This window comes from Kitasatospora hibisci (assembly GCF_043950205.1).
GTDB lineage: Bacteria > Actinomycetota > Actinomycetes > Streptomycetales > Streptomycetaceae > Kitasatospora > Kitasatospora hibisci.
On sequence record NZ_CP171642.1, the window covers coordinates 3,665,441 to 3,720,052 of the forward strand.

The 54,612-nt window shown below is 73.3% G+C and carries 57 protein-coding genes and 1 riboswitch (2 of these 58 only partly in view); of the genes, 19 read left to right on the forward strand and 38 right to left on the reverse strand.

Annotated features, from left to right (window positions below):
• Positions 1-363: the 3' portion of an HD domain-containing protein gene (locus tag ACF9IK_RS15575; RefSeq protein WP_395294805.1), read on the forward strand. It extends 270 nt beyond the left edge of the window; the window shows 363 of its 633 coding nt (coding positions 271-633); its start codon lies beyond the left edge, outside the window; it ends in the stop codon at positions 361-363.
• Between the two features lie 80 nt (positions 364-443).
• Here ACF9IK_RS15575 and ACF9IK_RS15580 read toward each other — a convergent pair whose 3' ends face one another.
• The 5 genes from ACF9IK_RS15580 to thrC all read right to left on the reverse strand — a co-directional run bounded on the left by ACF9IK_RS15580 (position 444) and on the right by thrC (position 5,171).
• Complete coding sequence (locus tag ACF9IK_RS15580) at positions 444-803, reverse strand: hypothetical protein (RefSeq protein ID WP_395294806.1); 360 nt, start codon at positions 801-803, stop codon at positions 444-446.
• Between the two features lie 88 nt (positions 804-891).
• Positions 892-2,514: a chaperonin GroEL gene (gene groL / locus ACF9IK_RS15585; RefSeq protein WP_270144962.1), complete on the reverse strand. Its 1,623-nt coding sequence runs from the start codon at positions 2,512-2,514 to the stop codon at positions 892-894.
• Between the two features lie 304 nt (positions 2,515-2,818).
• Positions 2,819-3,022, reverse strand: a complete 204-nt coding sequence (locus tag ACF9IK_RS15590; RefSeq protein ID WP_030289665.1) for a cold-shock protein — start codon at positions 3,020-3,022, stop codon at positions 2,819-2,821.
• A gap of 559 nt (positions 3,023-3,581) precedes the next feature.
• Positions 3,582-3,860, reverse strand: a complete 279-nt coding sequence (locus tag ACF9IK_RS15595) for a MoaD/ThiS family protein (RefSeq protein ID WP_395294807.1) — start codon at positions 3,858-3,860, stop codon at positions 3,582-3,584.
• 27 nt (positions 3,861-3,887) lie between these two features.
• Positions 3,888-5,171 (reverse strand): threonine synthase, encoded by a 1,284-nt coding sequence (gene thrC / locus ACF9IK_RS15600; protein WP_395294808.1) that lies wholly within the window; start codon positions 5,169-5,171, stop codon positions 3,888-3,890.
• Between the two features lie 17 nt (positions 5,172-5,188).
• A riboswitch (SAM riboswitch) is annotated at positions 5,189-5,323 on the reverse strand.
• A gap of 163 nt (positions 5,324-5,486) precedes the next feature.
• Here thrC and ACF9IK_RS15605 point away from each other — a divergent pair.
• Both ACF9IK_RS15605 and ACF9IK_RS15610 read left to right on the forward strand, forming a co-directional pair.
• Positions 5,487-6,527: a glucosyl-3-phosphoglycerate synthase gene (locus ACF9IK_RS15605; RefSeq protein WP_395294809.1), complete on the forward strand. Its 1,041-nt coding sequence runs from the start codon at positions 5,487-5,489 to the stop codon at positions 6,525-6,527.
• 38 nt (positions 6,528-6,565) lie between these two features.
• Positions 6,566-8,041, forward strand: a complete 1,476-nt coding sequence (locus tag ACF9IK_RS15610) for an alpha,alpha-trehalose-phosphate synthase (UDP-forming) (protein ID WP_395294810.1) — start codon at positions 6,566-6,568, stop codon at positions 8,039-8,041.
• A 35-nt stretch (positions 8,042-8,076) separates the two neighbouring features.
• Here the strand turns inward: ACF9IK_RS15610 and otsB are convergent, their stop codons facing one another.
• Together otsB and ACF9IK_RS15620 are read right to left on the reverse strand one after the other, a co-directional pair.
• A complete protein-coding gene (gene otsB, locus ACF9IK_RS15615; protein WP_395294811.1) occupies positions 8,077-8,919 on the reverse strand; it encodes a trehalose-phosphatase in 843 nt (280 codons plus the stop codon).
• A gap of 38 nt (positions 8,920-8,957) precedes the next feature.
• Positions 8,958-9,194, reverse strand: coding sequence for a DUF3263 domain-containing protein (locus ACF9IK_RS15620; RefSeq protein WP_395294812.1), 237 nt, complete (start codon positions 9,192-9,194; stop codon positions 8,958-8,960).
• Positions 9,195-9,305: 111 nt separating this feature from the next.
• Between ACF9IK_RS15620 and ACF9IK_RS15625 the strand changes: the two genes are divergently transcribed.
• Positions 9,306-9,650 (forward strand): cupin domain-containing protein, encoded by a 345-nt coding sequence (locus ACF9IK_RS15625; RefSeq protein WP_395298591.1) that lies wholly within the window; start codon positions 9,306-9,308, stop codon positions 9,648-9,650.
• Positions 9,651-9,776: 126 nt separating this feature from the next.
• On the opposite strand, the gene ACF9IK_RS15630 is transcribed toward ACF9IK_RS15625, so the two are convergent.
• On the reverse strand, positions 9,777-11,051 hold the full coding sequence (locus tag ACF9IK_RS15630; protein WP_395294813.1) for an extracellular solute-binding protein: 1,275 nt from the start codon (positions 11,049-11,051) through the stop codon (positions 9,777-9,779).
• A 313-nt stretch (positions 11,052-11,364) separates the two neighbouring features.
• On the opposite strand from ACF9IK_RS15630, the gene ACF9IK_RS15635 reads away from it, so the two are divergent.
• Both ACF9IK_RS15635 and nagA read left to right on the forward strand, forming a co-directional pair.
• Complete coding sequence (locus tag ACF9IK_RS15635) at positions 11,365-12,312, forward strand: ROK family protein (RefSeq protein WP_395294814.1); 948 nt, start codon at positions 11,365-11,367, stop codon at positions 12,310-12,312.
• Entirely contained in the window at positions 12,309-13,484 is a 1,176-nt protein-coding gene (gene nagA / locus ACF9IK_RS15640) for an N-acetylglucosamine-6-phosphate deacetylase (RefSeq protein ID WP_395294815.1), read from the forward strand. The genes ACF9IK_RS15635 and nagA overlap by 4 nt, the downstream gene beginning before the upstream one ends.
• Before the next feature lie 71 nt (positions 13,485-13,555).
• On the opposite strand, the gene ACF9IK_RS15645 is transcribed toward nagA, so the two are convergent.
• Together ACF9IK_RS15645 and ACF9IK_RS15650 are read right to left on the reverse strand one after the other, a co-directional pair.
• Positions 13,556-14,536, reverse strand: a complete 981-nt coding sequence (locus ACF9IK_RS15645; RefSeq protein WP_395294816.1) for a hypothetical protein — start codon at positions 14,534-14,536, stop codon at positions 13,556-13,558.
• A gap of 142 nt (positions 14,537-14,678) precedes the next feature.
• Complete coding sequence (locus ACF9IK_RS15650) at positions 14,679-16,469, reverse strand: GGDEF domain-containing protein (RefSeq protein WP_395294817.1); 1,791 nt, start codon at positions 16,467-16,469, stop codon at positions 14,679-14,681.
• Positions 16,470-16,837: 368 nt separating this feature from the next.
• Between ACF9IK_RS15650 and ACF9IK_RS15655 the strand changes: the two genes are divergently transcribed.
• Positions 16,838-17,365, forward strand: a complete 528-nt coding sequence (locus ACF9IK_RS15655; protein WP_395294818.1) for a flavin reductase family protein — start codon at positions 16,838-16,840, stop codon at positions 17,363-17,365.
• Positions 17,366-17,389: 24 nt separating this feature from the next.
• Here ACF9IK_RS15655 and arfB read toward each other — a convergent pair whose 3' ends face one another.
• Positions 17,390-17,821, reverse strand: coding sequence for an alternative ribosome rescue aminoacyl-tRNA hydrolase ArfB (arfB, locus tag ACF9IK_RS15660; RefSeq protein ID WP_395294819.1), 432 nt, complete (start codon positions 17,819-17,821; stop codon positions 17,390-17,392).
• Between the two features lie 68 nt (positions 17,822-17,889).
• On the opposite strand from arfB, the gene ACF9IK_RS15665 reads away from it, so the two are divergent.
• Both ACF9IK_RS15665 and ACF9IK_RS15670 read left to right on the forward strand, forming a co-directional pair.
• On the forward strand, positions 17,890-18,387 hold the full coding sequence (locus ACF9IK_RS15665; RefSeq protein WP_255751988.1) for a hypothetical protein: 498 nt from the start codon (positions 17,890-17,892) through the stop codon (positions 18,385-18,387).
• Positions 18,388-18,511: 124 nt separating this feature from the next.
• Positions 18,512-19,087 (forward strand): TerD family protein, encoded by a 576-nt coding sequence (locus ACF9IK_RS15670; RefSeq protein WP_395294820.1) that lies wholly within the window; start codon positions 18,512-18,514, stop codon positions 19,085-19,087.
• 158 nt (positions 19,088-19,245) lie between these two features.
• Here ACF9IK_RS15670 and ACF9IK_RS15675 read toward each other — a convergent pair whose 3' ends face one another.
• The 7 genes from ACF9IK_RS15675 to ACF9IK_RS15705 all read right to left on the reverse strand — a co-directional run bounded on the left by ACF9IK_RS15675 (position 19,246) and on the right by ACF9IK_RS15705 (position 25,932).
• The gene (locus ACF9IK_RS15675) at positions 19,246-20,433 is read right to left on the reverse strand and encodes a hypothetical protein (RefSeq protein ID WP_395294821.1); all 1,188 of its coding nucleotides are present in this window, start codon (positions 20,431-20,433) and stop codon (positions 19,246-19,248) included.
• Between the two features lie 143 nt (positions 20,434-20,576).
• Positions 20,577-21,065 (reverse strand): DUF3180 domain-containing protein, encoded by a 489-nt coding sequence (locus ACF9IK_RS15680; RefSeq protein WP_395294822.1) that lies wholly within the window; start codon positions 21,063-21,065, stop codon positions 20,577-20,579.
• A gap of 255 nt (positions 21,066-21,320) precedes the next feature.
• Entirely contained in the window at positions 21,321-21,920 is a 600-nt protein-coding gene (folK, locus tag ACF9IK_RS15685) for a 2-amino-4-hydroxy-6-hydroxymethyldihydropteridine diphosphokinase (protein WP_395294823.1), read from the reverse strand.
• 60 nt (positions 21,921-21,980) lie between these two features.
• Positions 21,981-22,340 carry a dihydroneopterin aldolase gene (folB, locus tag ACF9IK_RS15690; RefSeq protein ID WP_313767910.1) on the reverse strand — a complete coding sequence of 120 codons (360 nt, stop codon included), beginning with the start codon at positions 22,338-22,340 and terminating at the stop codon, positions 21,981-21,983.
• A 245-nt stretch (positions 22,341-22,585) separates the two neighbouring features.
• Positions 22,586-23,068 (reverse strand): nuclear transport factor 2 family protein, encoded by a 483-nt coding sequence (locus tag ACF9IK_RS15695; protein WP_395294824.1) that lies wholly within the window; start codon positions 23,066-23,068, stop codon positions 22,586-22,588.
• A gap of 67 nt (positions 23,069-23,135) precedes the next feature.
• A complete protein-coding gene (gene folP, locus ACF9IK_RS15700; protein WP_395294825.1) occupies positions 23,136-24,002 on the reverse strand; it encodes a dihydropteroate synthase in 867 nt (288 codons plus the stop codon).
• Positions 24,003-24,096: 94 nt separating this feature from the next.
• Positions 24,097-25,932: a phosphatidylglycerol lysyltransferase domain-containing protein gene (locus ACF9IK_RS15705; RefSeq protein ID WP_395294826.1), complete on the reverse strand. Its 1,836-nt coding sequence runs from the start codon at positions 25,930-25,932 to the stop codon at positions 24,097-24,099.
• 375 nt (positions 25,933-26,307) lie between these two features.
• Here ACF9IK_RS15705 and ACF9IK_RS15710 point away from each other — a divergent pair, with 375 nt between their 5' ends.
• Together ACF9IK_RS15710 and ACF9IK_RS15715 are read left to right on the forward strand one after the other, a co-directional pair.
• The gene (locus tag ACF9IK_RS15710; protein ID WP_395294827.1) at positions 26,308-27,468 is read left to right on the forward strand and encodes an alpha/beta hydrolase; all 1,161 of its coding nucleotides are present in this window, start codon (positions 26,308-26,310) and stop codon (positions 27,466-27,468) included.
• A gap of 135 nt (positions 27,469-27,603) precedes the next feature.
• Positions 27,604-28,392, forward strand: a complete 789-nt coding sequence (locus ACF9IK_RS15715) for a ferritin-like domain-containing protein (protein WP_395294828.1) — start codon at positions 27,604-27,606, stop codon at positions 28,390-28,392.
• A gap of 81 nt (positions 28,393-28,473) precedes the next feature.
• On the opposite strand, the gene folE is transcribed toward ACF9IK_RS15715, so the two are convergent.
• From folE to dacB, 6 genes are all read right to left on the reverse strand, one after another.
• The gene (gene folE, locus ACF9IK_RS15720) at positions 28,474-29,079 is read right to left on the reverse strand and encodes a GTP cyclohydrolase I FolE (RefSeq protein WP_030309924.1); all 606 of its coding nucleotides are present in this window, start codon (positions 29,077-29,079) and stop codon (positions 28,474-28,476) included.
• 111 nt (positions 29,080-29,190) lie between these two features.
• Positions 29,191-31,248, reverse strand: coding sequence for an ATP-dependent zinc metalloprotease FtsH (ftsH, locus tag ACF9IK_RS15725; RefSeq protein WP_395294829.1), 2,058 nt, complete (start codon positions 31,246-31,248; stop codon positions 29,191-29,193).
• A 237-nt stretch (positions 31,249-31,485) separates the two neighbouring features.
• On the reverse strand, positions 31,486-32,040 hold the full coding sequence (hpt, locus tag ACF9IK_RS15730) for a hypoxanthine phosphoribosyltransferase (protein WP_030059589.1): 555 nt from the start codon (positions 32,038-32,040) through the stop codon (positions 31,486-31,488).
• 69 nt (positions 32,041-32,109) lie between these two features.
• Positions 32,110-33,237 (reverse strand): tRNA lysidine(34) synthetase TilS, encoded by a 1,128-nt coding sequence (gene tilS, locus ACF9IK_RS15735; RefSeq protein WP_395294830.1) that lies wholly within the window; start codon positions 33,235-33,237, stop codon positions 32,110-32,112.
• A gap of 312 nt (positions 33,238-33,549) precedes the next feature.
• Positions 33,550-34,731, reverse strand: coding sequence for a zinc-dependent metalloprotease (locus ACF9IK_RS15740; RefSeq protein WP_395294831.1), 1,182 nt, complete (start codon positions 34,729-34,731; stop codon positions 33,550-33,552).
• 129 nt (positions 34,732-34,860) lie between these two features.
• Entirely contained in the window at positions 34,861-36,495 is a 1,635-nt protein-coding gene (gene dacB, locus ACF9IK_RS15745; protein WP_395294832.1) for a D-alanyl-D-alanine carboxypeptidase/D-alanyl-D-alanine endopeptidase, read from the reverse strand.
• 76 nt (positions 36,496-36,571) lie between these two features.
• On the opposite strand from dacB, the gene ACF9IK_RS15750 reads away from it, so the two are divergent.
• The gene (locus ACF9IK_RS15750; protein WP_030244505.1) at positions 36,572-37,063 is read left to right on the forward strand and encodes an inorganic diphosphatase; all 492 of its coding nucleotides are present in this window, start codon (positions 36,572-36,574) and stop codon (positions 37,061-37,063) included.
• A 263-nt stretch (positions 37,064-37,326) separates the two neighbouring features.
• Here ACF9IK_RS15750 and ACF9IK_RS15755 read toward each other — a convergent pair whose 3' ends face one another.
• From ACF9IK_RS15755 to ACF9IK_RS15765, 3 genes are all read right to left on the reverse strand, one after another.
• Positions 37,327-37,542 carry a dodecin gene (locus ACF9IK_RS15755; RefSeq protein WP_238861161.1) on the reverse strand — a complete coding sequence of 72 codons (216 nt, stop codon included), beginning with the start codon at positions 37,540-37,542 and terminating at the stop codon, positions 37,327-37,329.
• Positions 37,543-37,631: 89 nt separating this feature from the next.
• Positions 37,632-38,591 carry an asparaginase gene (locus tag ACF9IK_RS15760; RefSeq protein WP_395294833.1) on the reverse strand — a complete coding sequence of 320 codons (960 nt, stop codon included), beginning with the start codon at positions 38,589-38,591 and terminating at the stop codon, positions 37,632-37,634.
• Between the two features lie 75 nt (positions 38,592-38,666).
• Complete coding sequence (locus tag ACF9IK_RS15765; protein WP_395294834.1) at positions 38,667-39,359, reverse strand: ABC transporter substrate-binding protein; 693 nt, start codon at positions 39,357-39,359, stop codon at positions 38,667-38,669.
• A 582-nt stretch (positions 39,360-39,941) separates the two neighbouring features.
• Here ACF9IK_RS15765 and dtd point away from each other — a divergent pair.
• Positions 39,942-40,382 (forward strand): D-aminoacyl-tRNA deacylase, encoded by a 441-nt coding sequence (gene dtd / locus ACF9IK_RS15770; RefSeq protein WP_395294835.1) that lies wholly within the window; start codon positions 39,942-39,944, stop codon positions 40,380-40,382.
• 25 nt (positions 40,383-40,407) lie between these two features.
• Here dtd and ACF9IK_RS15775 read toward each other — a convergent pair whose 3' ends face one another.
• The 3 genes from ACF9IK_RS15775 to ACF9IK_RS15785 all read right to left on the reverse strand — a co-directional run bounded on the left by ACF9IK_RS15775 (position 40,408) and on the right by ACF9IK_RS15785 (position 42,557).
• Positions 40,408-41,370: a YgfZ/GcvT domain-containing protein gene (locus ACF9IK_RS15775; protein ID WP_395294836.1), complete on the reverse strand. Its 963-nt coding sequence runs from the start codon at positions 41,368-41,370 to the stop codon at positions 40,408-40,410.
• 10 nt (positions 41,371-41,380) lie between these two features.
• Complete coding sequence (locus ACF9IK_RS15780) at positions 41,381-41,845, reverse strand: Fur family transcriptional regulator (RefSeq protein ID WP_395294837.1); 465 nt, start codon at positions 41,843-41,845, stop codon at positions 41,381-41,383.
• 109 nt (positions 41,846-41,954) lie between these two features.
• Positions 41,955-42,557, reverse strand: coding sequence for an FABP family protein (locus tag ACF9IK_RS15785; RefSeq protein ID WP_395294838.1), 603 nt, complete (start codon positions 42,555-42,557; stop codon positions 41,955-41,957).
• Between the two features lie 295 nt (positions 42,558-42,852).
• On the opposite strand from ACF9IK_RS15785, the gene ACF9IK_RS15790 reads away from it, so the two are divergent.
• Positions 42,853-43,221 carry a DsrE family protein gene (locus ACF9IK_RS15790; RefSeq protein ID WP_395294839.1) on the forward strand — a complete coding sequence of 123 codons (369 nt, stop codon included), beginning with the start codon at positions 42,853-42,855 and terminating at the stop codon, positions 43,219-43,221.
• 54 nt (positions 43,222-43,275) lie between these two features.
• Here ACF9IK_RS15790 and ACF9IK_RS15795 read toward each other — a convergent pair whose 3' ends face one another.
• The 7 genes from ACF9IK_RS15795 to ACF9IK_RS15825 form a co-directional block, all read right to left on the reverse strand.
• The gene (locus ACF9IK_RS15795) at positions 43,276-43,551 is read right to left on the reverse strand and encodes a DUF3099 domain-containing protein (protein ID WP_395294840.1); all 276 of its coding nucleotides are present in this window, start codon (positions 43,549-43,551) and stop codon (positions 43,276-43,278) included.
• Positions 43,552-43,625: 74 nt separating this feature from the next.
• Complete coding sequence (locus tag ACF9IK_RS15800) at positions 43,626-43,916, reverse strand: DUF1416 domain-containing protein (protein ID WP_093861460.1); 291 nt, start codon at positions 43,914-43,916, stop codon at positions 43,626-43,628.
• Positions 43,917-43,957: 41 nt separating this feature from the next.
• Entirely contained in the window at positions 43,958-44,791 is an 834-nt protein-coding gene (locus ACF9IK_RS15805) for a sulfurtransferase (protein WP_395294841.1), read from the reverse strand.
• Positions 44,792-45,047: 256 nt separating this feature from the next.
• The gene (locus tag ACF9IK_RS15810; RefSeq protein ID WP_350517234.1) at positions 45,048-45,128 is read right to left on the reverse strand and encodes an Ms5788A family Cys-rich leader peptide; all 81 of its coding nucleotides are present in this window, start codon (positions 45,126-45,128) and stop codon (positions 45,048-45,050) included.
• Between the two features lie 301 nt (positions 45,129-45,429).
• Complete coding sequence (locus ACF9IK_RS15815; protein ID WP_395294842.1) at positions 45,430-46,146, reverse strand: LmeA family phospholipid-binding protein; 717 nt, start codon at positions 46,144-46,146, stop codon at positions 45,430-45,432.
• A gap of 254 nt (positions 46,147-46,400) precedes the next feature.
• Entirely contained in the window at positions 46,401-47,729 is a 1,329-nt protein-coding gene (locus ACF9IK_RS15820) for a hypothetical protein (protein ID WP_395294843.1), read from the reverse strand.
• Between the two features lie 5 nt (positions 47,730-47,734).
• Positions 47,735-48,028 (reverse strand): MoaD/ThiS family protein, encoded by a 294-nt coding sequence (locus tag ACF9IK_RS15825; RefSeq protein WP_238861137.1) that lies wholly within the window; start codon positions 48,026-48,028, stop codon positions 47,735-47,737.
• Positions 48,029-48,704: 676 nt separating this feature from the next.
• Between ACF9IK_RS15825 and ACF9IK_RS15830 the strand changes: the two genes are divergently transcribed.
• The 5 genes from ACF9IK_RS15830 to ACF9IK_RS15850 all read left to right on the forward strand — a co-directional run bounded on the left by ACF9IK_RS15830 (position 48,705) and on the right by ACF9IK_RS15850 (position 54,296).
• Positions 48,705-49,439 carry a winged helix-turn-helix transcriptional regulator gene (locus ACF9IK_RS15830; RefSeq protein WP_395294844.1) on the forward strand — a complete coding sequence of 245 codons (735 nt, stop codon included), beginning with the start codon at positions 48,705-48,707 and terminating at the stop codon, positions 49,437-49,439.
• A 123-nt stretch (positions 49,440-49,562) separates the two neighbouring features.
• Positions 49,563-50,615, forward strand: coding sequence for a LacI family DNA-binding transcriptional regulator (locus ACF9IK_RS15835; protein WP_395294845.1), 1,053 nt, complete (start codon positions 49,563-49,565; stop codon positions 50,613-50,615).
• Positions 50,616-50,704: 89 nt separating this feature from the next.
• Positions 50,705-51,922, forward strand: coding sequence for a S1C family serine protease (locus ACF9IK_RS15840; RefSeq protein ID WP_395294846.1), 1,218 nt, complete (start codon positions 50,705-50,707; stop codon positions 51,920-51,922).
• A gap of 95 nt (positions 51,923-52,017) precedes the next feature.
• Positions 52,018-52,791 (forward strand): response regulator transcription factor, encoded by a 774-nt coding sequence (locus ACF9IK_RS15845; RefSeq protein ID WP_395294847.1) that lies wholly within the window; start codon positions 52,018-52,020, stop codon positions 52,789-52,791.
• Entirely contained in the window at positions 52,788-54,296 is a 1,509-nt protein-coding gene (locus tag ACF9IK_RS15850; protein WP_395294848.1) for a sensor histidine kinase, read from the forward strand. The genes ACF9IK_RS15845 and ACF9IK_RS15850 overlap by 4 nt, the downstream gene beginning before the upstream one ends.
• 70 nt (positions 54,297-54,366) lie before the next feature.
• On the opposite strand, the gene ACF9IK_RS15855 is transcribed toward ACF9IK_RS15850, so the two are convergent.
• Positions 54,367-54,612, reverse strand: partial view of a bifunctional metallophosphatase/5'-nucleotidase gene (locus tag ACF9IK_RS15855; protein ID WP_395294849.1) — the 3' end only. 1,548 nt of this gene lie beyond the right edge of the window; only the last 246 of its 1,794 coding nucleotides appear in the window; the start codon falls outside the window, past its right edge; its stop codon occupies positions 54,367-54,369.

The following is a 54,612-nucleotide window of genomic DNA, read 5'->3' on the forward strand; positions in this document are numbered from 1 at the left end:
GCCCTCGCCGCCCGGGCCCTCGCCGAGGCGGGCCTGCCGGCGGAGCGGGTGGCCGAGGTGGTCCGGCTGGTCCGACTCACCGTCACCCACCGGCCCGAGCCGGGCGACCGCGACGGGGAGGTGCTCTGCGATGCGGACCTCGCCGTCCTCGGCGGCACCCCGGAGGCGTACGCCGGCTACGCGGCGGCCGTGCGGGCGGAGTACGGATTCGTCCCCGAGCCGGACTTCCGGGCCGGCCGGGCCGCGGTCCTGCGGCAGCTGCTGGCGCTCCCCGCGCTGTACCGCACATCCGCCGCCCACGAGCGGTTCGACGCCCGGGCCCGGGCCAACCTCGCCACCGAGCTCGGCGCGCTGAACGGTTAGGCCTGCTCTTCCGGCCCAGCACCTCACGCGGACGGGCCCGGGCCCACCGGCCTCACGCGGACGGGCCCGGGCAGGCGTCGTCAGGCGAGCTGCCCGACGGGCGCGACCACCGCGCCCTCCTTGCCGCAGACCCAGTGCGGGTCCGACCCCAGCTCGGGCTCCACGCTGAGCGCGTGCGGGTCCCCGTCCGCCGCGCACGCGGTGCAGAGCGGCCAGCGGCCGTACGCCTCCAGCAGCGCGTCCTGGACGTCCTGGGCGACCAGTCCGAGCACGTACTCGGTGCCGTCCGGCCACTGCTCCAGCCACCAGCGCCGGTGGGTCACCGCCTTCTCGACCAGCGACACCACGGCGGCGTCCGTCACGTCCCGGGCGGTCAGGTCGGCCAGGATCAGTGCCCGCGCACTGTGCAGCGCGGTCTCGATGTCATCTGCGGAAGCCATCCGTCCATTCTCCCAGAGAACGCCGCACGGGCGGCTCCCCGAGGGGAACCGCCCGTGCGATCGAAGACTTGACCGATCCGACGAGGGATCAGAAGTCCATGTCACCGCCCGGCATGCCGCCGCCGGCGGCCGCAGCGGCCTTCTCCGGCTTGTCGGCGATGACGGCCTCGGTGGTGAGGAAGAGCGCCGCGATGGAGGCGGCGTTCTGCAGCGCGGAGCGGGTGACCTTGGCCGGGTCGATGATGCCCTCGGCGACCAGGTCGACGTACTCGTTGGTGGCGGCGTTCAGGCCGTGACCGGCGGGGAGGTTGCGCACCTTCTCCACCACGACGCCGCCCTCAAGGCCGGCGTTGGTCGCGATCTGCTTGATCGGGGCCTCCAGCGCGACCTTGACGATGTTGGCACCGGTGGCCTCGTCGCCGTCGAGCTCCAGCTTGTCGAAGGCGACACCGGCCTGCAGCAGGGCGACGCCACCACCGGCGACGATGCCCTCCTCGACGGCGGCCTTGGCGTTGCGGACGGCGTCCTCGATGCGGTGCTTGCGCTCCTTGAGCTCCACCTCGGTGGCCGCGCCGGCCTTGATGACGGCCACGCCGCCGGCCAGCTTGGCGAGGCGCTCCTGGAGCTTCTCGCGGTCGTAGTCCGAGTCGCTGTTCTCGATCTCGGCGCGGATCTGGTTCACGCGGCCCGCGACCTGCTCGCTGTCGCCGCCACCGTCGACGATGGTGGTCTCGTCCTTGGTGATGACCACCTTGCGGGCGGTGCCCAGCAGGTCGATGCCGGCGTTCTCCAGCTTGAGGCCGACCTCCTCGGAGATCACGGTGCCACCGGTGAGGATGGCGATGTCGCCGAGCATGGCCTTGCGGCGGTCGCCGAAGCCCGGGGCCTTGACCGCGACGGACTTGAAGGTGCCGCGGATCTTGTTCACGACCAGGGTCGACAGGGCCTCGCCCTCGACGTCCTCGGCGATGATGACGAGCGGCTTGCCGCTCTGCATGACCTTCTCCAGCAGCGGGAGCAGGTCCTTGACCGAGCCGATCTTGGAGTTGGCGATGAGGATGTACGGGTCCTCGAAGGTCGCCTCCATCCGCTCCAGGTCGGTGGCGAAGTAGGCCGAGATGTAGCCCTTGTCGAAGCGCATGCCCTCGGTGAGCTCCAGCTCCAGACCGAAGGTGTTGCTCTCCTCGACGGTGATGACGCCTTCCTTGCCGACCTTGTCCATGGCCTCGGCGATGAGCTCGCCGATCTGGGTGTCGGCGGCGGAGATGGAGGCGGTGGAGGCGATCTGCTCCTTGGTCTCCACGTCCTTGGCCTGGGCCAGCAGCTGGTCGGAGACGGCGGCGACGGCCTTCTCGATGCCGCGCTTCAGGGCCATCGGGTTGGCGCCGGCGGCGACGTTGCGCAGACCCTCGCGGACGAGCGCCTGGGCCAGGACGGTGGCGGTGGTGGTGCCGTCACCCGCGACGTCGTCGGTCTTCTTGGCGACCTCCTTGACGAGCTCCGCGCCGATCTTCTCGTAGGGGTCCTCGAGCTCGATCTCCTTGGCGATGGAGACACCGTCGTTGGTGATCGTGGGGGCGCCCCACTTCTTCTCCAGCACGACGTTGCGACCCTTGGGGCCGAGCGTGACCTTCACTGCGTCGGCGAGCTGGTTCATGCCACGCTCAAGGCCGCGGCGAGCTTCCTCATCAAAGGCGATGATCTTGGCCATCAGAAGTGGTCCTCCGGGACACGGTCGACTGCTCGGACCAAGGGGTGCCCGCGACGGACGGCCCTGGTGTGCGGGGGTCCTTTCCCCTACCGCTCCCGGGGGCCTCACCGACCCGGTCCGCTGTCACTCTCACGCTGTGAGTGCTAACGCCAATGATTAGCACTCCCGGTAGGCGAGTGCAAGCCCAATCGCCAACCCGCGAGCCGCGCTGCACCCCCGCGCCGGGCCCGCGCCGCCCCTCGCGCCGCGAAGCAAGAGGTGCACCAGCCGATGGGCCGAGCCGAACTCCTGGGTGTCGGAAAGGTCAGACCGCCGCGCGGACCATGTCCGCCTGCGGGCCCTTCTGCCCCTGAGAGATCTCGAACTCGACCCGCTGGCCCTCCTCAAGGGTGCGGTAGCCGTCCATCTGGATCGCGCTGTAGTGGACGAAGACGTCCGCACCACCGTCGACCGCGATGAAGCCGTAACCCTTCTCCGCGTTGAACCACTTGACGGTGCCCTGAGCCATTCCGAACTCCCCTAGTGCTGTGCTGGCCCTTCACGCGCCCGCGGGTCTGCGGGTGCGGGTCTGGTTGAGGCCGGCCCGGGGAACCCCCCCTGGGCACAGCCGCGCACGCCGCAATCCCCGCCGAGAGCACCGGACGGCGTCCGGTTCACGGGCGATTGCGTCGACCGCGGCTGAATGTATCCGGACCGACGCCCTCTGCAACAGAGCCAATCGCCGTGAATTCACCGGGCCCGCCAAGGGGCAGATCCGACGGAATCGGGAGGAACGCCGCAATTCGCGCCGGACATAGCGGACGAATTACACAAATCCCCTCAAGAATTCTGACATCGGCCTGACATGTTTCACGGCCGCGGAGCGGCCACCGGTCTCAGCGGCCGGACGGGGAACGGCGGTGCGGGCGCGGACGGATTCGACCACCGGTACGAGGGGAAGGGGAGCCCCGTTCCCGGTCGAGCCACACTCTACTCCGACTGGGACCGTAAATATTCCCGCCAAAATACGGCCGGCCGCCCCGGGTCGGAATTCCGTCCCGGGGCGGCCGGCTCGGCGGTCGGACGGCTCAGCAGCCGCCGGCCACCGCCGGAATGATCGAGACGCTCGCGCCGTCCTTGATCTCGGTGGCCAGGCCCTCCGCGAAACGCACGTCGTCGTCGTTGACGTAGACGTTGACGAAACGGCGCAGCCTGCCGGTGTCGTCCAGGATGCGCGCGGCGATCCCGGCGTGGTTCCGGTCGAGGTCGGCGATGACGTCGCCCAGGGTGGTGCCCTCGGCGCTGACCTCGGCGGCGCCGCCGGTGTAGGTGCGCAGGATGGTCGGGATGCGGACGTTGGCGCTCATGGGGGGCTTCTCCTAGCTGGGGGTGGGTCAGGCGGAGGCGAGGCCGGCGTCGCGGAACGAGGCCAGCGTCGGGCGGATGACGGCGGTCATCCCGGCGTCGGAGACGGCGTCCAGCGTCTTCAGGCCGTCGCCGGTGTTGATCGCGACGGTCTCCTTGGCCGGGTCCAGCTGTCCGGTCTCGACCAGCTTCTTCAGCACGCCGACGGTGACGCCGCCGGCGGTCTCGGCGAAGACGCCCTCGGTGCGGGCCAGCAGCTTGATCGCGGCCACCACCTCGGCGTCCGTCACGTCCTCGACCGCACCGCCGGTGCGCCGGGCGATGTCCAGCACGTACGGACCGTCGGCCGGGTTGCCGATCGCCAGCGACTTGGCGATGGTGTCCGGCTTGACCGGGCGGATCACGTCGTGGCCGGCCTTGAACGCCGCCGACACCGGCGAACAGCCCTCGGCCTGGGCGCCGAAGATCTTGTACGGCCGGTCCTCGACCAGGCCGAGCGCGACCAGCTCCCGCAACCCCTTGTCGATCTTCGTCAGCTGGGAGCCGGAGGCGATCGGGACGACGATCTGCTCCGGCAGGCGCCAGCCCAGCTGCTCGCAGATCTCGTACGCCAGGGTCTTGGAACCCTCGCCGTAGTACGGGCGCAGGTTGACGTTGACGAAGCCCCAGCCCTCGCCGGCCGGGTCGCCGATCAGCTCCGAGCAGAAGCGGTTCACGTCGTCGTAGTTGCCCTCGATGCCGACCAGCTCGCCGCCGTACACACCGGCCATGACGACCTTGCCCTGCTCCAGGTCGTGCGGGATGAACACGCAGGACTTGAAGCCGGCCCGGGCGGCCGCGGCGCCCACCGCGCCGGCCAGGTTGCCGGTCGACGAGCAGGAGAGCGTGGTGAAGCCGAACGCCCGCGCCGCCTCGATCGCGCAGGCGACCACGCGGTCCTTGAACGAGTGGGTCGGGTTGCCGGAGTCGTCCTTGATGTGCAGCTGCGCGGTGAAGCCGAGCTCGCGGCCCAGGTTGTCCGCCTTGACCAGCGGGGTCCAGCCCGGGTTCAGGTTCGGCTTGGCGGCGACGTCGGCCGGCACCGGCAGCAACGGGGCGTAGCGCCAGATCGAGGCCGGGCCGGACTCGATCCGCTTCCGCAGCGCCTCGGCGCCCTCGCTCCCGAAGTCGTACGCGATCTCCAGCGGCCCGAAGCACTCCAGGCAGGCGAAGCTGGGGCCCAGCGGGAAGCGGGTGCCGCACTCGCGACAGGACAGCGCGGCGGCGGGGCCGAGGTCAACGGTGCTGACGGGTGCGGCTGTGTCGATAGCCATGGTGGCGGAGGCCTCTCTCCTCATCTTCCCCGCGGCGCGGTTGCGCCACAGGCCGGAATTGGCACCTGTCCCGCCGGGGCCTGTGACGACAGCCGCGCGAGAAGGTTGCCGGGACGTCAACGGGCCGTTCCCTCAGTCCCTCTGGATGAGCTCTGTGAAGTTGTCGGTCCTGCTCAGCGGCGACCCCGGCGTGCGAAGGTCCGGCCGCTGTACGAAGACTGTATCCGAAGGCGTGAGGCTTGAACGGGACCGTCCGCCACGCGAGATGGCCCGTTCCACCCGACCGCTCCACCCGATCACGCCGAGGAGAGACCCGTGCCCGCCGACCCGACACCCGAGCTCGTCCCGCAGGCGGCGTCCTGGCTGCGCCGCCGCTCGTGGAGCGCGGCCGACCGTCCGGTGCACACCCTGCTGGAGGCCAAGCGGGCCGCCGGCCGCGCGGGCAGCGTCAGCGTCGTCCTGCCCGCACTGGACGAGGAGGCCACGGTCGGCGACATCGTCCGGACGGTCCGCCGGGACCTGATGGAGCGCCTGCCGCTGGTCGACGAGCTCGTCGTGGTCGACTCCGGATCCGCCGACGGCACCGCCGCCGCGGCCGCCGCCGCGGGCGCCCGGGTGGTCCACCGGGACGAGATCCTCCCCCGGGTCCCCGCCGCCCCCGGCAAGGGCGAGGTGCTCTGGCGCTCGCTGCTGGTCACCCGCGGCGAGATCGTCTGCTTCATCGACGCCGACCTGCGCGAGTTCGACCCGGCCTTCGTCTCCGGCATCGTCGGGCCGCTGCTCACCGACCCCGGCGTCCAGCTGGTCAAGGCCATGTACGACCGGCCGCTCGAGGTGACGCCGAGCGACTCCGCCGCGGGGGACACCGCCGTGGTCCCGTCCGGCGGCGGCCGGGTCACGGAGCTGGTCGCCCGCCCCCTGCTGAACCTGCACTGGCCGGAACTCGCCGGTTTCGTCCAGCCGCTCGGCGGCGAGTACGCGGCCCGCCGCTCGCTGCTCGAACGCCTGCCCTTCCCCACCGGCTACGGCGTCGAGCTGGGCCTGCTGGTCGACGCGCTGGAGACCGTCGGCCTGGACGCGCTGGCCCAGGTGGACGTCGGGGTGCGCCACCACCGCCACCAGGACGGCCAGGCCCTCGGCCGGATGGCCGCCACCATCTACCGCACGGCACTCGAACGGCTCGACCGGACGCACCGGCTCAAGGCCTCCGCCGATCTGGTGCACCCGCTGCTCACCCAGTTCACCCGCGATCCGGAGACCAGGGAGTTCACCGCGCACACCCACCCGGTCACGGCCCTGGAGCGGCCCCCGATGCACACCGTCCCCGAGTACGCGGGCCGCCACCTGCCGTGCTGAGGGGTTTGCGGCCCCGGGCCCCCGGCAACCTACCCATCATGGGCGATCTCACGACCGAGCGTTCGAATTCGACCGGCACCGGCACGGCCCCGGTCCTGGTGGCATCCAACCGGGGACCGGTGTCGTTCAGCACCGCGGAGGACGGCACGCTGGACCTCCGCCGGGGCGGCGGGGGCCTGGTCTCCGGGCTCTCCGCGATCGGCGACCCCGACGCCGTCTGGGTCTGTGCGGCCCTCGGCGACGCGGACCGCCGGGCCGCCCGAGCGGCCCCGGACGGCCGCCTCGACCGGGCCGGCCACGACGTCGGCGGGCAGGCCGTCCGGATGCTGGACATAGACCCGGAGACCTTCGCCCGCGCCTACAACGGCGTGGCCAACTCGACCCTCTGGTTCGTCCACCACCTGCTCTACGCCACCCCCACGGCCCCCGCCTTCGACGCCGGCTTCCGCACCGAGTGGCAGGCCTACACCGCCTACAACGCCGCGTTCGCCGAGGCGCTGGCCGCCGAGGCCGCCCCCGGAGCGGCCGTCCTGGTGCAGGACTACCACCTCTCGCTGGCCCCCGCCCTGCTCCGCGCCGCCCGGCCGGACCTGAGGATCGGCCACTTCTCGCACACCCCGTGGGCCCCGCCCGAGTACTTCCGGCTGCTGCCCGACGACGTCGCCGAGGCCGTCCTGACCGGCATCCTCGGCGCCGACCGGGCCGGCTTCCTCACCCGCCGCTGGGCACTCGCCTTCGCCGAGTGCTGCGCCGCGGTGCTCGGCGCCGAGGTCGACCGGGAGGCCCTCACCGTCACCCACGCGGGCCGCACCACCCGCCTCGGCGTCCACGGGCTCGGGGCGGACGCCGACTTCCTGCGCGAGCGCGCCCACCGCCCGGACGTCGAGGAACGGCTCGCCGCGCTGCGCGAGGCCGTCGGCGACCGCCGCGCCGTCGTCCGGGTCGACCGCACCGAGCTGAGCAAGAACATCGTCCGCGGCTTCCAGGCGTACCGGCACCTGCTCCGCACCCGCCCGGAGTGGCAGGACCGCGTCGTCCACATCGCCTTCGCCTACCCCTCGCGAACCGACCTCGCCGAGTACCGCGACTACACCGCGCGGGTCCGGGAGCTGGCCGCGGAGATCAACACCGAGTTCGGCACGGACTCCTGGCAGCCCCTGATCCTGCACGTCGACGACGACTTCCCGCGCTCGCTCGCCGCCTATCGGCTGGCCGACGTCGCCCTGGTCAACCCGATCCGCGACGGCATGAACCTGGTCGCCAAAGAGGTCCCGGTGGTCTCCGACCGGGGCTGCGCGCTCGTCCTCTCCCGCGAGGCCGGCGCCCACGCCGAGCTCGGCGAGGACGCGCTGAGCGTCAACCCCTACGACGTGATCGCCACCTCCGACGCGCTGCACGCCGGGCTCACCATGGCCGCGGACGAGCGCGCCGACCGCACCAAGCGGCTCGCCGCCGCAGCCACCGCGCTGCCTCCCCAGCAGTGGTTCCTCGACCAGTTGGACGCGCTGCGCTGACCGTCGGCGCGGGTCGGCCCGGGTCGGCGCGCGGTTCAGCCCTCCGCGCCGAGCGCCGCACCGAGCGCCGTCAGCAGCTCCACCACGCCGGCCGGGCCCGCCACCACGACGTCGGCCCGGTCGGCGAGCTCCTTCACCGGCGCGTCGCCCACCGTTCCGCTGCAGACCAGCAACCCCGCCAAGCCTTCGCCGCGCAGCCGCTCCACCGCGTCGAAGGCCGCCAGGTCGCCCAGGTCGTCCCCCGCGTACAGCACCGAACGCGCTCCGCGCTCGCGCAGGTAGCCGGTCAGCGCGGCGCCCTTGTCGACGCCCGGCGGACGCAGCTCCAGCACCAGCCGGCCCGGCTCCACCACCAGTCCGTGGGCCTCGGCCAGCGCCCCGACCGGCGCACGCAGCAGCGCCAGCGCCTCCTCGGGCGCCTCCGTGCGCCGCGTGTGCACCGCCAGCGACCGCCCTTTGTCCTCCACCCACGTCCCGGCCGGCGCTCGGGACTCCGCCAGCACCCCGGCCAGCCCGGCCCGTGCCCGCGCGACCCCGGGGTGCACCGGCGGTGCGGTCAGCTCCCCCTCCTCCCAGCGCTCGGCGCCGTAGTGGCCGAGCACCACCACACCGGTGAGCGCGTCCAGGCCGCCGTACTCCACCGCCAGGGCGGCCGGCCGGCCGGTCACCACCACGATCGACCCGACCCGCGGCGCCAGGGCTGCCAGCGCCCGGGCCGCGTCCGGGTGCGCCCGTGCGGACGCGGGGTCGGCCACGATCGGCGCCAGCGTCCCGTCGAAGTCCAGTGCGACCACCGCGTCCCGCGGCGCCCGGAGGATCTCCGCCAGGCCCGCACGCCCGGCATCGGTGGTCGGCAGCACACTCTGCTCAAGGCCCATGCCCGGACCCTACCCGCGCGACCGCACCCGGACTCGCGCTACCGGGCGGCCCGGCGGGCGTCCCGGATCCGGCGCAGCCGGTTCACCAGGACCGGAGCGTGCGCCAGCGCCTCCGGCCGGTCCAGCAGCGCGTTCAGCAGCTGGTAGTACCGGGTGCTGGAGAGGCCCAGCTCCTCCCGGATGGCCCGCTCCTTCGCGCCGGCGGTCCGCCACTGGCGGCCTTCGAGCTCCAGTACCGCCAGGTCACGCTCACCGAGTCCACCCGTGCCGTCCACGAGCCGCACCTCCTCCCACCACTACGGAGTGTCATTCTGCCCCGCGGACCCGACACACTCTGCGCCCCGCGGCCGGGGCCGTCCCCGGCTAGCGTCGACCCCATGACCGCCATGACGCCCAGCTTCGCCCTGCACATCCCCGCCGCCGAGCTCGAACCGGACCCGCTCGACCCGGCCCAGATCGTCTCCGGCACGCCCGAGGTCTCCGGCCGCGTGCTCACCGAGTCCGCCGACGGCCGCCAGCTCCGCGGGATCTGGCAGATCACCCCGGGTGTGGTCACCGACGTGGAGGCCGACGAGATGTTCGTGGTGCTCAGCGGCCGGGCCACCGTCGAGATCGAGGACGGCCCGACGCTCCACGTCGGCCCGGGTGACTGCGGCGTCCTGCGCGCCGGGGACCGCACCACCTGGACGATCCACGAGACGCTCCGCAAGGCCTACGCGATCAGTCTCTGACGCCGACCGCGTATCCCGCGACGGCACGGCCACCAGCCGCCCCGGGCCGGAGGGCCGCGCCGGTGTCGAGAACGACGAGAGGCGACGACGTGGGAGCGGCCCGGAGGCGAGCGGGCGAGCGGCAGCTCACTTGCGGACCCGGGCCGCCTCCTTGACGGCGGCCTCCTGCAGTCCCTCCAGCACCTGCTTGGGGTCGCCGGTCACGGCCCCGCCGATCCCCGCCTTGATGCGGTTGCTGACCTCGGCCCAGGCCGGGTCCCCGAACGGGTAGAAGCTGGCGTTGGCGAGCCCGGCCGCGAACTGCTTCAGGTCCTCGTGCCGGCCGCCGCCCCTGGTCATCTCGGTGAAGGCGTCCTGGGTGACCGGCAGCAGGTTGTAGGCCTCGTCGAACTTGAGCTGGTTCTCCTTGGCGTAGACGAAGGAGAGGAACCTGCGGATCTCGTTCTTGTGCCCGTTCGCCTTGAACGCCATCATCCAGTCCGCCACGCCGAGGCTCGCGGTCTTCGCCAGGCCGTCCTTCCGCGGGATCGGCGCCGTGCCGAAGTCGACCTTGGCGTTGGCGGCCATCCGCAGCAGTGTCGGGTGCCCGTTGAGCATCGCCACCTTGCCGGCCGCGAAGTCGGTGAACACCGGCGTGCGGTTCATCTTGCCCGGCTCGGGGTACGTCAGCTTCGTCTCGACCAGGTTGGTCCGCAGCCATCCGAACGTGGCCTGGTTCTGGGCACTGTCGATGGTGTAGTTGCCGACGTCGTCGGAGAGGCTCCCGCCGCCGCTCAGCGTCCACAGCATCGACTCGGCCGGCGCCTCCTCGGGCCCCAGCGGAAGCCCGTACGGCACGACCCCGGGCACCTTCGCCCGGATCTTCTCGGCGGCCTGCCGCAGCTCGTTCCAGGTGGCGGGCGGCTGGCTGATGCCGGCCTTCTGGAAGACCGCCTTGTTGTAGAAGAGCACCCGCGATGAGGAGACGAACGGGATGCCGTACTGCGTGCCGAGTACCTGCCCGGCGTGGCTGAACGACTCCAGCATGTTGGCCTGGGTGTCCAGCGAGAGCACGTCGGCGGCGGGGTAGAGCCGGTCCGCGGCGGCCTGGTCGGCGAAGCCGCCGGTCTGCACCAGGTCGGGCGACTTGCCGCTGCCCACCAGGTCGGCGACCCGCTTGCCGATGTCGGTCCAGCCGACCACCTCGACGTCGACCCGGATGCCCGGGTTGGCGGTCTCGAAGCGGCGGGCCACGTCCTCCCAGTAGAGCTTCGAGCTGGTGGCCGCGTCCTCGCCGTAATCGGCCGCCACCAGTTTGAGGGTGACCGTCCGATCACCCTGGCCGCCGCAGCCGGTGAGCAGCAGCGCTCCGGCCAGCGCGGTGCCGAGCAGCCGGGTGGGAGCCTGGGCACGCCTGTTCAACGCGGATACCGCCTTCGGGGGGAGGAAACCGGCCGGACGGAGGGGGATCCGGCGGGGAGGCCGCCACCCTGCCAAAACTCCGGCACAGTGGTCCAGACCTCCAGGTGATGCCCGACGGGTAGTTATCGAAGTGCGGGAGTCGTTGCGCGATGCGCAACGACTCGGCTCCGAACCGGGGCGAACCCGACCGGGCGGGGCGCGCACAAAGTGCCGCACACCACATGGATCTGCGACAAAGCTCACTCCAGCTGGACCAGACCAATCCGACAACTGGACTAGACCTCTCCGACCTGGCCAAGGGAAACTGTCCTCCGTGAAGCACGTCATCGCACTCGATGTAGGCGGCACCGGCATGAAGGCCGCGCTGCTCGCCCAGGACGGCTCCGTGCTGTTCGAAGCACGCCGACCGACCGGGCGGGAGCACGGCACGGAAGCCGTCGTCACCGCCATCCTCGACTTCGCCGCCGATCTGGCGGACGAGGGCCGCAGCCGTTTCGGCGTCGCGCCGCTGGCGGCGGGGGTCGCCGTCCCGGGGACGATCGACGAGGAGAACGGCATCGCGGTCTTCTCGGCCAATCTCGGCTGGCGGGACCTCCCGCTGCGCGAGCTGCTGGGCGCGCGCCTGGCCGGGCCGGGCGGCGCCGCGATGCCGGTCGCCCTCGGCCACGACGTCCGCTCGGGCGGCCTGGCCGAGGGCCGGCTCGGGGCCGGGCGCGGTGTCGACCGCTTCCTGTTCATCGCCCTCGGCACCGGCATCGCCGGCGCCATCGGCATCGACGGCCGGATCGAGGCCGGCGCCCACGGCTACGGCGGCGAGATCGGCCACGTCGTGGTCCGCCCGGGCGGACCGCCGTGCGGCTGCGGCGCCCGCGGCTGCCTGGAGACCCTCGCGTCCGCCTCCGCCGTCTCCCGCGCCTGGGCCGGGGCCAGCGGGGACCCCGACGCCGACGCGGCATCCTGCGCCGTCGCGGTGGACGCCGGGGACGCCCGCGCGGCCGCGGTCTGGCAGCACGCGGTGGACGCCCTCGCGGACGGGATCGTGCTCGCCCAGAGCCTGCTCGACCCGTCCACCGTGATCGTCGGCGGCGGCCTCGCCGAGGCCGGCGACACCCTCTTCACCCCCCTGCGCGCGGCCGTCACCGAGCGGCTGACCTTCCAGATGCCCCCCGAGGTGGTACCCGCCATGCTCAAAGACACCGCCGCGTCCCTGGGCGCCGGACTGCTCGCCTGGGACCTGCTCTCGATGGAGGTGGCCGCGTGACTGTCGCGGACCGTACTGCACTGTCCGGCGCCCGGTTGGTCCTGCCGTCCGGGGTGGTCGAGGGCGGCCGTCTGGTGGTGGAGGGCGCGGTGGTGGCCGGTGTCGGCGGCCCGGTGGCGCCGGGGGACCTGGACCTGTCGGGGTTCACGGTGGTGCCGGGGTTCGTGGACCTGCACGTGCACGGTGGTGGTGGTGCGTCGTACGCGTCGGGGATCGCGGAGGAGGCGCTGCGGGTGGCGCGCACGCACCTGGAGCACGGTACGACGACGACGATGGCCTCGACGGTGACCGGGGAGATCGACGAGGTGGCGCGGCAGGCGGCGGTGCTGTCGGAGCTGGTGGAGGACGGCGTGCTGGCCGGGATCCACTTCGAGGGGCCGTTCATCTCGCACAACCGGTGCGGTGCGCACCGTCCGGATCTGTTGCGGGATCCGGATCCGGCTCTGGTGCGCAAGCTGGTGGACGCGGCGCGGGGGCGGGCGCGGATGGTGACGCTGGCGCCGGAGCTGCCGGGTGGGCTGGAGTCGGTGCGGATGCTGGCGGAGCTGGGGGTGGTGGCCGCGGTGGGGCACACCGATGCGGACTACGGGCGGACGCTGGAGGCGGTGGAGGCGGGGGCGACGGTGGCGACGCACCTGTTCAACGCGATGCCGGCGATCGCGCACCGGGCGCCCGGGCCGATCGTGGCGCTGCTGGAGGACGAGCGGGTCACGGTGGAGCTGATCAACGACGGGGTGCATCTGCATCCGTCGGTGCTCGATCTGGCGTACGGGACGGCGGGGGCGGAGAGGGTCGCGCTGATCACGGACGCGATGGGGGCGGCGGGGATGGGCGACGGGCTCTACCCGCTCGGCCCGCTCCAGGTCGAGGTCAAGGACGGCGTCGCGATGCTCGTCGACGGCAGCGCGATCGCGGGCTCCACGCTCACCCTGGACGTGGCCTTCAAGCGGTCGGTCACCGTCAACGGGCTGACGCTCGGCCAGGCCGTCGAGTCGCTCTGCGCCACCCCGGCGCGGCTGCTCGGCCTCGCCGACCGGGTCGGCTCGCTGGAGCCCGGCAAGCAGGCCGACCTGGTCGTGGTCGACTCGGCGGGCTACGACCTGGTGGCCGTGATGCGCCGCGGCGAGTGGGTCGTCGGCGGCGAGGCGTTCGCCCGGGTGGCGGCGGCCTGACGCACCGACGGCGACGGCCGCCCGGTCCCCTCTCGCGGGGACCGGGCGGCCGTCGCCGGGTGCGGGGCGGATCAGGCCGCCTCCAGCACCACCTGGTCGATCAGGATCGTCCCGCCCGCCGGTCCGGTGATCGTGATGGTGTTCGACCCCGCCTGCAGCGCCGGCGTTATGTACGTCGTGTACCAGGACGAGGCGGGCTCCTTGCCCGGCGAGTAGTTGCGGAAGGACAGCCCGCTCGGCCAGTCCTTGCCGTTCACGCTCGCCGCGGCCTTGACGTCGCCGCCCGGGTTGTTGAAGTGCACGGTGAACTTGTAGGTGCCGGCCGCGGCCACCTCGCCGGTCCAGCTGACCGAGCCGCCCGGCTGGAGCGTCAGGTAGCCGCCGTCCGCCGACTTGGCGCCCTTGACGGTGTTCCCGGCGGGCGCGTTCTGGCCCTGCAGCTGCGCCGCGTCGACCGCCCCCAGGGCGGACGCCCCGGAGGCGCTCGCCGACGGCGAGGCGGAGCCGGAGGCGGGCGGGGTGGCACCGGTCGTGCCGCTCGGGGCCGGCGGCGCGGCGGTCTGGGTGGCGCTCTTGGCGCTCTTCTCGCCACCGTCCGGGTCCCCGGAGGACAGCGCGATGCCCGCGCCGATCGCGATGGCCGCGACCACCGCCACCGCGCCGATCACCGCGCCCTTGCTCCGGCCGCTGCTCGGCCGTTCCTCCCCCGGCTGCGGCCGGGAGTGCTCGGCGTACCGGGCCTGCTGGGCGGGCGCACCGCCGAACTCGGCCTGCGGCGGGTAGGGGCGGCCCTGCGGGTGGCCCTGTTGCTGCGGCGGCGGGTACGGCTGCTGGCGTTGCTGCGGGTAGGGGTGCTGCCCGTACTGCGCCCGGCCGACCTCCATCGGGCGGCTGTACGGCGTGCGGGGCACGCCCTGCTGCGGCTCGGCCGACTGCGCGGCGCCGCCGCCGGCCGGACGGTAGAGGTAGCCGAAGGGGTCGTCGTCCTGCGGGGCACCGCCCTCCGGGCCCTCGGGCACTCCGTTGCTGCCGGCGGTCGTCACGGTGGTCAACTCCCCCATCGCGGTCGCGCCGCCTGGCAGCCGTGCCGGCGGCGCTCGTGGTGTCGCTCGTACCCGGGCACCCTACCTGCCGTGTCGGGTGCTTCGAAAAGAACCCTTGACAACTCGCCGGTAGCTTTGCGCGGGCGCGGCGCTATCCGGCCCGCCGGTGCGAGCGCTCGCCCCGGGCTCCGCGCACCGCGCCGCCCCGGGCCCGCTTCTCGTCGTACATCCGCTCGTCGGCGGTGTGCAGCACCTCTTCGATGCTCATCCCGCAGCCCGCCCAGCCGATGCCGAGACTGACGCCGACCCGCATCGCCCGGCCGTCTATCCGCATCGGCGGGATGATCGCGTTGCGCAGCCGGTGGGCGAGGTCCTTGGCCTCCTCCCGCCCGATGCCGTCGGCCAGCACCACGAACTCGTCGCCGCCGAGCCGGGCCACCGTGTCGCCGTCCCGGACGGCCTGGCTGAGCCGGCGGGCCACCTCGACCAGGACGGCGTCGCCCGCGTTGTGGCCGAACCGGTCGTTGATCGACTTGAACCCGTCCAGGTCACAAAAAATGACGGCGAGGCCCTTGTCGGCGGGTGCGGCCCCGCCCGAGCGGAAGGGGCCGGACCAGACGTCGCCGCCGGCGGAGTGGTCGGCCGGGACCACCGCGTGGACGTGCTCGCCGTAGCCGAGCGGGGCGTCGGGCGCGGCCTGCGGTGGGTAGCCCTCGGCGCCGTAGTGGTGCACCGGCTCGGCGCGCAGCTCCGCACCGTCCGGGCCGTCGAACCCTGCGTAGGGGTCGGCCTGGTAGCCGCCGTACGGCTGCGGGTAGGCGCCGTCGCCGGGCCCGGAGACGGCGCCCGCGGTCTGCGGCTCCGGACAGAGCCGCCGGGCCAGCCTGGCCTTCAGCTCGGCGCTGTTCGGGAGGCCGGTCAGCGCGTCGTGGCTGGCCCGGTGGGCGAGCTGCAGCTCGTGCCGCTTGCGGTCCTCGATGTCCTCGACGTGGGTGAGCAGGAAGCTCGGCCCCTCCGCCGCGTCGGCGACGATCGAGTTGCGCAGGCAGACCCACTGGTAGCCGCCGTCGCGCCGGGACAGGCGCAGTTCGGCCCGGCCGCTCTCGGCGCTGGTGCGCTCCAGCAGGGCGCGGTCGTCGGGGTGGACGAGGTCGGCGAAGCTCTGCTGGCGCAGCACCGCCCGCGGGCGGCCGAGCAGCCGGCAGAGCGCGTCGTTGACCCTCGTCAGCTGGCCGCGCCCGGCGCCGTGCAGTTCGGTGATGGCCATCCCGCTGGGCGCGTACTCGAAGGCCTGGCGGAAGCTCTCCTCGCTGGCCCGCAGCGCCTGCTGCTCCTTCTCCAGGCGGGCCAGCGCACGCTGCATCTCGGCCCGCAGCCGGGCGTTGCCGATCGCGATCGAGGCCTGCAGCGAGAACATCTCCAGCGCCTCGCGGGTCCAGGCCCCGGGCCGTTTGCCGCTGCGCGGGCGGTCCACCGAGAGGACGCCGAGCAGGTCGCCGCCGGCGCTGTACATCGGGGCGAGCAGGCCGTCGGCGGGGTGCCAGTCGTTGGCGTAGACGGGCATCGAACCGTCACCGATCCAGCGCGGGATGTCGCTGGCCACGGCCCAGCCGCGGTCGTAGGGGAGGAAGCGGAGCGTGCCCCAGTGGTCGCTGACACCGAGCAGCCGGTCCCAGGACTCGCGCGAGCCGACCTGCCCGAGCAGTACGGAGGGGCCGCCCATGGCGCTCTCCTCCAGCTCCCAGACGGCCGCCACCACCAGGTCGCCGTCCGGCCGGACCAGGCTCACCGCGGCGGCGTCGAATCCGAGCCCGTGCACCGCACCCTCGACGACGGCCTGCAGCGTGCCCGCCAGGCTGCGGGCAGCGTTGAGGTCCGCCACGACCCGGTGCAAGGTGCGGAGGGTCGCGAGACGGACGTAGGGCTCCGACTCGGCTTCCATGCGGGGGCTCCCCGGCTGCTTCGGATAGTTCTTGAATGGTTATCGTCCGATTGCCAGAAGAACTGAATCACAGGGAGCACAGCGTTCGGCACGCTCGGTCAGCAATAGGTCATCACTTGTGACTTAAATCACACGAGACTTATGCGCCTTTATTCAGCTCATCCGCCCCAGAGCGGGACATAAGGCTTTATCGGACCATTTCCGATGGTCGGCCGCATTGGTCACGCACTGAAGCCGCCAGGGGGCCGGCAGGCCCCCTGCCTTCACTCCTGGGGGTGAGCACGGCGGGGAACCGCAACTTCTGCGCCCCTGGTCCTACGACCACGGTCCGATGCCGTTCACGGCCGGCGCCGACTACCGTGCGGTACGTGTACTCGTCCCCGCAGCCGGAAGCTGCCACCCAAGCCACGCCCGATGAGTTCCGGGCGGCACTCTCCCAGCTCGCTTCGGGCGTGAGCCTGGTGACCGTCCACGACCCGGACGACGGCGAGGACGTCGGCATGACCGCGACGTCGTTCCTGTCCGTGTCACTGGAGCCGCCGCTGGTGCTGATCTCGGTCCGCGAGGACTCCCGGATGGACGAGGTGCTCTCCCGCGCCGAGACCTGGGCGGTCTCGCTGCTCTCCGAGGAGCAGAAGGCGCTCGGCTCGCGGTTCGCCATGAAGGGCCGGCTCAGCGACCGGCTGCTGTTCGCCGACGCGCCGCACCACCGCGGCCCGTTCAGCGGGGCGCCGCTGATCGACGGCGCGCTCGCCACCGTCGAGTGCCGCACCGAGCAGCGGATACCCGCCGGTGACCACACCCTGCTGCTGGGCCGCGTCCTGGAGGCCGTGGTGCCCGAGCCGGGCGGCCGCCCGCTCCTCTACTTCCGCGGCGGCTACCGGCAGCTCGGCTGAGCCGCCCGCCGGTGCGGCCGGCGGCTACTCGCCGCGCGGCGACCGCCGCCCCTGCTTGAGCTCGGAGCGGTGCCGCTTGTTGGACAGCCGCCGCTCGACCATGCCGCGGCTGGGCTTCGTCGCCCTGCGGGCCTTCGGCGGCGGCGCGGTGGCCTCACCCAGCAGTGACGCCAGCCGGGCCGCGGCGACCTCGCGGTTGCGCCACTGCGAGCGGTGCTCGGAGGCGCGCACCACCAGCACCCGGCCGTCGACCAGCCGTCCGGCCAGCCGCTCCAGGGCGCGCTGTTTCCACACTTCGGGCAGCGCCTCGGAGGCCGCCAGGTCGTAGCGCAGCTCGACCTGGGTGTCGGAGGTGTTGACGTGCTGGCCGCCGGGGCCGGAGGAACGGGAGAAGCGCCAGACGAGCTCGGCGTCGGGGACGACCACCGACCCCCGTACGCGGATGGGCTCGGGCATGCGTCCATCATCGCGCGCCCCGGTGGCGACGGTCACCCGGTTTATCCCCGGCGCCCGAAGCCCCGACAATGGCCTGTGTGATCGAGCTCGGCTACTCCCTCTCCAACCGCTTCCCCGACCCCCCGCAGACGGACTACCGGACCGCCTCGGTCCAGGCGCTGCGGTACGACCTCTTCTGCGGCGACGTCTACCTGGAATCCGACGGCGCCGAGGTGTCCACGGCCTGGGGATGGGTGCCGGTCCTCGACTTCGCCTGGGCGCTGTGCGACATCGCCGAGCAGCTCGACCGGGATCCGGACGGCAGCCGCTCCGCCCGGGTGCAGACCGCCGACCTCGACTTCACCCAGAACACCGAGCTGCTGCGGTTCGCCCGCCGCTTCAACTGGGTCGAGGTCAGCGCCACCTGGCTGCCGGACGAGGAGCCGGTCGTGGTCCGCCACAGCGACCTGCGGCGCGAGGCCCGCGACTTCCTCCAGGACACCCTGGCCGATCTCTTCGACATGCACCCCGACCTCGCCGACAATCCCAACGTCTGGTCGCTGCAGGGGCGCTTCCGGAGAATCTGACCCGCCGTCGAGCGGTCGTTGCCCGATCCGGCCGCGACCCCGAGAATCTGCCGGGGAGCGTGGAACCAAGCCCACGCTCTCCCGCGTTATCCCGGGCACAAGCAACGAAGGGACAGCACACACCATGCCAGTGAGCCTCTCCAAGGGTGGCAACGTCTCGCTGACCAAGGAGGCCCCCGGCCTGTCCTCGGTCACCGTCGGCCTCGGCTGGGACGTCCGCACCACGACCGGTGCCGAGTTCGACCTCGACGCCAGCGCGATCGTGCTGAACGCGGACGGCAAGGTGCTGTCCAACGGCCACTTCGTCTTCTTCAACAACACCAGCACCCCGGACAACACCGTCGTCCACACCGGCGACAACCGCACCGGCGAGGGTGCCGGCGACGACGAGGCGATCAACGTCAACCTGGCCGGCCTGCCTGCCGAGGCCGTCAAGATCACCTTCCCGGTCTCGATCTACGACGCCGTGGCCCGGTCGCAGAACTTCGGCCAGGTCCGCAACGCCTACATCCGCGTGGTCAACGCGGCCGGCGGCGCCGAGATCGCCCGTTACGACCTCTCCGAGGACGCCGCCACCGAGACCGCCATGATCTTCGGCGAGCTCTACCGCAACGGCGCCGAGTGGAAGTTCCGCGCCGTCGGCCAGGGCTACGCCTCCGGCCTCGCGGGCATCGCCCAGGACTTCGGCGTCCAGCTCTGACGTCCGGCTCGGACAGACGTCCGGCGCGGCTCCACCGCGCGAAGCGCCCGGCCCCCCTCCGTCAGGGGCCGGGCGCTTCGCCGTTCCCGGCCGTCCCCGCAAGCAGCTCGGGGCGGGGAGCCGGCCGGCTCCCCGCCCCGAGGGCTGCAGGTGAGGGATCAGCGCGAGGCGCGCAGCTCCGGGAGCTGGATCAGCTCGGTCTCGTCATCGGGCGTCAGGTCGACCACCTCCGGGGCGGTCTCCTCCGTCGCCCGGGACGGGGCCCCGGCCGGCGCCCCGTCCCGGTCCCCGCTCTTCGCACGGTCCTGCGCGGCGACCGCCTCGTCCCCGACCACGTCCGCCGGATCGGCGAGCTCGGCGACGCTGCCGACGGCCGGCTCCGGGGCCGCAGGCCGGGCGACCGCGCCGGAGGTGCGCCCGAAGAAGCTGAAGTTGCGGCCGGCACCGGGCTGCGCCGGACGCAGCCGCTGCCGCTCCACCGAGGCCACGGGCACGGCCGGCGGGCCGCCCAGCTGACCGACCGTCGCCGTCAGCGCCGGCCGGACCGGGGCCGCGGGGGCCGTCGCTGCGGGCTTGGCCGCCGGCACGGGCACCGCGGGAGCCGTGGGGGCCGGAGCCACCGCGGCCGGGGCCGGGGCCGGAGCCGGGGTCCGGGCCCCGGGGGCGAGGGCCACCTGGGCGGGAGCGACCGGAGCGGGAGCAACCCGAGCGGGCACCGCCGCGGGCGCCGTCGTGGCCGCCGGAACGGGCGCCGTACGGGCGCGCAGGGCGAGCTCCGCCCCGGCCGCGCGTTCGCGCTGCTCGTGCGCCGCCGCGGCCCGCCGCTCCAACTGCCGCAGCACGGACGCGGCACGCACGAACGCGGCCGGGCTCGCAGCGTACTTGGGGCGGCTCGCCACGAGCGCCCGCTGGGCCGCCTCGGACTCCCTGAGCGCCTGCTCGGCGACCATCACGGCACGCTCGCGCAGCAGCCGGGCGATCTCCGTCTCGGCCTTCGCCAGCCGCGACTTCTCCGCCGTCAGCCGGCGCCCGAAACGGGTCGCCCGCTCCTCCGCGACCTCCGCCGCGTACTCGGCCTCGGCGAGCTGCTCCTCGAAGCGCTCCTCGGCCCGCAGCCGCTGGGCGACGGAGACCTCGGCGGCCGCCCGGGCGGCCCGGTCGCGCTGGCGCAGCAGCACCGCGATCCCGAGCGCGGCGAGCACCGCCGCGACACCCATCGAGCGCACCAGGATGGTGTCCTGACTGAACAGCAGCGCGGCCACCGCGGCGACGATGAGCACGCCGGCCGCAGTGGGGGGAAGGACCCGGCCGAGGAAGGAGGAATGACGGTGGCGTCCGCGAGACATGCCAAGAAACTAGCGTGCGAATTGGGGCCGTGTCAGCCCAGGGTCGGCTTTGGCCCTTGACACCGCTGGAGCCGTACCGCACGTGTCCGAGCCCTCACCCGTGATCACGCCCGAGCCCGCCGGCCGGCGCGGGTGGCGCGCGCTCAGCGGTGGGTGGCCGCCGGCCCGCCCGGGTCGTCGTGGTTCTCCGGCAGCTTGCAGACGTGCTGCAGCCAGAGCGCCGCCGCGATCACCGCGGCGCCGGCCAGCACCGCGAAGCCGGCCGTGACGGCCTGGTCCTTGCGGGCCGGCACGTCGAGCTCGCCGAGCAGGTAGATCCCCGCGCCGGCGTAGATGCCGGTGACCACCGCCGCGACCAGCGCACTCGCCTGCCCCAGCACCACCGCACGGGCCGCACCGATCGGGTCGACCCGCTTGGCGCCGGGCTGCCGCTCGCGCGCCGCCTTCAGCCGGGAGCGCAGCGAGATCGCCGTGGCGAGCAGGATCACCGCCACCGCCGCCAGCACCACCGGCGCCGCGCCGGGAACGGCGGGCAGCGTGTCCAGGGAGGCCCACAACTTGGCGCCGGCCCAGGACAGCGCCGTCGTCGCGGCGGTGATGCCGATCAGCAGGCGGAGGCGAAGCAGCTTCACTCGGACGTGGTCCTTCCGGGTACCAGGGTCGCGCGGCCGGGTCCCGCTCCCCGGCCCGGCGGGCGGGAGGCGCCCCGGTCCGGCGGCGGGCGGGGGTCGGGTACGACGGCGCCAGGCCACCGTACCGGGCCGGCCCCGACGGGCACCCTCGTGCGGGCCGGACATCTACTCGTACGGCCGGGCCCCCGCCCGAGTTCCCGGGCCCGCACCACTCCCGGACTCCGGTCACCCCGGGCGGGCCCCGGCCGTGCGGTCCTACTCCGGCAGCGTCAGCCGGATGTCGTCTCGCCGGCGGACGCCCTGGGCGTCCGCGCCGCCGAGCTCGTCCAGCAGCGCGCCGACCCGACCGTGACCGGGCAGCTCGGCCTCCGGCTGGGCGTCCAGCCAGGGGGCGAGCACGAACGCCCGCTCGTGCGAGCGCGGGTGCGGCAGCAGCAGCTGCGGGTCGTCGCTGGTGACGCCCTCGTAGGCGAGGATGTCGACGTCCAGGGTGCGCGGTCCCCAGCGGACGGTGCGGACGCGGCCGAACGCGTCCTCGATCGCATTGCCTCGCTCCAGCAGGTCGTGCGGGGGCAGCGAGGTCCGCAGCACCACCACCGCGTTGTAGTAGTTGGGCTGCTCGTCCGGGCCGCCGACGGCCTCGGTCTCGTACACGGCGGACACGGCCTTGATCCGGAGCCCGGGGGTGTCGGCCAGGGCGTCCACGGCACCCTGGAGGGTGTCCAGGCGGTTGCCGAGGTTGGAGCCGAGGGCGATCACCGCGCAGCGCTGGCCGTGCAGCGTGGTGTCGGCCGAGTCCACCCGGCGCTCCAGGTCGAACGTGCTCGGCGAGGCGGTCGGGTCGCTGGTGCTCATCGGGCGTCCTCTACAGCAGGAAGGCGGGCTTGGCGGCGGGAACGGGGCGCACGGCAGCGGTCATGCGCGGCCCCGGTGGATGGTCACGGTCACGTCGTCGAACGGCACGGTGATCGGGGCGTCCGGCTTGTGCACGGTCACCTCGACCTCCTCCACCGCCGCGTGCTTCAGGCACTGGTCGGCGATGCGCTGCGCCAGGGTCTCGATCAGGTCCACCGGCTCGCCGGCGATGATCGCGGTGACCTCCTCGGCCACGATGCCGTAGTGCGCCGTGCGGGTGAGGTCGTCGCCGGACGCGGCGGGGCGGGTGTCCAGGTACAGCACGAGGTCCACCACGAAGGTCTGGCCCTCGACGCGCTCACGCTCGAAGACGCCGTGGTGGCCCCGGGCACGCAGACCCCGCAGGGTGACGCGGTCCAGCAAACGAATCACTGCTCCCAGTCGGACGGGCCCCGCCCCGGACGATGCGGGCAGGCAGGGCGAAGGCGGGCATCGCGCCCGCCACTCCGTCTCGAATCTACCTGCGAGCGCGGACAACGCCTGACCGTCCTACCCGGCACGAACCGTCGCCACGCGCGCCGGAACGGCGATTGACGTGAACGTTCGGTGACCGTCCGGAAATTCCCGGGCGACCGCCGGGAACCCGTTTCCCGACGGAGCCCGGATCAGTCCTCGCCCTCCTCGTCTCCGCTGGTCAGCACCGGTGACCCGTGGTGGGACCAGAGCTTCCAGCCGGCCGGCGTCCGGCGGAAGAGATTGGTCGAGACGACCCGTCCGCCGACCAGCGGGCCGAGCTCGCCCTCCTCCTCCGCCTCACCACCGGAAAGGATGTTCTCCGTGCACGTGACAAGAGCCACATCGCCGTGCACCTCGGCCTCGACGTCGGTCAGGATGAACTGGATGTACTCGGTGTTCGCCATGATCAGCATGTACGAGCGGGTCACCTGGGCCCGTCCGCGCAAGACCGGCCAGCCGGGGTGCACACACACCACCCCGCCCTTGTCGTCGGCGTCGGCGGCCCCCAGCCAGGCGTCCTCCACCGCCTCCTGATCGCCGTTCTCAAGCGCCTCGTAGAGCGCCCGGTTGGCCTCCAGGACGGCCTCCACGTCCGCCTCCCGGGCCCGTTGCCCCGCGGTCTCTCCGCCCAACCTGCCGTCACCTGCCACAGACCCTCCCGTCTCACCCCTCCGTGCCCGCCGTCGGGCCGGAGGGTTCCTACCGGGCCGCGCGCTGCCAGGCCGCGACCACCCGCACGGCGTCCGCCGTGCCCGCCACGTCGTGCACCCGCACCGCCCAGGCCCCCGCCCGTGCCGACAGCACCGACACCGCGGCGGTCGCGTCGTCGCGCTCCCGCGCCGGACGCAGCTCCCCGGTTTCCGGGTCGGCGAGCAGCGTACCCAGGAACCGCTTGCGCGATGCGGCGACGAGGACGGGACGGCCGAGCCCGGTGATCGCGTCCAGCCTGCCCAGCAGGGCCCAGTTGTGCGCGGGGGTCTTGGCGAAGCCCAGACCCGGGTCCAGGATCAGCTGCTCCTCCTTGACGCCGGCCGCCAGCAGGGCGTCCACCCGGGCGGTCAGCTCGGCGACCACGTCGGTGACCACGTCGTCGTAGACGGCCAGCCGGTCCATGTCGGCGGACTGCCCGCGCCAGTGCATCACCACGAAGGGGACGCCGGTCTCGGCCACCACCCGGGCCATCGCCGGGTCGGCCAGCCCGCCGGAGACGTCGTTGACGATCCGGGCGCCGGCCGCCACCGCCTGCTCGGCGACCGAGGCGCGCATGGTGTCGACCGAGACCACCACCCCGGCGTCGGCGAGCTCCCGGACCACCGGGAGCACCCGGCCCAGCTCCTCCTCCTCGGGCACCCGCGCCGAGCCGGGGCGGGTGGACTCGCCGCCGACGTCCACCAGGTCCGCGCCACGGGCCCGCAGTGCCAGGCCGTGCGCGATGGCGCGAGCCGGGTCGTGCCACATCCCGCCGTCCGAGAAGGAGTCGGGGGTCACGTTGACGACGCCCATCACGGCGCAGCGGTCGAGCCGCGGCAGCCCGGCCGGCGGGGAGAAGGACAGCGAATCGCTCATAAACCCCATTATCGAACCGGACCCCGGTCGGAGGAGTTCCGACCGGGGTCCAGTGCATGGCCGAGGGGCGCACGGCCGTGGCGGCGCGCGCCGGTCAGGCGGCCTCGGTGACCTCCGGGCGCGGGGCCGGCATCAGGCCCTCGCGCTGCGGCTTGCGGCCGAAGCGCGGCATCCCGAGCGTGATGAAGGCCTCGGCCTGCATCGCGGCGAAGCCGATCCGGGGCAGGTCCCGGGTGTTCGGGAAGACCAGGAAGCGCGGCTCCCACTGCGGCTGGAACTTCGCGTTGAACTTGTAGAGCGACTCGATCTGGAACCAGCGCGAGAGGAAGACCAGGAGCCCGCGCCAGGCGCGCAGCACCGGGCCCGCACCGATCCGCTCGCCACGCGCCAGCGCGGAGCGGAACATCGCGAAGTTGAGCGACACCCGGCGGATGCCCATCGCCGGCACCGCCTGCAGCGCGGCCACGATCAGCAGCTCGTTCAGGCCCGGGTCGGCGGCGCGGTCGCGGCGCATCAGCTCCAGCGAGATGCCGTCCGCCCCCCAGGGAACGAAGTGCAGCACGGCCTTCAGGTCGTCGCCCTCCTCCCCCTCCTCCGGGGCCTTGTGCGCGGTGACCACGACGCAGGCGTCGTCCAGCGGGTCGCCGAAGCGGCCCAGCGCCATCGAGAAGCCGCGCTCGGTGTCGGTGCCGCGCCAGCGGGCGGCCGCGTCGGCGATCCGGTACTTCTCCTCCAGGGTCAGCTCGGAGACCCGGCGCACCCGGCAGGAGTAGCCGTTGCGCTCGATCCGCTTGACCATCTGGCGGACGTTGCGCATCGCCCGGCCGGAGAGCGAGAAGCTCTCGGTGTCGACGATCGCCTCGTCGCCCAGCTCCAGCGCGTCCAGGCCCGCCTCACGGGTCCAGACCTCGCCGCCGACCTCGCTGCAGCCCATCACGGCCGGCACCCAGGCGTGCTCGCGGGCCTCGGCCATGAAGGTCTTGATCGCACCGGGCCAGGCCTCGACGTCACCCACCGGGTCACCGGACGCCAGCATCACGCCGGAGACCACGCGGTAGGAGATCGCGGCCTTGCCCGAGGGGGAGAACAGCACGCTCTTGTCGCGGCGCAGCGCGAAGTAGCCGAGCGAGTCCCGCTCACCGTGGCGGTCGAGCAGGCCGCGGACCTTCTCCTCGTCCTCGGCGGTCAGCTCCGGCTTGGGCTTCTCCGGACGGAGCGCCAGGTACGCGGTGGTGAGCGCGGTGATCAGGCCCATCCCGCCGAGCAGGTAGGCGACCAGGTCGGAGACCCGGTCCGAGGTGTAGCCGAGCGGTCCTTCGAAGCCGAACAACCCGTAGCCGACGTGCTCCAGCCGGTGCAGCAGACCCGGGTCGCCGAGCTCGTACTTGGTCCGGGTGGAGACGACCAGCAGGCCGAGCAGCAGGCTGACGGTGCCCATCACGACCAGGTTGACGAGCGCCCGCCAGCGGGTGCGCGGGTCGGCCTTGGCGTAGAACTCGCGCCGGTGCACGAGCATCACCACGAAGAGCGCCAGCGAGACGAGCGCCGGGCCGATCTGGTGCCAGCGCAGGACGTGCAGCGCCACGCCGATCGGCAGCAGCACGCAGACCGCCTGCCAGGCGCGCCGCTTGCGGCGGCGCAGGGCGTGGGCGAGCAGCACCAGCAGCAGGCCGACCATCAGGGTCCCGGCTGCGGCCAGGGTGGTGGTGCCGCCGGGGAGCTGCCCGGTGAAGTCGTGCACCTTGGTGTGCCGGAGCTTGGGGGACACCGCGCTGGCGATGTCCACCAGACCGATCAGCAGACAGGCGTAACCGACCGCTCCGGGCAGCCAGGCCCTCGGTACGGCGGCCGCTTGGGTACGAAGCGTCTGCAGGCCGCGGCGGCGCGGCGGCTGCTCGGGGCTCGGCTCAACGGACACGGGAACGCTCATGGAAGCTCAGCGTAGAGGCTGCGGTGCGCAGTCCTGCCACTCCGGGGGAGGAGTTGTGAGGGACCTTCATGCCTTTTCCTTCATCAGGCAATGCGCACACCAAGGAACGGGAAACGGTCGGTAAACCGGCCCCGGGTGGGCGCTGCGATTGAGCCGTGGGTGGGAGCCGAAGCCCCGTGCCGCGTGGCGCGACGAGCCCCTGCGTACGCGGTACGTACGGTGGACGCCGCATTCTAGGGCGCCGGTTGCGCCGACCCCTTCCTCGCCCTCCCGCCCCGCCCCGGCGCCCGGACAGCCTAGCCGCGATGGCCGATTCTGACGGACCGCCAGACGATGAAGCCTGCACCGACAGTGTCCCACCGGAAGGCCGACGGCATGGAACTGACCAGCGACGCGCTGGTGAACTCGCTGCTCGCACTCGGCGCGGCGGCGTTGCTCGCGACGCTCTGGCTCTGGCCGCGGCTGGCCCGCCAGCGCCCCCTGCCGGTGCTCGGCCGGATCGGACTCCTGACGGTGACCCAGGTCTCGGCACTGGCCGTGCTCGCGCTGTCGGTCAACAACTCCTTCGGCTTCTACACCTCGTGGGACGACCTGTTCAGCCCCGGCGGCGCCAAGCTGGCCCTCACCAGCAACGAGAACCACCACGGCGGGACCCCGGTCTCCGACGCGCTGATCCAGCCGACCGACGAGGCCGGCCTGGAGAGCATCACCGACCTGCCGAAGGGCCCCCCGGAGGAGGTCGGCAGGATCGAATCGGTCCGGGTCACGGGGAAGGAGACCGGCCTCTCCGACCAGATGTTCGTCTACCTGCCGCCGGAGTACTTCGACCCCAAGCTCTCCATGGTCCGCTTCCCCGTGCTGCTGGCACTCTCCGGCTACCCCGGCACCACCCAGCACCTGGTGAAGGAACTGGCCCTGCCGCAGACCGCCTGGGAGCTGCGCAAGGCCGGGAAGCTGACGCCCTCGATCATCGTGATGGCCCGCCCGGCCGTCGTCTCGCCGCGCAACACCGAGTGCGTGGACGTCCCCGGCGGGCCGCGCACCGAGACCTGGTTCGCCAAGGACGTCCCCGACGCGCTGCGCGCGACCTACCGGACCAGCCGCTCCCCCTCCTCCTGGGGCGTGCTCGGCTACTCCACCGGCGGCAGCTGCGCCCTTCGGCTCGCGATGCGCTTTCCCGACGTCTTCGGCAACGGGACGGGCATGCACGGCGACTTCAAGGTGGTCGAGGACCAGTTCACCGGTGCCAGCCTCTTCGGCGGCGACCGGGCGCTGGCCGACCAGAGCGACCTCTCGTGGCGGCTGCAGAACCTCCCCGCGCCGGACCTCTCGCTGATGGTGATCAGCACGCGCAAGGAGACCGACTACCCCGAGACGGTGAAGTTCGTCGACCTCGCCGAGAAGGTGGCCGCGACCAACCCGCAGTTCAAGGTCGAGTCGCTGTACCTGGACGACGGGGGCCACAATTTCGACAGCTGGGTGCGCGAGCTGCCCGCCGCCCTGGAGTGGATGAGCGCCCGGCTCACCTGGAACTGAGCGGCGGCACGACGGCCGGCCGGGCCGCCGGGCGGGTGATTACCGGCCGGTCGGCGGGCCGCCCGCGCACCGGGGGGAACGTATCGCGGCCGCGGCCGAACGGCCGCACCGCCCCGGACCCGAGCAGGAGGCCCCATGCTCAGCACCCGATCGCTCTTCGACGAGATCTACCGGAACGACGAGGCCTACCAGCTGTTCTGCAGCATCGCGGCCGGCGGGGAGGACCAGGGCGGCTGGGAGAACGAGCGGATCACCGCGCTCACCCGGGACCCGGTGCTCGCCCCCAAGATCGCCCGGCACGGCGCCGACGAGCGCAAGCACGGCCGGATCTTCACCCAGCTGCTCCACAAGCGCTCCCTGCCCAAGGTGGCGGTCCCCGCCGAGGCCGACTACTGCATGCTGCTGGAGCGCCAGGGGGTCGGCCTCTCCCACGAGCGGCTCAACAGCGAGGTGCCGCTGACCGAGCGCGAGATCATCACCTATTTGGCGCACAGCCGGGTCACCGAGCAGCGCGCGGCCGAGCAGATGCGCCAGCTGGTCAAGGTCTACGGCGACAACCCGGACCTCGGCCGGGCGATGCGGATGATCTCCGCCGACGAGGACAACCACCTCGCCTACTGCCACGAGGAACTGCTCCGCTTCATCGCCGAGGGCCACGGCCCCTACATCCGGCACGTCCTGGAGACCAGCGCCCGGGGCGAGATCCGCACCCACCGGGACGTCGGCCTCGCCGTGACCTCCCGGATGGCCCGGATCCTCCGGTGGCCTCGCTGGCAGCTGGCCGTGGTCACGGCCGGCGTCCACGCGCTCTACCTCTACGACCTGGCCTTCGGCTGGCGGCGGATGGTGAAGCTGCGGATGCCCGAGCGCCGCAACGCCCTGGGCACCCCGGCCCCGCCGCACAGCGAGCACGAGCTGCTCTGAGCAGCCGGGCGCCGAGCAGCGGAGGCGCCCGGCGCCCCGTCCGGCAGGGTCACGGCAGCCCGGCCCCGGGGACCGGGCGGCTCAGCGCCCGATGATGAGGCTCATCGCCTCGGCCCGGGTGGCCGGGTCGCGCAGCTGGCCGCGCACGCAGGAGGTGATGGTCTTGGCGCCCGGCTTGCGGATGCCCCGCATCGACATGCACATGTGCTCGCACTCGACCACGACGATCGCCCCGCGCGGCTCCAGGATCCGCATCAGCGCGTCCGCGACCTGGCTGGTCAGCCGCTCCTGGACCTGCGGGCGCCGGGCGTAGACGTCGACCAGCCGGGCCAGCTTGGACAGGCCGGTGATCTTCCCACTGGTGGAGGGGATGTAGCCGACGTGCGCGACGCCGCGGAAGGGCACCAGGTGGTGCTCGCAGACGGACGTCAGCTCGATGTCCTTGACCAGCACCATCTCGTCGTGGCCGAGGTCGAAGGTGGTGGTGAGGACGTCCTCCGGCTCCTGCCACAGGCCCGCGAATATCTCCTTGTACGCCCGCGCGACCCGGGCGGGCGTCTCCAGCAGGCCCTCGCGGTCCGGGTCCTCCCCCACGGCGAGCAGCAGCTCGCGAATGGCGTTCTCGGCCCGCTTCTGGTCGAAGGTCCCGACGGCGGGCGGACCGTCGAGCGTCACCGGGTCGATCATGCGGGCCTCGCTTACTCGTGGGACTACGTGGGCTGAACAGCACGGATGCCGCGCCTCCAGGGTACAAACCCCGGTGACGCGGCATCCATTCCGTTCCGTACGGCGGGCCGGTCAGCCCTCCACGGGCGGCTCCGTCGGCAGCGGCGGAAGCTTCACCACGTCGACCTGGGGGGCGTCGGTGGCGGAGGTCGCGGCGCCGTTGGTCAGCGCCAGCTCCTTCGGCGACTGGACCGGCGGGCGGGTGGACGGCGTCCGGCGCGCGGATCCCGTCCAGGCCGGCCGGGCCGGGCGCTTGACGATCGGGGCGAAGATCTCGGCGATCTGCTCCTTGTTGAGGGTCTCCTTCTCCAGGAGCTCCAGGACCAGGTTGTCGAGCACGTCGCGGTTCTCGACCAGGATCTCCCAGGCCTCGTTGTGCGCGTTCTCGATGAGCTTCTTGACCTCTTCGTCGACCAGCCCGGCGACCTCTTCCGAGTAGTCGCGCTGGTGGCCCATCTCGCGGCCCAGGAACGGCTCCGAGTTGTCGCTGCCGAACTTGATCGCACCCAGGCGCTCGGTCATGCCGTACTGGGTGACCATGGCCCGCGCGGTGGCGGTGGCCTTCTCGATGTCGTTCGAGGCGCCCGTGGTCGGGTCGTGGAAGACCAGCTCCTCCGCCGCACGGCCGCCCAGCATGTAGGCCAGCTGGTCGAGCATCTCGTTGCGGGTGGTGGAGTACTTGTCCTCGTCCGGCAGCACCATGGTGTAGCCGAGGGCCCGGCCGCGGGACAGGATGGTGATCTTGTGCACCGGGTCGCTGTTCGGGCACGCCGCCGCCACCAGGGCGTGGCCGCCCTCGTGGTACGCGGTGATCTTCTTCTCCTTGTCGGACATGATCCGCGTGCGCTTCTGCGGACCGGCCACGACGCGGTCGATCGCCTCGTCCAGGATGCCGTTGTCGATCAGCTTCTTGTCCGAGCGGGCGGTCAGCAGAGCGGCCTCGTTGAGGACGTTCGACAGGTCCGCACCGGTGAAGCCGGGGGTGCGCTTGGCGACGGCCGAGAGGTCGACGTCCGGCGCGATCGGCTTGCCCTTCTGGTGCACCTTGAGGATGTCCAGCCGGCCCTGGAGGTCGGGGCGCTCGACGGCGATCTGGCGGTCGAAGCGGCCCGGGCGCAGCAGCGCCGGGTCCAGGATGTCGGGGCGGTTGGTCGCGGCGATCAGGATCACGCCGCCCTTGACGTCGAAGCCGTCCATCTCGACCAGCAGCTGGTTGAGGGTCTGCTCACGCTCGTCGTGGCCGCCGCCGAGGCCCGCACCGCGGTGCCGGCCGACGGCGTCGATCTCGTCGACGAAGACGATCGCCGGGGCGTTCGCCTTCGCCTGCTCGAAGAGGTCGCGGACGCGGCTGGCGCCGACACCGACGAACATCTCGACGAAGTCCGAGCCGGAGATCGAGTAGAACGGCACCCCGGCCTCGCCCGCGACGGCGCGCGCCAGCAGGGTCTTGCCGGTACCGGGCGGGCCGTAGAGCAGCACGCCCTTGGGGATCTTGGCGCCGACGGCCTGGAACTTGGCCGGCTCCTGCAGGAACTCCTTGATCTCGTGGAGCTCCTCGACCGCCTCGTCCGCACCGGCGACGTCCGCGAAGGTGGTCTTCGGGGTGTCCTTGGTGAGCAGCTTGGCCTTGGACTTGCCGAACTGCATGACGCGCGAGCCGCCGCCCTGCATCTGGTTCATCAGGAACAGGAAGACCAGGACGATGATCACGATGGGCAGCATCGACAGCAGCAGGCTGACGAAGGTGCTCTGCTTCTCCGGGCTGATGGTGTAGCCCTCGGGGAGCGTGTTCTGGTCGTTGTCGTTGATCTGCGCCTGCAGCTTGTCGGCGATCCCGACACCCTGGTCGCCGATGTACGAGGCCTGGAACTTGCTGCCGGACGGGGTCTTGCCCGTACCGGCGTCGGACAGCTTGGCGCCGTCCTTCAGCTGGATCTTGATCGTGTTCGAGTCACCAGTGGTGATCTGCGCCGACTTGACCTGCTTGGCGTCGATCGCCGCGACGACCTGCCCGGTGTCCACCGTCTTGTAGCCGTTCGAGTCCGAAACGACCTGCATCAGCACGATGACGGCGAGGACGGCCAGCACGATCCACATGATCGGCGCACGGAAGTATCGCTTGACGTCCATCCATGCGGGGCGTTGCCGCCCCGTCCCTCCTGCCACTCAACGGCGCCGCGGGGCTTTGGCCGCCGGCGCATCCGGTCTGTGCTCATGTGAAGAGCGGTTTATTGGACCGTACCGCAGTCCACCCCGCCAGTGGCGGGAGCACAGCGGCACGACATGTTTCCATTTCCCCCCGATCCAACGGGCGGGAACGGCGTACTGTTCCCGCCCGTAGCCCGAACGGGGCTCGCGGAGCGTGCCTCAGCCGCCGTAGACGTGCGGCGCGAGGGTCCCGATGAAGGGGAGGTTGCGCAGCTTCTCCGCGTAGTCGAGGCCGTAGCCGACCACGAACTCGTTGGGGATGTCGAACCCGACGTACTTGACGTCGATCTCGACCTTGGCCGCGTCCGGCTTGCGCAGCAGGGTGCAGACCTCCAGCGAGGCCGGTCCGCGCGAGCCCAGGTTGCCGAGCAGCCAGGAGAGCGTCAGGCCGGAGTCGATGATGTCCTCGACGATCAGGACGTCGCGGCCGGCGATGTCGGTGTCCAGGTCCTTGAGGATCCGGACGACGCCGGAGGACTTGGTGCCCATCCCGTACGACGAGACGGCCATCCAGTCCATGGTCACCTGCGAGTGCAGGGCCCGGGCGAGGTCGGCCATGACCATCACGGCCCCCTTGAGGACGCCGACGATCAGCAGGTCCTTGCCTGCGTAGTCCCGGTCGATGCGCTCGGCCAGCTCCAGGAGCTTGGCGTCGATCTCGTCCTTGCTGATGAGCACCTTCGCGAGGTCAGCGCCCATGTCGTTCTGGTCCACCGGGGATACGTCCTCAAACGTTCGGGGTCTGGATGGCCGGCGGCCGGCGCCCCCGGGCATGCCCGCCCGTCAGTCGCCCTGCCGCCGAAAGACCAGCGTGCCACACCTGCGGGTGGCTTCGACGCCCCCGGGTAGGTGAAGCGGCCCCTGGCCGCGCCATCCGGTGACCAGCAGGTCGATCGTTTCGAGGTGGCGCGCGAAGAGGTCCCCGGCCGGACAGCCCGCCCGAAGCGCGGCCCGGCGCAGTACCCGGCGGCGCACCGCGGGGGGCAGTTCGGCGAGTTTCACGGCGTCCAGGGTGCCCTCGCCCGTCCGGAGGTCTCGCTCGGCGAGCGCGGCCCACTGGTCCAGCGCGTCGGCGTCGTCGCGGAACAGCCGGGCGGTGCGGGCCAGCGCCTCCACCACGCCGCCGCCGAGGTGCTTCTCCAGCACCGGCAGCACCTCGTGGCGCACCCTGGAGCGGGTGTAGGCCGGGTCGCAGTTGTGCGGGTCGTCCCAGACCGGGATCGCCTGGGCGGAGCAGGCCTGCCGGGTGGCGGCCCGGTCCAGCTCCAGCAACGGGCGCCGGTAGCGGCCCTTCTGGGCCGGCATGCCGGCCAGCGAGCGGGCGCCGGAACCCCGGGCCAGGCCCAGCAGCACCGTCTCGGCCTGGTCGTCCCGGGTGTGGCCGAGCAGAACGGCGAGCGCGCCGTGGCGCTCGGCGGCCTCGTCGAGCGCCGCGTAGCGGGCGTCCCTCGCGGCGGCCTCGGGGCCGCCCGCCCTGCCGACCCGGACCGGGATCGCCTCGACCGGGTCGAGCCCGAGCGAGCGGAGCCGCTCGGCCACCTGCGCGGCGCGGTCGGCTGAGCCGGCCTGGAGACCGTGGTCGACGGTGACGGCGCCGAGCCGCAGACCGATCTTGGGGGCCTCGAAGGCGGCCGCGATGGCCAGCGCCATGGAGTCCGCACCGCCGCTGACGGCGACCAGGACCAGCGGTGAGCCGGGTGCGGCCGGGGTGCGGGGGAGCCCGGAGGGGTGGCGGTGTGCGTTGCCGATCAGGGTGGTGCCGGCGGTGGCGCCGACCAGCGGCGCCCCGCTCGGGCGCTCACCGGGCTCGCGCACGGGCGCGGTGAAGGTGGTGCCGGCCTCGGCGGCGAGGTCGGCGAGCGTGCGGCGTACGGCCAGGCGTATCGCGGCGACTGCGGGGTGTGGGCCCACGGCGGACGGCTCCTTGGCGGAGGGGACGGGACGGCGGTGGGCGCGGCGGGGACCGCGCATCTGTGAGCACCGTGTTACCGGGCGCTCACAGATGGTGGCAGAAAGGAGGCACCCGCTACGCCACCCGCGCCACCGGTACGACCACGGTCCCACGTTCGGGTGAATGGAGAAACGTATCTTCACCCGCCATCTGCGGGACTGGACCACTCGTACGAACGGGATCGACCGCTACCGACCGGTGGACGGGCAGGACCCGATCCGGGCGGGCGGGTCGCCCGGCGCCGAACGGGCGCAGCACCCCGCCCGGGCGGGTCACCTCCCCACGCGGGCGACCCAGGCGGCGGGGTCGTGGATCTCCTCCTTGGTCGGCAACGTGTTCGGGGAGGTCCAGACCCGGTTGAAGCCCTCCATGCCGACCCGCTCCACCACGCCGCGCACGAAGACCGCGCCGTCCTGGTACTGGCGGAGCTTGGCGTCCATGCCGAGCAGTCGGCGCAGCACCAGGTCCAGCCGGTTGGCGCCGCGGTCCCGGCGCTGCTGGAACTTCTCCCGGATCTCCGCCACGCTCGGCACCACCGCCGGGCCGACGCCGTCCATCACCACGTCCGCGTGGCCCTCCAGCAGCGACATCACGGCCGTCAGCCGGCCCAGGATCTCGCGCTGGGCGGGCGACTGGACGATCTCCAGCAGGCCGGTCGAGGTCTGCCCGGACTCGCCTCGGCCGCCGAGGCCTGGCAGGCTCCCGCCGAGCGTGCCGGCCGCGTCCCGCAGCCGGTCCAGCAGGGCACCCGGGTCGACGTCCGTCTCGGCGAGGAAGGACTGCACCTCGGACTGGATGTGGTCACGCAGCCAGGGCACCGCGGTGAACTGGGTGCGGTGGGTCTCCTCGTGCAGGCAGACCCAGAGCCGGAAGTCGGCCGGGTCGACGTCCAGCTCGCGCTCGACGTGCACGATGTTCGGCGCCACCAGCAGCAGCCTGCCGGGGCCGGGCCCCTCGGGGCCGAGCCGGGGCTTGTCGAAGAGCGCGGCCGGGCTGTCCGGAGCCTCCAGCGAGGGCTCGGCCGGGGCGAAGGTCTCGTACTGGCCGAGCACCTTGGTGGACAGGAAGGCCAGCAGCGCGCCCACCTCGATGCCGGTGGCCTTCTCCCCCACCGTGCCCAGGACGCCGGCGGTGGCGCTGTTGGCCCGGCGGGCCTGCAGCTTCTCCACCAGCGGCTGGACGACGGTGCGGAACCCCGCCACGTTGGCCCGCACCCAGCCGGGGCGGTCCACGATCAGGACCGGGGTCGCGGCGGCCTCGGCGAGGCTGCTGGAGCGCATGCCGGTGAACTCCCGCACGTGCTCCTCGGCCTCCAGGGCGTGCCGGCGCAGTTCGGCGACCACGGCCGCCGCCTCGGCGCGGCTCACCTCCGGCCCCGGCCGCACCAGCCTGGTCGCGGTCGCGACCGCGAGATTCCAGTCGACCATGTCGGCACCACCGCTCGCGCTCGTCATGCCCTCACCGTACGTGCTCGGACCCATCCAGGGGAGCCACCCGTGGCAACGGCCCGCGAACCGGAGCGGGCCCGGGACCTCCGGACGCCGCTGCGCCGGCCGGCCGGGAACTGACGGCGCGACAGCCGGTCAGTGGCAGCCGCAGGCGGCGATCCGGGCCACCACGCGGTCCATGGCGGCGCGCGCGGTGTCGGCCGGCGCGGTGGTCCTCGTCATCACGGCGAACACCAGCAGCCGGCCCTCACCGTCCACCACCGTGCCGGCCAGGGTGTTGACGCCGCTGAGACTGCCGGTCTTGGCCCGGACCAGGCCGGCCGCGTCGACCGCGCCCGAGCCGGATCCGAACCGCTTGCCGAGGGTGCCGGTGAACCCGGCGATCGGCAGGCCGGTGAGCACCGGACGCAGTGCCGGGTGCTGCTCGGAGGCGGCCAGCGCCAGCAGGTGGACCAGGACGGCCGGCGGGATCGCGTTGCCCGGGTGCAGCCCGCTGCCGTCGTTGAGCACCACGCCGGTCATCGGCACGCCGAGCCGGGCGAGCTCCTGGGTGACGGCGGTGGCGGCGCCCTCGAAGCTGGCCGGCTGGTGCGCGGCGAGCGCGGTCTGACGGGCGATCGCCTCGGCGAGGGTGTTGTCCGAGGTGGTCAGGAGCCGCTCGACCAGTCTGGCGATGGTCGGCGAGTCCACCCGGCCGAGCACGGGCGCGGTGGCGGCCGCCGGGGCGGTGGCGGGCCTGGCCCTGCCCTCGACGGTGACGCCCTCGGCCTTCAGCAGCGCGGCGAAGGCCTCGGCGGCCTGCCCGGCCGGGTCGGCGACGCGGGGCGGGGCGTCCTCCCGGCTCTTCGGGTCGACCTTGCCCTCGTCCACCATCAGCGGGGTGATCAGGGCGATGTTCTCGGCGTCGTGGTTCTTGTGCTGCGGGTTCCCGGAATAGAGCGAGAGGTCGTAGTCGAGCTTGACCACGGTGGTGCCGGCCGCCTTGAGCGCCGCCGCGGTCTGCCGGGCGAGCGCCTCCAGCGAGGCGGGGGCGGTGTCGGCGTCGGCGGGCAGGCCGCCGATCCGCACCTGGTCGGCGGGCAGCACGGTGAGGGTCGGATCGCCGCCACCCACCAGGGTGATCTCGCCGGGACCCGCGCCCTTGACGACCCGGGTGGTCAGCCGGGTGTCGGCCGGGATCAGCGAGAGAGCGGCGATCGAGGTCGCCAGCTTGGTGGTGGAGGCGGGCGTCGCCGGGGTGTTCTCGCCCGAGCCGTAGAGGAGCTGGCCACCGGCGGCGTCGGCGACGGCGAAGCTGACGGTGCCGAGGTTCTTGTCGCCGAGCGCGGCGGCGAGCGCCTGCTGGAGCCCCTTGGCGGTCGGCAGGCCGGTGGTCGGGCCGGCCTCGGCGAGCGCCAGGACGGCACCGGCGCCGGGCGCCGGGTGCGCGACGCCCGGGGAGGCCGCGGAGGAGGCCGGGGCCGGGGCGGAGGAACCGGCCGAGGGGGTCCGGGCGGCGGAGGGAGTCCCCGTCGGGCGGGGTGTCTCGGTGGCGCCCGTGCGCCCCCTGCCCCTGCCGTTGCCCCCCTTGTTGTCGTTGTCGTCGCCCGGTCTGCCGCCCCGGTCGTCGTCCTCGCCGTGGCCGGTGCTGTGCCCGCCGGGCGACGGGGAGGGCTGCGCCTGCGCGCCACCACCCGAGGTCAGCACCGTACCGGCGACCAGCAGCGCCACCCCGAACAGCCCGGCGGCCGTCCCCCTGCGGCGGCGTCCCGCCCCGACCCCTGCACCCACCGACCGGCCCCTTTCCTGAGCACTCACTCCCGTAGGAGACACTTGGATTCTGTCAGTCCCTACCTTGGAGGAACCGTTGGAGTTCGACGTCCTTATCGAAATCCCGAAGGGCTCTCGTAACAAGTACGAGGTCGACCACGAGACCGGTCGTCTGCGGCTCGACCGGATGCTCTTCACCTCGACCCGCTACCCGGCCGACTACGGCTACGTCGAGGGCACGCTCGGCGAGGACGGCGACCCGCTGGACGCCCTGGTCATCCTGGACGAGCCGACCTTCCCCGGTTGCCTGATCAAGTGCCGCGCGATCGGCATGTTCCAGATGACGGACGAGGCCGGCGGCGACGACAAGCTGCTCTGCGTCCCGGCGACCGACCCGCGCTGGGAGCACCTGCGGGACATCCACCACGTGTCGGAGTTCGACCGCCTGGAGATCCAGCACTTCTTCGAGGTCTACAAGGACCTGGAGCCCGGCAAGTCGGTCGAGGGTGCCAACTGGGTCGGCCGCGCCGAGGCCGAGGCCGAGGTCACCGCGTCGATCAAGCGCCTGGCGGAGCAGGGCGGTCACTGAGCCGTCGTGCCGATCTCGTTCGCCCAGAGCCGTTCGAGGTAGGTCGAGGCAGTCGGAGGCCGGGGTTCGCGGAGCAGTCCGCGTCCCCGGCCTTCGCCGTTCCCGGTGCGGGCCGGCTTGCCGGCACCGGCCGGCGACCGGTCGAGTCAGGTCGGGCCGGCCGTGATCCGGGGCCGATTCGGTCCCTGGAGGCCACGTGCCCGTCCCGCCGGAGCGCGGGTAGCGCGGGCGCCCGCCGTCGCGGCCGGACGGCCGGCGGACCGTCAGGCCTCGTCGTCCAGCCGGAAGCCGATCTTCAGGCCGACCTGGAAGTGCTGGATCCGGCCGTCCGCGAGGTGGCCCCGGACCTGGGTCACCTCGAACCAGTCGAGGTTGCGCAGCGTCCGGGACGCCCGCTCGACCCCGTTGCGGACGGCCGCGTCGATGGACTCGGTCGAGGACCCGACGATCTCGGTCACCCGGTACACGTGCTCGCTCATGACGACTCCCTCAGCTGTGCGACGGCCCCCGGTCCACCGTGCACCGCGTCCGGGCCGTCCGCACTCCGGGGACAGCCGGCCAGGGCGGCTCAGAAGGCGGCGCGGACCTCGCCCACCGGCACCCCGCCGCCGAGCAGCGGCGCGGCGCCGATCCGCTCCAGCGTGCCGTCCGCAGCCGTCACGCCCAGCCGGCGCAAAGCCGCCGCCAGGACCGGCCCGCGGGCCCGCTCGGCGCCGTCGTCGATCTTGAAGGCGAGCGCCCGGCCGTCCGGCAGCGCCACCACCTGCACCGCCTCGGCGCCCATCTTGGAGAGCACGCCCGGCACCGCCCGCATCAGCCAGGTGTCGGCCCGGCGGGTGCCGGCCACGTACTCGGGGTGCGCCCGCATCGCGTCCGCGACCCGGCGCTGCGGGGTGCCCTCCTCGGCGAGCAGCAGCGCGCGGTAGCCGCGGGCCAGGCCGGTCAGCGTGACGGCCAGCAGCGGCGCGCCGCAGCCGTCCACCCCGGCGTGCGCGACCGGCTCGCCGGTGGCCTCCTGCAGGGCCTCGCCGGCCAGCTGCTGGACCGGGTGGGCCGGGTCCAGGTAGCTGTCGGTGGGCCAGCCGTTGGCGACACAGGCGGCCAGCCAGCCGGCGTGCTTGCCGGAACAGTCCATCAGGATCGGCGCGCGCCCGCCGCCGGAGCGCAGGTGCCGCTCGGCCTCGGCCTCGTCCAGCGGGAGGTCCGCCGGGGTCCGCAGGGCGGACTCGTCCAGCCCGGCGATGGCGAGGATCCGCCGGACGCCGTCCTGGTGGAACGTTTCCGCAGAGTGGCTGGAGGCGGCCAGTGCCAGCAGCTCGCCCTCGATCTCCAGCCCCGCCCGCAGGGTGGCCACCGCCTGGAACGGCTTCGCGCACGACCGCGGGAACACCGGTGCTTCCGGCGAGCCGAGCGCGAACTCCACCGAGCCGTCGGCGGCGAGCAGCACCAGCGAACCGTGGTGCCGGCCCTCGGTGAAGCCCGACCGTATGACCTCGGCGAGGACGGGCAGGGCTGCGGAGTCGGTCATGGCGGAGGCCTTCCGGGGTGAGGGTGGACCGGGGGCGAGTCGGGCCCGCCCCCGCCCCCAGGGTGCCTCACCCGGTCAGAGCGGGCCGCCTGCGAGCAGGTCGTCGACCCGTGCTTCCCCATCACGGTACCTGCGGGTGATTTCCGCACTGCAGCCGTCCGCCGTCCGCAGCAGCAGCTGCCGTCGGCCGGACACCTCGCGCTCGTGCGCCCGGAGCCGGTCCAGCGCCGCCAGCAGTTCCTCCGCCGGGTGCGCGGCCAGGTCGGCCAGCTGGACGTCGCCCATCAGCGCGTCCGCCTCCACCTGTGACTGCAGGCCGCGCGGCGGACCCAGGGTGACGTGCCGGGCGGAGCGCCGCACGGTGGAGGGGGCGTCGGTGAGGATGGCCGGCAGCCGGTCCAGCAGCGCCCCGGCCGGGGCGCCCTCGGACCCCGCCGGCACCAGGACCGAGGCGCCGGGACGGCGGTCCAGCTCGGCCCGGAGGATGTCCATCCGCCCGTGCAGCAGGCGCCGCAGGTAGGAGAGGTCGGCCTCCTGCTCCAGGGTCTGCCGGCGCAGGGTCCGCAGCTGGTCCAGGCCGAGCCCCTCCAGGTCGGGCTCCCCCGCGGGCCCCGCCGCCGGGCCGCCCGCCGATGGCTCCCCCGGTGCCCGGCCGGCCGGCGGGCCGGGGACGCCTCCCGGCCGGACCGGGGCGGCGGGGCCCGCCGCCGGCTCCGCGCCCCCGGGGGCCCGCCCGTACCGGTCCTGTGCCGCGCTGCTCGCGTCCATCCACCAACCACCTGCCGTCGTCCGATCCCGCCCGCTCGCGGCACCCCGTCGCCTGCCGCCGGTCCGGCCCGTTCCCGGGCGGCCGTCGCACGCCCGTCGCGGCCGCCCGCCGATGGACGGGTCGTCCGATGGCACGCCCGGGCGCCCCCGCTGGTTCCCGCCGCCGGCCGGCACCACCCGCCGGGGCGACACCGCCCGAACACCCGATCCACCGACTCGGCCGCCCGGCCGAACCGGGCCCGGCGCGGCGGACCTTGACGCCCCGGACCCCTGGTACGGCCCCAGGGTGCCACCCCGCCCGGCGCCCGTGCACCGCCTGTGCACCCGAACGGCCCCCTGGCGAACGGGGGTGGCTGATATGACCGGGGCATTCCGCGGCGGGACCAGCGCCAAGCCGAGCGCGGGCGCACACCGTGCGGCGCGCGCCGCACCATCACGCGCCCCCTGGAGGCATCCGGGCGCCGCGCCGGGCGGTGCGGGCGGACGGCTTCGCCGAGGCCCGCCGCGCAGGCGCCGTACGATCGCGCGGCAGCAGGCCGGGGGGCCGTACGGCGGGCGGTCCGGCTCCGGCACAATGGCCGCATGCGAGCAGTGGTGCAGAGGGTGGCCGAGGCCCGGGTGACGGTGGCCGGCGAGACCGTCGGTGCGATCGAGGGGCCCGGGCTCTGCGTCCTGGTGGGCGTCACGCACGACGACACCCCCGCCGAGGCGGCCCAGCTGGCCCGCAAGCTCTGGACCCTGCGGCTGCTGGAGGCCGACGAGAACGGCGTCGAGCAGTCCTGCTCCGACCTGGCCGCGCCGCTGCTGGTGATCAGCCAGTTCACGCTCTACGGCGACGCCCGCAAGGGCCGCCGCCCCACCTGGAACGCCGCCGCCCCCGGCCCGGTCGCCGAGCCGCTGGTCGACGAGGTCGTCGCCCGGCTGCGCGCGCTCGGCGCCAAGGTGGAGACCGGCCGGTTCGGCGCGGACATGCAGGTCGCCCTGGTGAACGACGGCCCGTTCACCGTGCTCGTCGAGGTCTGAGGCCTCGCGGCCGCGGCCGACCGGTCTACTGCGGGACGATCACGTCCTGCGTCCCCGGCACCGTCCCGGCCAGCAGCACCGCGTCCACCGGCACGTTCCGCTTGACGATCGCCAGCGCGATCGGCCCCAGCTCGTGGTGGCGAGCCGAGGACGTCACGAAGCCCAGCGACCGGCCGTCCGGGTCCGAGGCGAGCCGCACCTCCGTCCCGTGCGGGGGCAGCACCTCCTCGGTGCCGTCCAGGTGCAGGAAGACCAGCCGGCGCGGCGGGCGGCCCAGGTTGTGCACCCGGGCGACCGTCTCCTGGCCCCGGTAGCAGCCCTTCTGCAGGTGGACGGCGGTCGCCAGCCAGTCCACCTCGTGCGGAATGGTCCGGTGGTCGGTCTCGAAACCCAGCCGCGGCCGGTGGCCCTCGATCCGCAGCGCCTCGTACGCCCAGACTCCCGCCGCCGGGCCGTAGCCCGCGGTCAGTTCCTCCAGCTCGGCGCGCGGCAGGAAGAAGTCCCGCCCGTACGGCAGCTCGCGCACCGCCGCCGCACCGTCCGCCGGGGCGGTCGAGCCGGCCGGCAGGTGCACCACCGCGTAGTCGGCGGTCGCGTCCGCCACCTCGACGCGGTAGAAGAACCTCATGCTCTCCAGGTAGCCGACCAGTGCCTGTTCGGTGCCCGGCTCGACGTGTGCCCAGGTGGTGGTGCCGTCGTCGACGAGGTAGAGCGCGTGCTCGACGTGCCCGTTCGCCGAGAGCACCAGCGCCTCGGTGGCCTGCTGCGGCGGCAGCGCGCTGACGTGCTGGGTGAGCAGCAGGTGCAACCAGCTCAGCCGGTCCTCACCGGTGACGGTGACCACGCCGCGGTGCGAGAGGTCCACGAAGCCCGCGCCCTGCGCGAGGCTGCGCTGCTCGCGGAAGATGTCGCCGTAGTGGGCGGCCACGCCCTCGTCGGTTCCCTCGGCGGGGACGGCACCGGGCAGCGCAAGCAGCGGGCTCTTCATACCGGCCAGCTTACGACCCGGCCTCCGCGCGCTTGGCGGTGCAGTCGGCGCAGCGGCCGAAGATGGCGAAATGCTTCAGGTCGGTGTCGAAGCCGTGCTGTTCGCGGAGGCTGTCGATCAGCGGCCGGGCGATCTCGGTACCCGTCTCGGTGACCTTCTCGCAGTCCCGGCAGACCAGGTGCAGGTGGTGGTGGCGGCCGGCCAGGTGGTACGTCGGGGCGCCGTGGCCGAGATGGGCGTGCGAGACCAGGCCGAGCTCCTCCAGCAGCTCCAGCGTCCGGTAGACGGTGGAGATGTTGATGCCGCTGGCGGTCTTGCGGACGTGGCCGAGGATGTCGTCCGGGGTCGCGTGGTCGAGCACGTCGACCGCCTCCAGGACGAGCTGGCGCTGGGGCGTGAGGCGGTAGCCGCGCTCGCGCAGGTCGGCCTTCCAGTCGCCGGAGAGCTGCCAGTCGGTGGTGCCGGTGTCCGCCACGGTGCTGTCCCTGCCAAGGTCGGGGGTCCTGAGGCAAGTGTAGGGACCGGCCGGCGGCCGGTCCCTACCTCCTGCGCACTTCGCGGGCTCCGTCCGGAGCCGGCTCAGCTCAGCGGAAGAACGCGATGCCGTCGTCCGGCAGGTCGTTGATGTCCTTGATCAGCTGCGCCGGGCTGAGCACCTTCTTCAGCTGCGCGGACATGTACGGGCGCAGCTCCACCTCGGGCGCCGACTTCTCGCCGACCCAGAGCAGTTCCTCGTTGACGAAGCCGTACAGGCGCTTGCCGCCGGAGTACGGCGCCGAGCCCTCGATCCGGGCGACGGCGTCGGTGGCGACCTCGACCTGCGGCTTGCCGTCGGCCAGCTCGCCGTACCAGACCTCGACGGTGCCGTCGTCGCGGACGGAGGAGATCTCGATCCCCCGGGCGCCGCTGGTGCCGTGGGCGTTGCTGGTGATACGCCAGAAGGCGTGCTCGTTCTCCAGCGGGCGGACCTTGTCGCCCTCCTCGTTCAGCACCCAGGTACGGGAGCGGAACTCGAGGAAGGGGCGACCGTCGTGCCGGAAGACGACTTCCTGGCCGAAGTTGCACTTCTCCGCGCCCAGGCCCTCCTCACCGGGCAGGGGGGCGTAGACGCCCGCGCCCTCCCAGGTGCCGAGGAGGAAGGCGAGCGGGACGACGTCCTTGTGGAGGTCAGAGGGGATCTCGATCATGTTCCTGGTAGCTGTCGTCGGTGTGGGACTGCTTCAACCGTACGGCAGCGGGTCAGCGCTGGCCCTGGTACAGCTTCATCACGGAGAAGATGGCGAACCAGGTGATCAGCACGGCCATGAGGGCCAGCAGACCGTCGAAGAACATTTCCAGACCGGACACGGGGGGCTCCCAGGCGGCGACAGTGTGGTGGATTTTGCTGGCGCTCACTCTATCCGCCGGGTGTCGGCGGGTCGCGGTGAGCCCCACCACGTCGCGGTTGCGGCGGGCGTCTGGTGAAGGCTCTAGGGTGACGTCATGTCGTCGAAGAAGCTCGTAGTCAAGGTCACGGCCGGGGCCGACGCGCCGGAGCGCTGCTCCCAGGCCTTCACGGTGGCGGCGGTCGCCGCGGCCAGCGGGGTCGAGGTCTCGCTCTGGCTGACCGGGGAGTCCTCCTGGTTCGCCCTCCCGGGACGCGCGGCGGACTTCGAGCTGCCGCACGCGGCGCCGCTGCCGGACCTGATCGAGTCGATCCTGGCGGGCGGCGGCGGCATCACGCTCTGCACCCAGTGCGCCGCCCGGCGCGGGATCGAGGAGAAGGACACCGTCGAGGGCGTCCGGATCGCGGGCGCGCAGGTCTTCGTCAGCGAGATCATGGCCGACGGCGTGCAGGCGCTCGTCTACTAGTCCCGGTACCCGTACCGCCGGTACCGCGCCGATGCGGGTCCACCCGGCCGGGCGTCACCGGTCGCGCCGTTCGCGGTCGGGGTGGTCCCGGTCGTGGCCGGGATCGTCCCACTTCGGGTCGTCCCAGCGCGGGTCGTTCCACCAGTCGTCCTCCGGGTCCCGCCGGTTGGCGAAGACCGCGGCGGCGGGCGGGATGACCATCGCGACCAGGCACATGCCGATCGCGGCCGGCACGGACCAGAACCGCACCACGCCCCAGGCCAGGACGAACAACCCGAGGCAGACGCCCATCATGGCGAAGTAGTAGCGGTGTCGCCGGTGTGCCTGCACCCCTCCACGGTATGCCTGAGGGCCCCTGCTCGGCAGGGGCCCTCAGTGCGTGTCCGTGGGCGGACCGGCGGTCGTCAGACCGCGATCGCGACCTCGGTCAGGTTGCCCTGGGAGGCGACCACCTGACGGTCCACGGTCTGGCCCGGGACCAGCGCGCGCAGCGTCCACTTGCCCGGGCGGGCGAAGAACCGGAACTGGCCGGTCGCCGAGGTGGGCACCTCGGCCGTGAACTCGCCGCCCTCGTCGAGCAGCCGGACGTAGCCGTTGACCGGCTCGCCGTCTCGGGTCACGGAACCCTGGATGATCGTCTCGTTCGCCACGTCAACTCCTGCCAGGTCCGGGCCGCCGGCCTTCGCACCGCACATGTCTTGTTCTTCCCTTCTGACTTACGCGTGGAGCCGGCGGCTCAGTTGCCGAGCTCGATCGGGACGCCGACGAGGCTGCCGTACTCGGTCCACGAGCCGTCGTAGTTCTTCACGTTCTCCTGGCCGAGCAGCTCGTGCAGCACGAACCAGGTGAGCGCGGAGCGCTCGCCGATGCGGCAGTAGGCGATGGTGTCCTTCGCCAGGTCGATGCCCTCGGCCTCGTACAGCGCCTTGAGCTCGTCGTCGCTCTTGAAGGTGCCGTCGTCGTTGGCGTTCTTGGCCCACGGGATGTTCCGGGCGCTCGGCACGTGGCCGGGGCGCTGCGACTGCTCCTGCGGGAGGTGGGCCGGGGCGAGCAGCTTGCCCGAGAACTCGTCGGGCGAGCGGACGTCGACCAGGTTCAGGGTGCCGATGGCGGCCACCACGTCGTCGCGGAAGGCGCGGATCGAGGAGTCGACGGCCTGCGCCTTGTACTCGGTCGCGGCGCGCTGCGGCACCTCGGAGACCAGGTCGCGGGAGTCGAGCTCCCACTTCTTGCGGCCGCCGTCCAGCAGGCGGACGTCGCCGTGGCCGTACAGCTTGAAGTACCAGTAGGCGTACGAGGCGAACCAGTTGTTGTTGCCGCCGTAGAGCACGACGGTGTCGTCGTTGGCGATGCCCTTGGCGCTGAGCAGCGCCTCGAAGCCGGCCTGGTCGATGAAGTCGCGGCGCACCGGGTCCTGGAGGTCCTTCTTCCAGTCGATCCGGACGGCGTTGCGGATGTGGTTCTTTTCGTAGGCGGAGGTGTCCTCGTCGACCTCGACGATGACGACCTTCGGGTCGTCCAGGCGGGCCTGGACCCAGTCGGCGTCGACCAGGACGTCGCTGCGGCTCATGGTGGTGTCTCCATCCGGGGGCGGTTGGCGGAAGGTGGTGCTGCTACGGGGGTCCCCCGGCCGGGGCCGAGGAGGTGCTGCGGGTCGCCCGGTGGCGACTGGTCCGAATCCCTGTCCGAATGCTGGGACGACGGAGGGTGCGCGGTACGGTCGGGCGGTGCTCTGCGGGGTACGGCCGGGACGGGCGGGCGGGACGCCGGCCCTGGTCACCGGGGAATTCGGCGGCGGGCAGCAACTGCCCTGCCACTACGCCGAGTTAGCGCATTCGACACAGACAGGCGGCCACGCGGCACAGGTCTACCGCCCGCCGCTTCGTGAGGTCCGTCTGTCGCTTCATGCCGACGATGCTAGGGACACCGGACGCCCGCTGTCATCAGCGTATCGAATAGCGAGACCAAAACATTCGCATAGTGGGATTTGGCCATTTCGCGGGCGGCGGGCACCGGCCGGGGGCCACCCGGAGGCCCGCGCGGGGTCGGGAACGGCACCGCTCCACGGCCGGCGCTGGACAGCGCGTCTCGCGGAGCGGAACGGTCGGGAGGACCGGGACGGGCGGCCGAACCGCGGCCGGGGGCACGGGGCGGCCGGGGGCCCGGGGCGGGCGGCGGCCCGGGGCGGGCGGCGGCACGGGGCAGCGCTCAGCCGATGAGCTTGAAGTCCTTGCCGTCGAAGTTCAGCCGGACGCCGTCCTCCTGGGGCGAAACCCCGGCCAGGTTGAGCCCGGCCGGCAACGCCGAGAGGGTGAAGCTGATCGGCTCGATCTTCTGGTCGGACAGGCCCGCCAGCATTCCGGCCACCCCGCTGAGCCTGAAGCCGTCCACCGTGACGGTGTCGCCCTGGCTGTGCAGCACGCCCTCACCGACCGGGAGCGGACCCATCGAGGCCTTGATCCTGCCCGGGCCGCCGTACGAGAGGCTCAACCGGGTGTTCCCGCCGATCTGGAGCTTGCCCGCGCTCGGCACCAGCTGGGACGCCGGCGGCAGCAGCTGGGACAGGTCCGCGTACGTGATCAGGCCGGTGCCGCTGCCGTGGTCCACGGTGGCGCTCGTCATACTGCCGCTCACCCCGACCCCCGACAGCTCGGCCTTGAAGGAGTGCAGGGCCACCCGGCGGCTGCCGTCGCCCACGGTCAGCCCGTCCGCCGAGATCCGGACGTCGTCCAGCTTCATCGACAGGGCCTGGGTCAGGAACGGGAAGCCCTCGATCGACACGTCGGGGCGCTTGCTCATCCGGCCGCTCTTCAGCAACTGGTCGGCGGCCTCGTCCTCGGCCACGCCGACGGCGATCCGGTCGGCGCCCGCCAGCAGACCGCAGAGCACCCCCACGACGATCGTCGCTTTCAGCCAACCGCGCATCGCTCTCCCCCGTCGTCGCCTGTCGTCGTCCTGCCGGTGCCGTCCTGCCGTGCTGTCCTACCGGTCGTCGGCGCACCCGGTGGCTGTCCTCGCCCGGTCGCGGCCGTCCGGTACGGCCGCTTCCGCACAACCGTCCGCTTCCGTACGACCGTACGACGTCCCGCCCCGGAGCATGGTTCCGGAGCGCGACGTCGTACGGGTGCGGCGCCGTGGACGGCTGCCGGCCCGGGCGGGTGCCCGGTGCGGCGCCGGGGTCAGCCGGCCAGCAGGCGGGTCGCGATCCAGACCAGCGGCGCGGCCACCGCCAGCGGCAGCGCCACGCCCGCCGTCATGTGCACGAAGCGGGACGGGAAGTCGTACGCGGCCACCCGGCGGCCGGCCAGCGCGCCGAGGCCCGCGAGGGCGCCCAGCGCCGGCGGCGCGCCCACGGCCAGACCGAACACCACCGCCGCGACCAGGCCGAGCACCGGCCCCAGCTGCTTCGGGCCGGGCAGCGGCGCCGCGGCCAGCACGGTGGCCAGCGCGACCGCGCCGACCGCCGCCGGCACCCAGTCGGCCAGCAGCAGCGCGGTGCAGAGCACCGTCACCACGGTGGCCGAGCCGAGCACGGTCAGCGCGTAGAACCGCTCCTTCGGGTCCGCCGGCCGGAACGTCTGCAGCACCATCACCAGCAGGAAGAACCCGCCGAGGGTGCCGACCACGGCCGCCGCGCCGCCGTTCGCGTCGGCCAGCAGCACCGCCGCGTCGGCGGTCAGGCCGGCCAGGGCGGCGAGCGCGATGCCCTGGCGGGCTGGCCACATGCCGTTCAGTCGGAACCAGCCGGCCGCCGTCAGCACCTGGAGCGGTGCCAGGGCCAGCGCGAGCCCGACCTGACCGAGCGCTGCACCGCCGGCGAGCAGTGCGGCGACGCCCGCGGTGATCAGGGCCGGCTGAAGGCCCGGGTCGATGATCGGCGAGCCGGTCCGGGCCGCCGGTGCGGGCGCGGCCGGCACTCCGGGCTGCGCCGGGACCGCACTGGGCGCAGGCACGGCCGCATACGGCCCGCCGGGGGCCTGCGGTGCGTGCCCGGCCGGGGGCGCCGGGCGCTTGAGCGTCATGGTCGGCGGGTCGAAGACCTGGGCCGGGGCGCCGCCGGGCGCCGGGCCGGACACCACGACCGGCGGCAGCAGGGTGGTGGCCGCGGCGTCGTCCGTCGCCGGGGCCGGCGGACGGGGCGGCTGCCCGTACGCCGGGCCGCCGTACGGCTGCGCGCCGTGACCCGGGAGGCCGTGGCCCGGTGCGTGGCCCGGCGCCCCGTACGGGTCCGGCGCGTAGCCCTGCCCGGGGGCGTACGGCTGCGCCGCGTGCCCCTGTCGTGCCTCCGGCTCCGGCACGTACGCCTGCTGCGGGTCGAACGCCTGCTGCGCCTGGTACGGGTGCTGGGCGTCGTACGCCTGCGGGGTCGGGGCCTGCGGGAACTGCGGCTGCTCTGGCTGCCCCGGCGCCTGCGGCTGCGGGAACGGCGGCTGCGCGGGCCGGGCCTGCGGGTACGGCGGCTGCGGCCAGCCGCCCTGGGCACCGTGCACCTGGTTCGGATCCGTCACGCCGCTCACCCTCCCGCGAACGGCGGGAGAACCTCGACCGTCCCGCCCTCGGTGAGGGCCACGGTCGCGTGGTCGCGGCCGCCGACCGGTGAGCCGTCCACCAGGTAGGAGCAGTGTCCGAGCAGCCGGACGAGCTTCGGCCGGTCCGCGTGCCGCTCCTTGGCCCCGGCCAGCGCCTCCGCCAGGGTCGCCGCCTCGTACGGCTCCTCGGCCAGCCCGGCCTCCGACTTGGCCGCCGCCCAGTAGCGGATCGTCCCGCTCACCCGGGCGGCCTCCGCCGGCTCCGTGGTCGCGCCCATGGCAACCCCTTCTCGTCGTCCTCGCCCGCGACCGGTGCCCGGTCGGGCCGCCACCGGAGCGGCCGAACACCACCCGAAAGGGGTATGCGCGCGGTGCCGCCGATGTGCGTCCCATGATGGCGTGTCCGTCACCGCGACCGGCAATCGCCCCGGTCCGGGGGCCTCCCGCGGACCGCCGGGGCTGTGGCCAGGCTCACCCCGGGTGCACCCGGTTCGCCCGATGCGCCGCTTTCGGACCCTCCCGGTACGGGAGCCGGTCGGCTATTCTCGTGCCCTGAGGGATCCGGGCAGAGTCGCCCCCGGATCCTTTTGTGCTTTCAGGACGCCAGTACGGACGTTCTTGCGATTCGTCGGCCCACCCCCGGCGCACCGCAGGGACCGCCCCGCCATTCGCGGCACAACGACGTGCCCGGACCCGGCCGGGGTGTTCGGACACCCGGCGCCGGGCCGCCGCCCGGTGCCGGACAGACCGGAAGGTTCGCGGGATGAGCAGGGCAGGAGCGGTGCCACGGGGGTTGCGGGACCCCCGGTGCGCGAACCGTCCCGCCGTGCACGCCGGCGAATCCTCCGGAGGAGACCAGGCGTCCGCTCTCCCCCTCACCTCAGCACGAGCGCCATCCGGCTGTGGCGGCAGCCGCAACGCGACCGCGACGACCCGGAAAGGGGACTACCGGGTATGAGTTCTCTGCTCCTCCTCACCAACGCACTGCAGCCCTCCGCGGAGGTCCTGCCGGCCCTGGGCCTGCTGCTGCACAACGTCCGGGTGGCCCCGGCCGAGGGATCGGCCCTGGTCGACACCCCCAGCGCCGACGTCATCCTGGTCGACGGCCGGCGGGACCTGCCGCAGATCCGCAGCCTCTGCCAGCTGCTGCGCTCGACCGGGATCGGCTGCCCGCTGGTCCTGGTGGTCACCGAGGGCGGCCTGGCGGCCGTCACCGCCGAATGGGGCATCGACGACGTCCTGCTGGACACCGCCGGCCCCGCCGAGGTCGAGGCCCGGCTGCGGCTCGCCCTCGGACGGCGGCTGCAGGAGTCCGTCGACGACAGCCCGATGGAGATCCGCAACGGCGACCTCTCCGTCGACGAGGCCACCTACTCCGCCAAGCTCAAGGGCCGGGTGCTCGACCTCACCTTCAAGGAGTTCGAACTGCTCAAGTACCTCGCCCAGCACCCCGGCCGGGTCTTCACCCGGGCGCAGCTGCTGCAGGAGGTCTGGGGCTACGACTACTTCGGCGGCACCCGGACGGTCGACGTCCACGTCCGGCGGCTGCGCGCCAAGCTCGGCGTCGAGCACGAGGGGCTGATCGGCACGGTGCGCAACGTCGGCTACCGCTTCGTCGTCCCGGAGAAGGGCGAGAAGGGCGAGCGCGCCGAGCTCGCCCACCGCGCGCCGGCCCCGGCGGAGGCCTGACCGCAGGCCGGGCGGGCACGCCCGCCCGGCCTGTCCCGATTCGCCCCGGGCTGTCCAGGGGGATTCCCGCGGTCGGCCGAGCTCCCACTGCCCCGGCCGACGCCACACGCGTAGACTCCCCCCGTGGCCAAAGTGACGCGCGACGATGTAGCCCGACTGGCTGGTACCTCGACCGCGGTCGTCAGCTACGTCATCAACAACGGGCCGCGACCGGTCGCGCCCGCCACCAAGGAGAAGGTGCTCGCGGCGATCGAGCAGCTCGGCTACCGGCCGAACAGCGTCGCCCAGGCGATGGCCTCCCGCCGCACCAACCTCATCGGCATGGTCGTGCCCGACGCCCGGCAGCCGTTCTTCGCCGAGATGGCGCACGCCGTCGAACGGGCCGCCTCGGAGCGCGGCAAGCTCGTGCTGATCGGCAACTCCGACTACGTGGACGACCGCGAGGTGCACTACGTCCGTGCCTTCCTCGGCATGCGGGTCTCCGGCCTGATCCTGGTCAGCCAGGGCCCCTCGCAGCGGGCCGCCGAGGAGTTCGCCGCCATGGAGGGGGCCAAGGTGGTACTGCTGCACCGCCGCCCCGAGGCGATCGACGACGTCGCGGTGGTCACCGACGACGTGGGCGGCGCCGAGGCCGTCGTCCGCCACCTGCTGGAGGAGCACGGGCACCCGTACGTGGCCTGTTTCGGCGGTCCGGTCGACTCCCCCGCCCCCGGCGACCCGGTCATCGACCACGTCGAGGGCTGGCAGCGCGCCATGGGCGCGCACGGCCTGCCCACCGAGCCGCACCTGATCGACGCGCCGTTCCACCGCTACGGAGCCTACGAGGTCGCGCTCGGCGTGCTGCGCTCGGCGGACCGCCCGTCGGCGATCTTCTGCTCCACCGACGACCAGGCGATCGGTGTCCTGCGGGCGGCCCGCGAGGTCGGCCTGCGGGTGCCGGAGGACCTCGCGGTGGCCGGCTTCGACGACGTGCCCGAGGCCGCCCTCGCCGACCCGCCGCTGACCACCGTCGCCTCCGACCGCGACGCGATGGCGCGGGCCGCGGTGGACCTGGTGCTGGACGACTCGCTGATGGTGCCCGGCTCGGACACCGAGCGGGTGCGGAAGTTCCCGTCGCGCCTGGTCGTGCGCCGTTCCTGCGGCTGCCACCCGGACGGGGCGCCGACCCCGGCCTGACCAGGCTTTATGAGAAGTCAACGGGCTTCTCGGGGCCTTCTGAGCGGACTCTCACCGGATTCTCATCCGGCGGGCGGACGTTGGTCGGCATGAGCGATCACCAGCAGCACCGCAGCACGCACGGCGAGCAGTACGACGAGGGCCACCCCTACGGGTACGGCCATGGGTACGAGGGCGGCCACGGCGGCTACCCCGGCCACGGCGTCCGGGGCAGCCCGGGCCACGACGGTGCCGGGGGCCCGGTCGTCCCCGGCACGGTCCTCGCCAGCACCACCGGCGGGTACCCGGCCGCCGGCGGCGCGCCGGTCGGTACGCCGCCCCCGCCGCCCGCCATGCCGCCCGCGCCGCCGACACCACCCGAGTCCGACGGCCCGGCCGCCCCCGGCGGCGAGGGCGGCCACGACGGACGCGCCCGGCGGGGCCTCCTGCGCGGCCGGGTCGCGCTGGTCACCGCCGTCGCCGCGGTCGCCGCCGTCCTCGGCGGGGTCACCGGCGGCGTGGTCGCCGCCGAGCAGCACGGCTCCGGCAGCGGCACCGCCACCATCGCCAGCCCGGTCGCGGCCCGCTCGGACGGCAGCGCCGACGTGGCGGCCATCGCCTCGGCCGTCTCACCCAGCGTCGTCCAGATCACCGTGAAGACCGCGACCGGCACGGCCACCGGCACCGGGGTCGTGCTCGACGGGGACGGCCGGATCCTCACCAACTACCACGTCGTCGCCGGCGCGGCCGAGGGCGGCCAGACCACCGTCACCTTCGAGGACGGCTCCACCGCCCGGGCCACCGTCACCGGCACCGACAAGGGCCTCGACGTCGCCGTGATCACCGCGAGCGGCGCCAGGAACCTCACCCCCGCCACCCTCGGCGACTCCAGCACCGTCTCGGTCGGCGACCCGGTCGTCGCCATCGGCAACCCGGAGGGCCTGACCGGCACCGTCACCTCGGGCATCATCAGCGCCGAGAACCGCGACGTCACCGTCCAGGTCGACGAGGGCTCCACCAGCGGCAACGGCGGCTTCGGCTTCCCCAACCTGCCCGGCCTGCGCGGCAGCACCCCGCAGAGCAGCGGCGAGACGACCACCTACAAGGCGTTCCAGACCGACGCCGCACTCAACCCCGGCAACTCCGGCGGCCCGCTGATCAACGCGAACGGACAGGTCATCGGCATCAACTCGGCCATGTACTCGCCGAGCGGTGTGGGCGCCACGGCCAGCGGCAGCGGTGCCGGCAGCGTCGGCCTCGGCTTCGCCATCCCGATCGACGACATCAAGCAGGTGCTGCCGCAGCTGCGGTCCGGCCAGAACGTCTAGACGGACAATTACTCCGAGCAGGTCCCCACACCGGGCGCCTCCAACGGCCCGGCACACCCAGCAGGCCCACCGACGACGAGAAAGGGCACCCGCCCATGACCCCGGCCGCCGACGACCGCACCCTCTCCGAGTCCGGGCAGGCCACTGCCCGGCTCCTCGTGGTCGACGACGAACCCGCCCTCCGGGACGCCCTGGAGAGCAGCCTCGCCTTCGAGGGCTACGAGGTCGCGACCGCCACCAACGGCTACGAGGCCCTGGAGGCCGTCGAACGCGACAAGCCCGACCTCGTCCTGCTCGACATCATGATGCCCCGGATGGACGGCCTCACCGCCGTCCGCCGGATGCGCTCGCGCGGCGACACCGTCCCGGTGCTGATGCTCACCGCGCGCGACGCCGTCGGCGACCGGGTCACCGGCCTGGACGTCGGCGCGGACGACTACCTCGCCAAGCCCTTCGAGCTGGACGAACTGCTCGCCCGGGTCCGCGCCCTGTTGCGGCGCAACGCCCTCGCCACCGAGGCCGCCGCCCGCGCCGCGGCCGCCGAGGACGACACCGAGGTGCTGGCCTTCGCCGACCTGCGGATGAACACCGCCACCCGCGAGGTCACCCGCGCCGGGCGGCAGGTCGAGCTGACCCGCACCGAGTTCATGCTGCTGGAGATGTTCCTCTCCCACCCCCGCCAGGTCCTCACCCGCGAGCAGATCCTCAAGGCGGTCTGGGGCTTCGACTTCGAGCCCTCCTCCAACTCCCTGGACGTGTACGTGATGTACCTGCGCCGCAAGACCGAGCAGGGTGGCATGCCCCGGCTCATCCAGACCGTACGCGGCGTCGGCTACGCCCTCCGCCCGGCTCCCGGCACCCACGCGTGAGCGACACCCTCCCTCCGCCCCCGCTGGTCCCGCCCACCGCGCCCCGCCGCCGGCGCCTCCTCACCTGGTACCGCGCCCGCTCCCTGCGCAGCCGGCTCACCTTCCTCACGGCGGCGGCGGTCGCGGTGGCGATCGCCCTGTCGGCGCTGGCGTGCTGGTTCATCGTGGAGAAGCAGCTCTACGGTCAGGTGCGGCACGAGCTGGAGAACGTCCCGCCGCCCCGCAACATCGCCCTCCAGCTCCCGTGCGCCACGACGCCGGAGGCCGCCCTGAAGAATGTGCAGAAGGTCCAGGAGGCCGGCCCGCTGCCGGAGCTACCCGGCGGCGGGCCCGCGCCCCGGGACACCCAGTTCGTCTGGACCGACCCGGCGTGCGTCACCCTCCCGCTCAGCGCCACCAAGGCGATCGCGATCGAGCCCGGCGACGCCCAGGCGTTCGCGCTGAAACCGGGCCAGGCGATCATCCGGGACGGCCGCTACACCAACGGCGAGCCGGCCATGGTGAGGATCTCCCTGGCCCGCACCGCGAGCCACTCGTCCGTGCTGGTCATGGTCGCGACCCCGACCGAGGCCGTGGAGGACTCGCTCAACCGGCTCGCCGTCATCCTCGGCGGTGTGGCGCTCGGCGGCATCGTCCTCGCCGGGATAGCGGGCCGGTTCGTGGCCCGCTCGGCGCTCAAGCCCGTCGACCAGCTCACCGACGTGGTCGAGCACATCGCCCGCACCGAGGAGGTCGGCGCCACCATCCCGGTGCAGGGCAGCGACGAGATCGCCCGGCTCGCCACCTCCTTCAACTCCATGTCCACCGCGCTGGCCAACTCCCGCGACCGGCAGACCCGGCTGATCGCCGACGCCGGGCACGAGCTGCGCACCCCGCTCACCTCCCTGCGCACCAACGTCGACCTGCTGATCCGCAGCGACGACACCGGCCGCCCGCTGCCCCCGGCCACCCGGACCAAGCTGCTCGGCAACATGAAGGCGCAGATGCAGGAGCTCACCGGGCTGATCGGCGACCTGCTGCAGCTCTCCCGGCCGGACTCCCCCAGGCCGGCCCGTACCCTGGCCGTCGTCGCCCTGCACGAGATCGCCGACCGCGCGGTCGCGCGGGCGAAGCTGCGCGGCCCGGGTCTGGTCTTCGAGACCGCCGTCGAGCCCTGGTACGTGCACGGGGACGCCGCCGCCCTGGAACGGGCGGTGATCAACCTGCTGGACAACGCGGTGAAGTACAGCCCTCCCGGCGGCACCGTCGACGTCCGGCTCGACCGGGGCGTGCTGACGGTGCGCGACCACGGCCCCGGCATCCCGCCGGACGAGCTGCAGTACGTCTTCGACCGGTTCTGGCGCTCCCCGTCGTCGCGTCAGCTCCCGGGCTCCGGTCTCGGTCTGTCGATCGTCGCGCAGAGCGTCCGGGAGGCCGGCGGCGAGGTCTCGCTGGGTCCGGCCGCGGACGGCGGCCCGGGTGCGCTCGCCACCGTCCGGCTGCCCGGCGGCCCGGCCCCCGACTGAGCGGGGGCCGGAAAGGCGGACGGGCGGGGCGCCCCGACAGCGCCCCGCCCGCCTCATGTCCGGCACACGGTCAGTCGATGTCGCTGCCCGGGCCGATGACCTTGATCCGGTCCTGCGCCGGAGCCTGCAGCGGCGAGGCCGCCGAGCTGTGGGCACCGAGGTAGGCCGTGAAGATGTCCAGGTCCGAGGCGCCGACCAGCTTGTCGGTGCCGGCCGCGAAGGCCGGGAAGCCGTCGCCGCCGCCGGCCAGGAACTCGTTGGCCGCGACCCGGTACTTGCCGGCCGGGTCGATCGGAGCGCCGTTGAGGCGGACGGA

What these genes read in the sequence shown, in the direction of transcription:
- ACF9IK_RS15670 (WP_395294820.1), top strand. Translation starts at nt 18,512, where the DNA reads ATGCCAGTGAGCCTCTCCAAGGGTGGCAACGTCTCGCTGACCAAGGAG.
- ACF9IK_RS15765 (WP_395294834.1), bottom strand. Translation starts at nt 39,359, where the DNA reads ATGGACGCGAGCAGCGCGGCACAGGACCGGTACGGGCGGGCCCCCGGG.
- ACF9IK_RS15715 (WP_395294828.1), top strand. Translation starts at nt 27,604, where the DNA reads ATGCTCAGCACCCGATCGCTCTTCGACGAGATCTACCGGAACGACGAG.
- arfB (WP_395294819.1), bottom strand. Translation starts at nt 17,821, where the DNA reads ATGCCCGAGCCCATCCGCGTACGGGGGTCGGTGGTCGTCCCCGACGCC.
- ACF9IK_RS15810 (WP_350517234.1), bottom strand. Translation starts at nt 45,128, where the DNA reads ATGAAGCGACAGACGGACCTCACGAAGCGGCGGGCGGTAGACCTGTGC.
- ACF9IK_RS15845 (WP_395294847.1), top strand. Translation starts at nt 52,018, where the DNA reads ATGACCCCGGCCGCCGACGACCGCACCCTCTCCGAGTCCGGGCAGGCC.
- folK (WP_395294823.1), bottom strand. Translation starts at nt 21,920, where the DNA reads ATGAGCACCAGCGACCCGACCGCCTCGCCGAGCACGTTCGACCTGGAG.
- ACF9IK_RS15840 (WP_395294846.1), top strand. Translation starts at nt 50,705, where the DNA reads ATGAGCGATCACCAGCAGCACCGCAGCACGCACGGCGAGCAGTACGAC.
- ACF9IK_RS15675 (WP_395294821.1), bottom strand. Translation starts at nt 20,433, where the DNA reads ATGTCTCGCGGACGCCACCGTCATTCCTCCTTCCTCGGCCGGGTCCTT.
- ACF9IK_RS15580 (WP_395294806.1), bottom strand. Translation starts at nt 803, where the DNA reads ATGGCTTCCGCAGATGACATCGAGACCGCGCTGCACAGTGCGCGGGCA.
- ACF9IK_RS15805 (WP_395294841.1), bottom strand. Translation starts at nt 44,791, where the DNA reads ATGAGCCGCAGCGACGTCCTGGTCGACGCCGACTGGGTCCAGGCCCGC.
- ACF9IK_RS15705 (WP_395294826.1), bottom strand. Translation starts at nt 25,932, where the DNA reads ATGAGCGTTCCCGTGTCCGTTGAGCCGAGCCCCGAGCAGCCGCCGCGC.
- groL (WP_270144962.1), bottom strand. Translation starts at nt 2,514, where the DNA reads ATGGCCAAGATCATCGCCTTTGATGAGGAAGCTCGCCGCGGCCTTGAG.
- ACF9IK_RS15825 (WP_238861137.1), bottom strand. Translation starts at nt 48,028, where the DNA reads ATGGGCGCGACCACGGAGCCGGCGGAGGCCGCCCGGGTGAGCGGGACG.
- ftsH (WP_395294829.1), bottom strand. Translation starts at nt 31,248, where the DNA reads ATGGACGTCAAGCGATACTTCCGTGCGCCGATCATGTGGATCGTGCTG.
- ACF9IK_RS15740 (WP_395294831.1), bottom strand. Translation starts at nt 34,731, where the DNA reads ATGACGAGCGCGAGCGGTGGTGCCGACATGGTCGACTGGAATCTCGCG.
- ACF9IK_RS15610 (WP_395294810.1), top strand. Translation starts at nt 6,566, where the DNA reads ATGGGCGATCTCACGACCGAGCGTTCGAATTCGACCGGCACCGGCACG.
- ACF9IK_RS15595 (WP_395294807.1), bottom strand. Translation starts at nt 3,860, where the DNA reads ATGAGCGCCAACGTCCGCATCCCGACCATCCTGCGCACCTACACCGGC.
- ACF9IK_RS15650 (WP_395294817.1), bottom strand. Translation starts at nt 16,469, where the DNA reads ATGGAAGCCGAGTCGGAGCCCTACGTCCGTCTCGCGACCCTCCGCACC.
- ACF9IK_RS15785 (WP_395294838.1), bottom strand. Translation starts at nt 42,557, where the DNA reads ATGATCGAGATCCCCTCTGACCTCCACAAGGACGTCGTCCCGCTCGCC.
- ACF9IK_RS15665 (WP_255751988.1), top strand. Translation starts at nt 17,890, where the DNA reads ATGGCCTGTGTGATCGAGCTCGGCTACTCCCTCTCCAACCGCTTCCCC.
- ACF9IK_RS15775 (WP_395294836.1), bottom strand. Translation starts at nt 41,370, where the DNA reads ATGAAGAGCCCGCTGCTTGCGCTGCCCGGTGCCGTCCCCGCCGAGGGA.
- dtd (WP_395294835.1), top strand. Translation starts at nt 39,942, where the DNA reads ATGCGAGCAGTGGTGCAGAGGGTGGCCGAGGCCCGGGTGACGGTGGCC.
- ACF9IK_RS15800 (WP_093861460.1), bottom strand. Translation starts at nt 43,916, where the DNA reads ATGTGCGGTGCGAAGGCCGGCGGCCCGGACCTGGCAGGAGTTGACGTG.
- ACF9IK_RS15760 (WP_395294833.1), bottom strand. Translation starts at nt 38,591, where the DNA reads ATGACCGACTCCGCAGCCCTGCCCGTCCTCGCCGAGGTCATACGGTCG.
- ACF9IK_RS15755 (WP_238861161.1), bottom strand. Translation starts at nt 37,542, where the DNA reads ATGAGCGAGCACGTGTACCGGGTGACCGAGATCGTCGGGTCCTCGACC.
- folE (WP_030309924.1), bottom strand. Translation starts at nt 29,079, where the DNA reads ATGATCGACCCGGTGACGCTCGACGGTCCGCCCGCCGTCGGGACCTTC.
- ACF9IK_RS15830 (WP_395294844.1), top strand. Translation starts at nt 48,705, where the DNA reads ATGAGTTCTCTGCTCCTCCTCACCAACGCACTGCAGCCCTCCGCGGAG.
- otsB (WP_395294811.1), bottom strand. Translation starts at nt 8,919, where the DNA reads ATGGGCCTTGAGCAGAGTGTGCTGCCGACCACCGATGCCGGGCGTGCG.
- thrC (WP_395294808.1), bottom strand. Translation starts at nt 5,171, where the DNA reads ATGGCTATCGACACAGCCGCACCCGTCAGCACCGTTGACCTCGGCCCC.
- ACF9IK_RS15815 (WP_395294842.1), bottom strand. Translation starts at nt 46,146, where the DNA reads ATGCGCGGTTGGCTGAAAGCGACGATCGTCGTGGGGGTGCTCTGCGGT.
- ACF9IK_RS15790 (WP_395294839.1), top strand. Translation starts at nt 42,853, where the DNA reads ATGTCGTCGAAGAAGCTCGTAGTCAAGGTCACGGCCGGGGCCGACGCG.
- ACF9IK_RS15710 (WP_395294827.1), top strand. Translation starts at nt 26,308, where the DNA reads ATGGAACTGACCAGCGACGCGCTGGTGAACTCGCTGCTCGCACTCGGC.
- ACF9IK_RS15590 (WP_030289665.1), bottom strand. Translation starts at nt 3,022, where the DNA reads ATGGCTCAGGGCACCGTCAAGTGGTTCAACGCGGAGAAGGGTTACGGC.
- ACF9IK_RS15625 (WP_395298591.1), top strand. Translation starts at nt 9,306, where the DNA reads ATGACGCCCAGCTTCGCCCTGCACATCCCCGCCGCCGAGCTCGAACCG.
- folP (WP_395294825.1), bottom strand. Translation starts at nt 24,002, where the DNA reads ATGAGCGATTCGCTGTCCTTCTCCCCGCCGGCCGGGCTGCCGCGGCTC.